45 protein-coding genes and 1 tRNA gene (1 of these 46 cut by a window edge) are annotated in these 47,136 nt (G+C 64.5%); 18 read left to right on the top strand and 28 right to left on the bottom strand.

All coding sequences use genetic code 11. The features are described 5' to 3' along the window. Positions 1–93: 93 nt before the first annotated feature. A tRNA-Gly gene (locus VFG17_RS13410) sits at positions 94–168 on the top strand. Positions 169–904: 736 nt separating this feature from the next. Here the strand turns inward: VFG17_RS13410 and VFG17_RS13405 are convergent. The 8 genes from VFG17_RS13405 to VFG17_RS13370 all read right to left on the bottom strand — a co-directional run bounded on the left by VFG17_RS13405 (position 905) and on the right by VFG17_RS13370 (position 10,010). Beyond that, the gene (locus VFG17_RS13405; protein WP_095388924.1) at positions 905–4,132 is read right to left on the bottom strand and encodes an efflux RND transporter permease subunit; all 3,228 of its coding nucleotides are present in this window, start codon (positions 4,130–4,132) and stop codon (positions 905–907) included. A gap of 3 nt (positions 4,133–4,135) precedes the next feature. Further along, a complete protein-coding gene (locus tag VFG17_RS13400) occupies positions 4,136–5,284 on the bottom strand; it encodes an efflux RND transporter periplasmic adaptor subunit (protein ID WP_095388923.1) in 1,149 nt (382 codons plus the stop codon). 4 nt (positions 5,285–5,288) lie between these two features. Continuing rightward, on the bottom strand, positions 5,289–6,560 hold the full coding sequence (locus tag VFG17_RS13395; protein WP_095388922.1) for a TolC family protein: 1,272 nt from the start codon (positions 6,558–6,560) through the stop codon (positions 5,289–5,291). 62 nt (positions 6,561–6,622) lie between these two features. Beyond that, positions 6,623–6,931, bottom strand: coding sequence for a hypothetical protein (locus tag VFG17_RS13390; RefSeq protein ID WP_141237216.1), 309 nt, complete (start codon positions 6,929–6,931; stop codon positions 6,623–6,625). Between the two features lie 20 nt (positions 6,932–6,951). Then, positions 6,952–7,086, bottom strand: a complete 135-nt coding sequence (locus tag VFG17_RS13385; RefSeq protein ID WP_255247277.1) for a DUF3703 domain-containing protein — start codon at positions 7,084–7,086, stop codon at positions 6,952–6,954. After that, positions 7,049–7,252 carry a DUF3703 domain-containing protein gene (locus tag VFG17_RS13380; protein ID WP_255247287.1) on the bottom strand — a complete coding sequence of 68 codons (204 nt, stop codon included), beginning with the start codon at positions 7,250–7,252 and terminating at the stop codon, positions 7,049–7,051. Before VFG17_RS13380 ends, VFG17_RS13385 begins: the two co-directional genes overlap by 38 nt. A gap of 155 nt (positions 7,253–7,407) precedes the next feature. Further along, complete coding sequence (locus VFG17_RS13375; RefSeq protein ID WP_095388921.1) at positions 7,408–9,351, bottom strand: cytochrome c/FTR1 family iron permease; 1,944 nt, start codon at positions 9,349–9,351, stop codon at positions 7,408–7,410. A 5-nt stretch (positions 9,352–9,356) separates the two neighbouring features. Beyond that, positions 9,357–10,010 (bottom strand): cation transporter, encoded by a 654-nt coding sequence (locus VFG17_RS13370; protein WP_095388920.1) that lies wholly within the window; start codon positions 10,008–10,010, stop codon positions 9,357–9,359. A 104-nt stretch (positions 10,011–10,114) separates the two neighbouring features. On the opposite strand from VFG17_RS13370, the gene VFG17_RS13365 reads away from it, so the two are divergent. Continuing rightward, complete coding sequence (locus tag VFG17_RS13365) at positions 10,115–10,537, top strand: MerR family transcriptional regulator (RefSeq protein WP_095388919.1); 423 nt, start codon at positions 10,115–10,117, stop codon at positions 10,535–10,537. An 85-nt stretch (positions 10,538–10,622) separates the two neighbouring features. Here VFG17_RS13365 and VFG17_RS13360 read toward each other — a convergent pair whose 3' ends face one another. The 12 genes from VFG17_RS13360 to copC all read right to left on the bottom strand — a co-directional run bounded on the left by VFG17_RS13360 (position 10,623) and on the right by copC (position 23,380). Next, complete coding sequence (locus tag VFG17_RS13360; RefSeq protein WP_011542714.1) at positions 10,623–10,991, bottom strand: copper-binding protein; 369 nt, start codon at positions 10,989–10,991, stop codon at positions 10,623–10,625. Beyond that, positions 10,988–14,122 (bottom strand): efflux RND transporter permease subunit, encoded by a 3,135-nt coding sequence (locus VFG17_RS13355; protein WP_095388918.1) that lies wholly within the window; start codon positions 14,120–14,122, stop codon positions 10,988–10,990. The genes VFG17_RS13360 and VFG17_RS13355 overlap by 4 nt, the downstream gene beginning before the upstream one ends. Beyond that, complete coding sequence (locus VFG17_RS13350; RefSeq protein ID WP_095388917.1) at positions 14,119–15,348, bottom strand: efflux RND transporter periplasmic adaptor subunit; 1,230 nt, start codon at positions 15,346–15,348, stop codon at positions 14,119–14,121. The genes VFG17_RS13355 and VFG17_RS13350 overlap by 4 nt, the downstream gene beginning before the upstream one ends. Then, entirely contained in the window at positions 15,345–16,571 is a 1,227-nt protein-coding gene (locus VFG17_RS13345; RefSeq protein ID WP_095388916.1) for a TolC family protein, read from the bottom strand. Before VFG17_RS13345 ends, VFG17_RS13350 begins: the two co-directional genes overlap by 4 nt. A gap of 66 nt (positions 16,572–16,637) precedes the next feature. Continuing rightward, positions 16,638–16,904, bottom strand: coding sequence for a hypothetical protein (locus VFG17_RS13340; protein ID WP_095388915.1), 267 nt, complete (start codon positions 16,902–16,904; stop codon positions 16,638–16,640). Positions 16,905–16,969: 65 nt separating this feature from the next. Then, positions 16,970–17,335: a hypothetical protein gene (locus tag VFG17_RS13335; protein WP_095388914.1), complete on the bottom strand. Its 366-nt coding sequence runs from the start codon at positions 17,333–17,335 to the stop codon at positions 16,970–16,972. Positions 17,336–17,491: 156 nt separating this feature from the next. Next, positions 17,492–17,950 (bottom strand): YybH family protein, encoded by a 459-nt coding sequence (locus VFG17_RS13330; RefSeq protein WP_095388913.1) that lies wholly within the window; start codon positions 17,948–17,950, stop codon positions 17,492–17,494. 55 nt (positions 17,951–18,005) lie between these two features. Beyond that, entirely contained in the window at positions 18,006–20,333 is a 2,328-nt protein-coding gene (locus VFG17_RS13325; protein ID WP_255247276.1) for a heavy metal translocating P-type ATPase, read from the bottom strand. Positions 20,334–20,489: 156 nt separating this feature from the next. Beyond that, positions 20,490–21,248, bottom strand: coding sequence for a class I SAM-dependent methyltransferase (locus VFG17_RS13320; RefSeq protein ID WP_325029879.1), 759 nt, complete (start codon positions 21,246–21,248; stop codon positions 20,490–20,492). 49 nt (positions 21,249–21,297) lie between these two features. Continuing rightward, positions 21,298–21,519 carry a helix-turn-helix domain-containing protein gene (locus VFG17_RS13315; RefSeq protein ID WP_255247286.1) on the bottom strand — a complete coding sequence of 74 codons (222 nt, stop codon included), beginning with the start codon at positions 21,517–21,519 and terminating at the stop codon, positions 21,298–21,300. Positions 21,520–22,021: 502 nt separating this feature from the next. Then, complete coding sequence (copD, locus tag VFG17_RS13310; RefSeq protein ID WP_095388911.1) at positions 22,022–22,990, bottom strand: copper homeostasis membrane protein CopD; 969 nt, start codon at positions 22,988–22,990, stop codon at positions 22,022–22,024. 6 nt (positions 22,991–22,996) lie between these two features. Continuing rightward, positions 22,997–23,380 (bottom strand): copper homeostasis periplasmic binding protein CopC, encoded by a 384-nt coding sequence (copC, locus tag VFG17_RS13305; RefSeq protein ID WP_067186769.1) that lies wholly within the window; start codon positions 23,378–23,380, stop codon positions 22,997–22,999. A 130-nt stretch (positions 23,381–23,510) separates the two neighbouring features. Between copC and VFG17_RS13300 the strand changes: the two genes are divergently transcribed. The 9 genes from VFG17_RS13300 (at position 23,511) to VFG17_RS13260 (ending at position 32,157) form a co-directional block, all read left to right on the top strand. Further along, the gene (locus VFG17_RS13300) at positions 23,511–23,777 is read left to right on the top strand and encodes a hypothetical protein (protein WP_062767653.1); all 267 of its coding nucleotides are present in this window, start codon (positions 23,511–23,513) and stop codon (positions 23,775–23,777) included. Positions 23,778–23,779: 2 nt separating this feature from the next. Next, on the top strand, positions 23,780–24,217 hold the full coding sequence (locus VFG17_RS13295; RefSeq protein WP_095388910.1) for a periplasmic heavy metal sensor: 438 nt from the start codon (positions 23,780–23,782) through the stop codon (positions 24,215–24,217). Further along, positions 24,214–24,798, top strand: a complete 585-nt coding sequence (locus tag VFG17_RS13290) for an RNA polymerase sigma factor (protein WP_095388909.1) — start codon at positions 24,214–24,216, stop codon at positions 24,796–24,798. Before VFG17_RS13295 ends, VFG17_RS13290 begins: the two co-directional genes overlap by 4 nt. A 113-nt stretch (positions 24,799–24,911) precedes the next feature. Next, complete coding sequence (locus VFG17_RS13285; protein WP_095388908.1) at positions 24,912–26,762, top strand: copper resistance system multicopper oxidase; 1,851 nt, start codon at positions 24,912–24,914, stop codon at positions 26,760–26,762. Continuing rightward, positions 26,759–27,976: a copper resistance protein B gene (locus tag VFG17_RS13280; RefSeq protein WP_095388907.1), complete on the top strand. Its 1,218-nt coding sequence runs from the start codon at positions 26,759–26,761 to the stop codon at positions 27,974–27,976. Before VFG17_RS13285 ends, VFG17_RS13280 begins: the two co-directional genes overlap by 4 nt. A gap of 92 nt (positions 27,977–28,068) precedes the next feature. Beyond that, on the top strand, positions 28,069–28,458 hold the full coding sequence (locus tag VFG17_RS13275) for a DUF305 domain-containing protein (protein WP_255247285.1): 390 nt from the start codon (positions 28,069–28,071) through the stop codon (positions 28,456–28,458). A 160-nt stretch (positions 28,459–28,618) separates the two neighbouring features. Continuing rightward, on the top strand, positions 28,619–28,984 hold the full coding sequence (locus VFG17_RS13270) for a DUF411 domain-containing protein (RefSeq protein WP_325029878.1): 366 nt from the start codon (positions 28,619–28,621) through the stop codon (positions 28,982–28,984). A gap of 28 nt (positions 28,985–29,012) precedes the next feature. Next, positions 29,013–29,345 (top strand): hypothetical protein, encoded by a 333-nt coding sequence (locus tag VFG17_RS13265; protein ID WP_141237215.1) that lies wholly within the window; start codon positions 29,013–29,015, stop codon positions 29,343–29,345. Positions 29,346–29,685: 340 nt separating this feature from the next. After that, the gene (locus VFG17_RS13260) at positions 29,686–32,157 is read left to right on the top strand and encodes a TonB-dependent receptor plug domain-containing protein (RefSeq protein WP_095389077.1); all 2,472 of its coding nucleotides are present in this window, start codon (positions 29,686–29,688) and stop codon (positions 32,155–32,157) included. Between the two features lie 36 nt (positions 32,158–32,193). On the opposite strand, the gene VFG17_RS13255 is transcribed toward VFG17_RS13260, so the two are convergent. After that, complete coding sequence (locus VFG17_RS13255) at positions 32,194–33,099, bottom strand: LysR substrate-binding domain-containing protein (protein WP_095388904.1); 906 nt, start codon at positions 33,097–33,099, stop codon at positions 32,194–32,196. 55 nt (positions 33,100–33,154) lie between these two features. Between VFG17_RS13255 and VFG17_RS13250 the strand changes: the two genes are divergently transcribed. From VFG17_RS13250 to VFG17_RS13220, 7 genes are all read left to right on the top strand, one after another. Next, on the top strand, positions 33,155–34,225 hold the full coding sequence (locus VFG17_RS13250) for an amino acid ABC transporter substrate-binding protein (protein ID WP_255247275.1): 1,071 nt from the start codon (positions 33,155–33,157) through the stop codon (positions 34,223–34,225). Next, a complete protein-coding gene (locus VFG17_RS13245; protein WP_095388902.1) occupies positions 34,222–36,414 on the top strand; it encodes an ABC transporter permease subunit in 2,193 nt (730 codons plus the stop codon). The genes VFG17_RS13250 and VFG17_RS13245 overlap by 4 nt, the downstream gene beginning before the upstream one ends. After that, complete coding sequence (gene metC / locus VFG17_RS13240) at positions 36,404–37,651, top strand: cystathionine beta-lyase (RefSeq protein WP_095388901.1); 1,248 nt, start codon at positions 36,404–36,406, stop codon at positions 37,649–37,651. Before VFG17_RS13245 ends, metC begins: the two co-directional genes overlap by 11 nt. Further along, positions 37,648–38,400 carry an amino acid ABC transporter ATP-binding protein gene (locus VFG17_RS13235; protein ID WP_095388900.1) on the top strand — a complete coding sequence of 251 codons (753 nt, stop codon included), beginning with the start codon at positions 37,648–37,650 and terminating at the stop codon, positions 38,398–38,400. Before metC ends, VFG17_RS13235 begins: the two co-directional genes overlap by 4 nt. A 284-nt stretch (positions 38,401–38,684) precedes the next feature. Next, positions 38,685–41,390, top strand: coding sequence for a TonB-dependent receptor domain-containing protein (locus tag VFG17_RS13230; protein WP_095388899.1), 2,706 nt, complete (start codon positions 38,685–38,687; stop codon positions 41,388–41,390). Positions 41,391–41,401: 11 nt separating this feature from the next. Then, positions 41,402–42,106 carry a PepSY domain-containing protein gene (locus VFG17_RS13225; protein WP_095388898.1) on the top strand — a complete coding sequence of 235 codons (705 nt, stop codon included), beginning with the start codon at positions 41,402–41,404 and terminating at the stop codon, positions 42,104–42,106. After that, positions 42,103–42,837 carry a PepSY domain-containing protein gene (locus VFG17_RS13220; RefSeq protein ID WP_095388897.1) on the top strand — a complete coding sequence of 245 codons (735 nt, stop codon included), beginning with the start codon at positions 42,103–42,105 and terminating at the stop codon, positions 42,835–42,837. Before VFG17_RS13225 ends, VFG17_RS13220 begins: the two co-directional genes overlap by 4 nt. A gap of 11 nt (positions 42,838–42,848) precedes the next feature. On the opposite strand, the gene hutC is transcribed toward VFG17_RS13220, so the two are convergent. The 7 genes from hutC to VFG17_RS13185 form a co-directional block, all read right to left on the bottom strand. Next, positions 42,849–43,649: a histidine utilization repressor gene (hutC, locus tag VFG17_RS13215; RefSeq protein WP_095388896.1), complete on the bottom strand. Its 801-nt coding sequence runs from the start codon at positions 43,647–43,649 to the stop codon at positions 42,849–42,851. A gap of 93 nt (positions 43,650–43,742) precedes the next feature. Beyond that, positions 43,743–44,498, bottom strand: coding sequence for an arsenical resistance protein ArsH (gene arsH, locus VFG17_RS13210; protein ID WP_095388895.1), 756 nt, complete (start codon positions 44,496–44,498; stop codon positions 43,743–43,745). Positions 44,499–44,503: 5 nt separating this feature from the next. Then, positions 44,504–45,571, bottom strand: coding sequence for an ACR3 family arsenite efflux transporter (gene arsB / locus VFG17_RS13205; RefSeq protein ID WP_095388894.1), 1,068 nt, complete (start codon positions 45,569–45,571; stop codon positions 44,504–44,506). Positions 45,572–45,581: 10 nt separating this feature from the next. Then, positions 45,582–46,010 (bottom strand): arsenate reductase (glutaredoxin), encoded by a 429-nt coding sequence (gene arsC, locus VFG17_RS13200; RefSeq protein WP_095388893.1) that lies wholly within the window; start codon positions 46,008–46,010, stop codon positions 45,582–45,584. Positions 46,011–46,023: 13 nt separating this feature from the next. After that, entirely contained in the window at positions 46,024–46,353 is a 330-nt protein-coding gene (locus VFG17_RS13195; RefSeq protein ID WP_095388892.1) for an ArsR/SmtB family transcription factor, read from the bottom strand. 55 nt (positions 46,354–46,408) lie between these two features. Beyond that, positions 46,409–47,005 carry a cation transporter gene (locus VFG17_RS13190; protein WP_095388891.1) on the bottom strand — a complete coding sequence of 199 codons (597 nt, stop codon included), beginning with the start codon at positions 47,003–47,005 and terminating at the stop codon, positions 46,409–46,411. Between the two features lie 117 nt (positions 47,006–47,122). After that, positions 47,123–47,136: the 3' end of an efflux RND transporter permease subunit gene (locus VFG17_RS13185; RefSeq protein WP_095389076.1), read on the bottom strand. It continues 3,148 nt past the right edge of the window; 14 of the gene's 3,162 nt are visible here — the last part of the coding sequence; its start codon lies beyond the right edge, outside the window; the stop codon is at positions 47,123–47,125.

Here is a 47,136-nt window from a genome sequence, read left to right as displayed (position 1 = left end):
AGAGAAAAAGCGCATTCAGGGGTTGCCGAGTCAAAAAGCCGGTGCTAATCGCCCGCCTCACCCGCTGGAACCGACCGGTTTCCAGCCGCCAGAGCGGGCGTAGCTCAGGGGTAGAGCACAACCTTGCCAAGGTTGGGGTCGAGGGTTCGAATCCCTTCGCCCGCTCCAATTTTCCGGCTAATTTCAGCCACTTACGCTAAAGGGCGGCGTAATATGCCGCGTTACGTCGAGGCGCATTTCGTCTCGCGTAATAAGGGCGTAATATGATGACGGCGAGCCGACGGGTGTCTCTAGGAAAGGATTGGCGCTTAGCGTGCCGCAACTACCGGATCGGGGCGCAAGCGCGCAGCAGGATGCGTCGGTCCCTCCGATCGGCTGAAATGCGTTAAAATTGCTGGAGTGGAACGCCAACGGCGTGACCCCTTCGGAAATGGCTGCCCGGCCAAGGCGGAAGAGGACGTTGTCATATTCTCCGGCAGCGATTCCCACTCATTCCAACCAAGCGGTTGCGGAGCAGATCGATGTTCAAACCGGTATAGGTACGCCGAACCGGGCCAAAATGTCTAACGCGCGGGGAAATCGGACAGGTCTAGCGCGCGTCTGCGATAATCGACTCGCTTCCACCGACGATGTCGGCGGAAGCGTGAAGATGCCCGCAGTGTACGACACTGCTCGTCCCGGCTCGTTGGGCGCTTCCGGTGACGAGCACCTCATCCGTTCCGGGCTGGACCTGGATCCAGATTTTTAGAATTCTGATCCCTTACGATGTGAATCACCAGGCAATGTGGCAACATGTTCACGAAGTCGTCGAGGATCGGCGCCCGGGCGCCAGCGGGCAGCATGGTTGCCCGCCGGTCCAAAAGAACCGCAGCCTTGCGCGCCGCGCGTCTTGTCGTGCTGATCATCAGGGGGTGCTCGCAGGTAGGCTGTCGTCGTACTGCAAATGATCTTCCCGCAGGTCCGCTTCCCGGCTGCCATAGCGGGCATAGAGGGTCGGAAGTACGAAGAGCGTCAGCAGGGTCGCCGAGATCAGCCCGCCGATCACCACAGTTGCGAGCGGCTTCTGGACTTCCGCGCCCGCACCGGTCGCAAGTGCCATCGGCACGAAGCCGAGGCTGGCGACGAGTGCGGTCATCACCACAGGGCGAAGGCGCATGAGCGCGCCTTGCCTTGCGGCTTCGGCCCGCGCCATGCCCGAGCGCATCAGCTCCTGGATCGAGGACACCATCACGAGCCCGTTGAGCACGGCGATGCCCGACAGCGCGATGAACCCGACCGCCGCCGATATGGAGAAATCCATGCCCCGGAGGAACAGCGCGAGCACGCCGCCGATCAGTGCCAGCGGCACGCCCGTGAATACGATCGCCGCATCGCGCGACGATCGAAGCGCGCCATAGAGCAGCAACAGAATTAGCACGAAACAGGCCGGGACGACGAGCTGGAGCCGATCGCGTGCGGAGGCGAGGTTCTCGAACTGGCCGCCCCATTCGAGATAGCTGCCGGCGGGCAAGCGAACATCGTTCGCGATGCCGGCCTTTGCATCGGCCACGACGTCGGAGATGGCACGCCCGCGGACATTGGCCTGTACGACGACGCGCCTCTTCCCGTTTTCGCGGCTGATCTGGTTCGGTCCCTCGACGATACGGATATCGGCGACGCTCGCCAGCGGCACGAAGGCGCCGCCCGCCACCGGGACCTGTACCTGTTCGAGCACCGACAGGTCAGCGCGCTGCGCGTCGGACAGCCGGATGACGATCGGGAAGCGCCGGTCGCCTTCGAAGATCGTGCCGGCCTCGCGGCCGCCGATCGTTGCGGTGACGACATCCTGCACGTCACGCGCGCTGACGCCGAGCCGCGCCATCGCGTCGCGGTTCGCCCGAATGTCGAGCATCGAGAGACCTTCGGTCTCTTCGACGCGCACGTCGCTCGCGCCTTCGGTCTTCCGCAAGATTGCGGCGACTTGCTGCGCGGTCGCGTTCATCGCGTCGAAGTCGTCGCCATAGACCTTGATCGCAATGTCACCGCGCACGCCCGCAATCAGCTCGTTGAAGCGCATCTGGATCGGCTGAGTGATCTCATAGGCATTGCCCGGGATCTTGTTCAGTTCCTTCTCCAGCCGCTCGACGAGTTCGGCCTTGGGGAGGCTTGGGTCCGGCCATTCTTTCCGAGGCTTGAGGATCACGAAATTGTCGGTCGCGTTGGGCGGCATCGGATCGGACGCAAGGTCCGCCGTGCCGGTCTTCGAGAAGACAATCGCGACTTCGGGCTGCCTTGCGAGCATTTTCTCGATTGGCACTTGCATGGCCTGGCTCTGTTCGACGGACGTCGAGGGCACGCGAAACGCCTGGATCAGGAGATCGCCCTCGTCGAGCTGCGGCAGGAACACCTGGCCGAGCGAGAAGAAGGCGAGGATCGCAACAAGGAACCCCCCGATGCCCGCGCCGAGCGTGACCTTGGGCTTGCTCATAGCGCGGTCGAGACCGGGCTCGTAGCGTTGCTTCAGCCAGCTCATGATGCGGCCCTCTTTCTCCTCGACCCGCTTCGACAGCCAGATGGCGATCGCGGCGGGGACGAAGGTGAGCGAGAGGATGAAGGCGAAAGCGAGGGCGATGATCACGGTCAGCGCCATCGGGATGAAGGTCTTGCCCTCGACCCCGCTGAGCGTGAGCAGCGGCACATAGACGAGGATGATGATCGCCTGCCCATAGACTGACGGGCGCACCATCTCGCGCGCCGCCGATGCGACGGTTGCGAGACGCTCTTGGACGGTCAGGATGCGGCCGTGGCGATGCTGGAGGTCGGCCATGCGCCGCAGCGCATTCTCGACGATGATGACGGCGCCATCGACGATGAGGCCGAAGTCGAGTGCGCCGAGGCTCATCAGGTTCGCCGAGACGCCGGCGCGCAGCATGCCGAAGCTGGTGAGCAGCATTGTGATCGGGATGACGAGCGCCGCGATCAGCGCCGCGCGGAAATTGCCGAGCAGCAGGAAAAGCACGACAATGACGAGCAGCGCACCCTCGGTCAGGTTCTTGCCGACCGTCCAGATCGTCGAATTGACGAGCTTGGTACGATCGAGCGCCGGCTCGATAACGACATCGGGCGGCAGCGAGGCGTTTACCTCCTTCAGCCGGTCTGCGACCGCGGTCGCGACCGTCCGGCTGTTCTCGCCGATGCGCATGACCGCGGTGCCGACGACGACTTCGGTGCCATTTTCAGAGGCTGAACCCATGCGAACCGCCTGGCCGGTGCGGACCGTCGCCACCTGGTCGAGCGTGATCGGAACGCCCGCGCGCGTTGCGACGACGGTGCGCGCCAGCTCGGCGGTGTCGCGGACCAGCGCGTCCGAACGAACGGCGAGCCCTTCGCCATTGCGCTCGACGACGCCGCCGCCGACCGCGCTATTGTTCCGTTCGAGGGCTTCGGCGAGCTCGGTGAGGCTGAGGTCGAGCGCGGCGAGGCGCTGCACGTCGGGAACGACCAGATACTGCTTCGAATAGCCGCCGATCGCATCGACGCCCGCGACGCCGGGAACCGTCCGGACGAGCGGCGTGACGATCCAGTCCTGCGTCGTGCGAAGATAGGTCGACTTGTCGGCCTCGGTGACGAGCCGTTCGCCTTCGGGGGTCACATAGCTGCCGTCGGGTTGCAGGCCGGGCTCGCCGGCCTTGTGCGCATCGTCCTTGCGGTGCGCGAGGCGGACCGTCCACATATAGACGTCGCCGAGACCCGTCGCGATCGGCCCCATCTCGGGGCGAACCCCGTCGGGCATATTCTCGGTTGCCTCGTTGAGGCGTTCGCCCACCTGCTGGCGCGCGAAATAAATGTCGGTCGAATCGTCGAAGACCGCGGTGACCTGCGCGAAGCCGTTGCGGCTCAGCGACCTTGTGTGATCGAGGCCGGGGATCCCCGCGAGCGCGGTCTCGATCGGGAAGGCGACCTGCTTCTCGACGAGTTCGGGCGACAGCGCGGGGGCGCGGACGTTGATCTGGATCTGGTTGTTGGTGATGTCGGGAACCGCGTCGATCGGCAGGCGCGACAATGCTGTCGCTCCGATTATGGCGGCGATGGCGGTGAGCAGGACGACAAGCCAGCGCTTCTCGACCGCCCAGGTAACGATACGAGCGATCATGGCTTAGTCCTCATCGCCTGCTTCGCCCTTGCCGATCTCGGCCTTGAGCGAAAAGCTGTTGGTGATGGCGATCTGCTCGGTGCCCTTGAGCCCGGAGCGGACGATGACATTGGCTCCCGCGCGGTCGCCGAGCACCACGGGGACAGCCTCGAACCCGTCCTTGGTACGCACGAACACGACGCTCTTGCCCTCGACGGTCTGGATCGCGGTCGCGGGAACGCTGATCGAGCCGTCGCCGCCGCTCGCAGCCAGCGCGACCGAGGCGGTCACGGCTTCGCCAACGCGCCATTGGCCGGCGCGATTGTCGAGGATCGCGATTGCGGGCACGAGCTTCGTGGCCGGATCGAGCGCGGGCGAGACGAAGCTGATCTTGCCGGTCGCCTGGCGTCCGGGTGCGCTTACCGAGACGGTGGCGCCGGGCCGGATACGACCGGCGTCGGCGGGCTGGAGGTTCAGCGAGAGCGAAACGCTCGAGAGGTTGGCGATGCGATAGAGTTCTGCATCGGCGGGGACCGTCTGACCGAGCACCACGCTGCGCGCGATTACCTGGCCCGAAATCGGCGCGGTAATGGCAATCCGGTTGAGCTGGCCGCCGCCGCCGCCTGCGGCGGATACCTGCTGCTGTGCGAGTTGATAGGCGATCCTGGCTTCGGTCGCGGCGGTGCGTGCCGCAATCACATCCTGCTCGGGCGACACGCGCTGTGCGAACAGCCGTTCCTCGCGCGCGAGATTGGAGTTGGCGAGTGCGAGCCGAGCGCGCGTCGCCTGCACCTCGCCCTGGAGCTGCGCGGCCTCGCGGCTTTCGATGATCGCGAGCGTCTGTCCGCGCCCGACGCTCTGCCCGAGATTGCGATTGAGCGCGACGACGCGCCCGCCGATCGCCGCCGACACGGCCTGCGTTCCTTGCGGATCGCCTTCGATCGTCGCGGGCAGTTGCAGCGCACCGGCGTTGCCGACGGTCGGACGGCCGAGCGCAATCCCGGCGATCTTGATCTGCTCGTTGGTGAGGGTGATCTTGCCCTCGTCGGCATGGCCTGCCTCTTCTTCGCCATGCTCGTCGGCGGGCTTGGCACTCTCGCCGCCACCGCAGGCGGCGAGGAACAGCGGCAGCGTCGCGGCGAGCAGCAGCTTTCGGTTTATAGTGATGGTCATGGGATCAATTTCCTTCGAGCGGCGCGGGAGCCGTGAGGCGTTCCAACCGGGCCTTGGCGAGTTGATAGGAGGCGAGGGCATCGATCGACGCGGAGCGCATCTCGGTCAGCGTCCGTTCGGCATCGAGCAGTTCGAGCTGTCCGAATTTGCCCTCGCGGTAGCCGATGCGCGCGATCCGCGCGGCCTCCATCGCGGAGGACAGAGCGGGGCCGCTGGCCACGCGTGCCGCGGCCGCCGCGTTGGCGGCCTCGACTTCGGCGTCGCTGATCTGTTGCTCGACATCGAGCGCGGTGACGCGGCGCTCGGCATCGGCGCGCCGCCGTTCGGCATTCGCCTGGTCGACCGCGGCGCGGCCGTTGTTGAACAGCGGCAGCGGCACCGAGACGCTGAACACCGCCGCGACATCATTGGTCGCCTCCAGCCGGCGAATGCCCGGGCCGACGGTGAGATCGGGCACGCGCTGCGAACGTGCCAGCTCGACGCCGGCATCGGCGGTGGCGAGGTCGACGTCGGCCGCCGCCAGCGCGAGCGTTCCCGCCGCCGAGGTCGGCCGCGGTGGCCCCATCGTCCCGGCGCCGGGTCCGCCGAGCACCGCGATATCGAGCGGGCCGGCGATCGGGCGGCCGATGCGGCGCGCGAGATTGCCGCGCGCGGCATCGGCGAGCCGGCGTGCTTTCTTGGCCTCGGCTTCCGCCGTCAGGCGCGCGACTTCGGCGCGTTCCTGTTCGAGCGGTGAGGCGCGCCCGGCCTGCACTCTTATGGTAGCGGCGCGCGCCGTATCCCCGGCAATACGATATTGGTCCTCGGCAATCGCGACGCGCACTTCGGCGGCTGAGGCCTGGATATAAAGCTCGGTCACCTGCAAGCGGATGTCGGCCTCTGCGATTGCCTGTGCGATTTGCGCACGGAGCGCCGCCGCATCGGCGACCGCGATCCGGGCTTGCCGCTTGCCGCCGAGTTCGAGCGGGATGGCGATGCTGGCCGTCACATCGGCGCCCTTGACGCCATTATAGGGGCCAGTGCCGACGAAATTCTCGACTTCGACCGAGAGAGCGGGGTTTGGCCTGAGACCCGCTACGCGCCGCGCGGCATTCGCGGCATCGACATTCGCCGCCGCCGCTTCCGCCGCGGGCGCGCTACCACCCGCGAGCGCGACCGCCTCGTCGAGCGTCAGGAGCGGGCCTGATATCTGCCGGCTTTCGGTGCCGGCCTCCTGTGCATGCGCGATTGCGACGCACGATGTGGCTGCCACGAGGGCAGCAACGTACCTGAACATAAAGATCCATCCTCGATTGATCGGAGAGATCGCCGCGGGAAAGCGGCGAGTGCGTCAAGGGGTCAGGCGAGAGGTGGATCGAGCAAGGGAGGCAGCACCCGCGACGGTCGTTGCACGACCGTCGCTGAAAATGGCGGTTCGCTGGCCGGAGCAAGCTGAGCCGTGCTGGCGACTTGGTGCTGGTCCGATGCAATGCAACAATGATCGTGACCGCTATGGGCGACCTTTTTCGCCGGCTCGCTTGGCCGTCGCTCATCGCTGTCCTGACCCAGCGAATAGGCGGCGCCTTGATCGGCAGTGTGGGCGGACGCGGGCTCGCAGAATTGCAACGTACAAAGCAGCACGCCCACAATCACCAGCAATCGCATCATTGCACCAGCCATAAAGTCCCTTACCGGCTCTTAAGCCGATCGTCGCCGCATGACATCGCGGCGGCCAGATCGGATGGAATTGCCATGGGCAAGAACGCGCTGACCCGGGCCCGCCCCCTATTTCCCGCAGGCAGTCGGCCCGTAAGCGAACCCATGGGGACCAGGGCGAGCATCGAAAAGCTGACCCGCCACCTCGCGCCAATCTCGGAGCACCAAGGCGAAGAGAGCCCTCCACCATTCCGTGACCAGATGGGGCGCAAAGTAGGGCTGGGCGATGATATGCGCGCGCTCCAGCGCACGCCACCCGGACGGCTGGTCCATCGCCTGCTTGGCGAAACGAAACCGATCCGTTTCAAAGGCAAGCAGAATCTCGGGCCGTTGACGTCTTGCCGAAGTCATCGAGTCCCTTACGAGCGCGCAATGCCTGACGCCGACACGTCTCCTTGTGATGGCATTTGCTGACGATTGCCGCACCGTTATCCATGCGCCGCCTCGTTCTGCCGGTGCTTTCGGCTGTTGTAGCGATAACCAGCCCAGAGAATCGTCAACGACAAAAACTGCAGCAAAAGGGATTCCATCGTTGGAAAAACCCCAAGCGTCGGGAGCCGGGGAACAAGGGCGAGCGGCGTAACGCCGAGGAGACCAGCTTCCTGCAGCGCGCCCGCGCCCTTGCCAGCCAGGATGACTGCCAGGATCGCGATCAGCGCAGAACTATAAGCGAAAAATTTCCCGATCGGCAGGACCCGGCTGTACCGAAGCATGACCCATGCGATTGCTGCGAGGATTACCAATGCGGTTCCAGCTCCGGCGGCGATTGCGCCGCGGCTTCCTTGCGCGGCAAGCGCCGCGAAAAACAGGATGGTCTCAAAGACTTCCCGATAGACCACCAGGAAGGCGAGCCCGAATAGAAACCAGGCTGAGCGGCGCGAAAGCGCCTTGCCCATCGCTTCGCGAATATAGCGCTGCCAGCTCTCCGCATGGGACTTGCCGTGCATCCAGATGCCAACCCAGACCAGAACCACCGCGGCGAAGAGCGAGCCGAACCCTTCGGTCAACTCGCGGTTCGCGCCGCTGATCGAGATCGCATAGGTCGCGACCGCCCAGGTTGCGCCGCCGGCCGCCAGGGCGGCGATCCAGCCGCCATGAACATAGGACAGGACGTCGGGTCGTTCAGCTTTTCGCAAGAAGGCGATCATCGCCACGATGATCAGAAGGGCTTCGAGACCTTCGCGCAGCAAGATGGTCAGCGCCCCGACAAAGGTCGACGCGTCGCTGGCTGCATCTGGAGACAGAGCGGCTTCTGCGTCGGTGAAAAGGGCTTCGACTGCGGCGGCTTTACCCGCGACCGCATCGACCGGCATTCCTCGCGTGATGGAGACGCGGTAATCGGACATCGCGGATTCGATTTGCGCCATAAGGGCCGAATCTCGCGTCGTCAGAATCGGCTCGACTGGTTCAAAACCATCAAGATAGGCGGACAACGCCAGACGCGCTGCTTCGCTCCGATTTCCCTTGCGGTAGGCGGCCAGGCTTTGCGCCAGTTTAGCCCGTGCAACCGCGAGCGTTGCGGGCGAGGCGGTGCTCAATGCCTTGGGATCGGAGCGCAAATAGGCTGTGAGCGCATCAGCCTTCTCGGGGTCGAGCATACGCCCAAGCGCTTCCGGGCTGAGGCTCGTCAAGGCCTGCAGGTCGGGGACCATTTCGCGAGCGGCGGGAGTCTGGTTCCAGAATTTCTGACCGGCCGCGATGTCGCGAAAGGCAAACCCACCAGCATAGGCTGCCACCGCCCAGCGATCGTCCGATGGCAAATTGGCAAAGCTGGGCATGGAGGTGCCCTCGAGCCCTTGGCCTATGACCTGGTAGAGAGCGAACAGGCTGCGCTTGCGAGCACGTGCGGCATCGGTGAAATCGATGGGTGCGGGGTCCAGCCCCTTAGCCTGAGGTCCGTTGCCATCGCCTCGTACCCCGTGACAGCTGGCGCAATTCTCGAGATAGATTTGGGCTCCGCGCCGGGGATCGGGAGCGTTGCGCGGGGCGAGAGGCACCGGATAGGCGGCAAGCAGGTCCGCCGCGAGTGCGCGTGCTTGGCCGGCAACCTTGCCGGGCTCGGTCTTCGACGCGATCGCCGCTTCGAGTTGCCCCGCTTCGGCAACCAGGCGAGCCCGCGCCGGTGATACCGGGAGAGCGGCGATACCTTTGCGAACAGTGGCCGCGAACTCCGTCATCTCGGCATATTCGACTGTGCTAGTTACCTCCCCATTCGCGACGGCCCCGCCATAATCGACGGCAATATAGTCCAGCAGGCGCCAGACGGTCTGGACTTCATCGGCATCGCTGCGCGCCTGCGCACCCTGCGCGGCGAGGCTGCCAATGGCGGCAAGCAAGACCAGCAAGAAGCGAAGGCCGCGAGTGGGTGGCATCGGTCCTATTGCCCGGTCACAGTCGACAATTCGCGCAGTTCGGTCCGGGCACTGCGCAGAATCTCATAGGCTGAATGAAGGAAAAGCGCTGCAATGATGGCGGCGACTGCAAGGTCGGGCCAGGCCTGGCCGGTCCATGCGACGAGGCCCGCAGCGATGATTACCGCGACATTAGCGACCGCGTCATTGCGGCTGAACAGCCAAACAGCGCGGACATTGGCGTCGCCTTCGCGAAACCGCGAGAGGACCGCCGCCGAGGTGAGATTGACGAGCAGTGCAACGAAGCCGATGCCGCCCATCAGCTCGGCTTCGGGCGGAACCGCTGTCAGGGCGCGCCACAGCGCGACGCCGATGACGCCGAGCCCGAGCGTCAGCAGGAACAGGCCTTGGGCAAGAGCGATGCGGGTGCGGGCGAGCGCCGTCCAGCCGATCGCGACGAGGCCGGCCAGCGTGATCGTGCCGTCGCCGATGAAGTCGAGCGAGTCGGCCTTCAGCGCCTGGCTGTTGGCGATGAATCCGCCGACGATCTCGATAGCGCCGAAGCCGAGATTTAGGATAACCACGATCCAGAGGGCACGGCGATAGGCGGGGTCCTTTTCCGCGCGCACCGGGTCTCCCGTGCATCCGCAGCCGTCACCGCTCTCGGATCCCTCCGCCATCGCGTCTTCACTCCATGGTGGCGGCGCGCTCTTCGCTTTGCCGCCTTCAACTTCGTACAGGGCGCGCCTATACATCCTCCAGTCACTGGAGGATCAAGCATAATATGACCAAGCGGCTCGCGATCGGCGACCTTGCCCGGGAGACCGGGACCAAGGTCAACACCATCCGCTTCTATGAAGAGATCGGGCTGCTGCCCGAAGCCCTGCGCACCGCTTCGGGACGGCGAAGCTATGATGCGGCCGACCTTCGGCGGCTCGCCTTCGTCCGCCACGGCCGGCAGCTCGGTTTTTCGATCCCCGAAATCCGCTCGCTGCTGGCGCTTTCGGATCAGCCCGACCGCGATTGCGGCGCGGCCGCGGCGATCGCGCGCGCGCATCTTGCCGATATCGGCATCCGCATCGCGCGGCTCGAAACCTTGCGCTCGGCGCTGACCGAAGTCGCGACCTCCTGCGAGGGCGGCCGGGCCGCCGAATGCCGGGTGATCGAGGCGATCGCGGGCACCGAACTCGCGCTCCAGACCGATTGATCGATCCGACCGGACGCATCCGGGTTCGGGGAAGGAAGGGGCTGGCGCGCGCGACGACTGGCTTCGCCGCGCGCGCCGGCGGATCTTACGGCGCCTTGTCGAGCTTGGTGATCGTCCCGGCCTTGCCGTTCCAGTCGAGCTCGAACGCGACCTTGTCGCCGACCTTGATGTCCTTCAGCAGCTCGGGCTTTGCGGCGAAGCCCATCGTCATCGGCGGCCATTCGAGTTCGGCGATCGCGCCATGATCGAGCGTGACCTGTCCCTTCGCGCTATCGATTGCGGTCACGGTCGCCGTGCCCTTGCCATGTTTGGTTTCGGCGGGCATCGCCATGGTTCCGGCGTCATCGGCCATCGCGGCCTTTTCTTCGGTCTTCGGCGCTTCGCCCTGCTTGCCGCAGCCGGCAAGTCCTGCGCTGAGCGCGATGCCCAGTGCGATGGCGGTCAAATTCTTCATGTCATTTCTCCTTCGGGTTGAACGGGATGGGCCGCGCGCCTGCGCATCAGCAGATAGGCGGCGGGAATGATGAGCATCGAGAGCAGCGGCGCGGTCAGCATGCCGCCGATCATCGGCGCGGCGATGCGGCTCATCACTTCGGAGCCGGTGCCGGTCCCGACGAGGATCGGGAACAGGCCCGCGAGGATCACCGCGACGGTCATCGCCTTCGGCCGGACGCGAAGCAGCGCGCCCTCGCGAACCGCGGCCAATATGTCGCCATCGCCGCGATCGGCGAGCGCATGCTTGAGGTAGATGAGCATGACGACCCCGAACTCGGCGGCGACGCCGGCGAGAGCGATGAACCCGACCGCGCTCGCGACCGACTGGTTGTAACCGAGCAGATAGAGCAGCCAGAGCCCGCCGGTGAGTGCAAAGGGCAAGGTCGCCATGATGAGCAGCGCCTCGTCCCAGCGGCGGAAGGTGAGGTAGAGCAGGATGAAGATGATCGCGAGCGTGACCGGCACGACCACCTTCATCCGCTCGGTCGCACGAACGAGGAACTCGAACTGCCCGGTGTAGGAGATGCTGACGCCGGGGGGCAGCTCGACATCGCGCGCGATCGCCCGCTGGATGTCGTGCACCAGACCCTGCAAATCGCGGCCGCGGCTGTCGACATAGATCCAGGTCACCGGGCGGCCATTCTCGCTGCGCAGCATCGGCGGCCCGTCGCTGACCTTGACGCTCGCCACCGTCCCGAGCGTGATCTGCTGGCGCGACGGCGTCAGGATCGGAAGGGCCGCGAGCTTGCCGATGCTGTCGCGCAGCTCGCGTGGATAGCGGACGCTGATCGGATAGCGCGCGAGCCCCTCGACCGTCTGGCCGATCGTCTCGCCGCCGATCGCGCCCGCGACGATCGCCTGCACGTCGGCGACGTTGAGACCATAGCGCGCCGCGGCGGCGCGATCGATGTCGACGTCGATATAACGGCCGCCAGTCAGGCGCTCGGCCAGCGCCGAGGCGACGCCGGGGACGGTCCTGACTACGCCCTCGATGCGCTTCGCGGTGCGGTCGATCTCGGCAAGATCCGAGCCCGCGACCTTGATGCCGACCGGGCTTTTGATCCCGGTCGCAAGCATGTCGATCCGGTTGCGGATCGGCGGAATCCAGAAATTGGCGAGCCCGGGAACCCGGACCCGCGCATCGAGCTCCTCGATCAGCTTCTCCTCGGTCATGCCGGGGCGCCACTGGTCCTTCGGCTTGAAGCGGATCGTCGTCTCGAACATCTCGAGGGGCGCGGGGTCGGTCGCACTGTCGGCGCGGCCGGCCTTGCCGAACACGCTTTCGACCTCTGGCACCGTCTTGATCAGCCGATCGGTCTGCTGGAGCAGGCTCGACGCCCGCGCTGCTGAGATGCCGGGAAGCGCTGAGGGCATGTAGAGGAGATCGCCCTCATGCATCTGCGGCATGAACTCGCCGCCGATCTGGGTCATCGGCCAGAGGCTGGTGGCGAAGACGAGGCCGGCGATGAGGAGCGCCTTTTTCGGCCGTTCGAGCACCCAGTCGAGTGCCGGGCGATAGATGCGGGTCAGCCAGCGGTTGACCGGATTGGCCTGTTCGGCGGGGATCTTTCCGCGGATCAGCCAGCCCATCAGCACGGGGATGAGCGTGATCGAGAGGATCGCGGCGGCCGCCATCGCATAGGTTTTGGTGAAGGCGAGCGGCGAGAAGAGCCGCCCTTCCTGGCCTTCGAGCGTGAAGATCGGCAAGAAGGAGAAGGTGATGATGAGGAGGCTGAGGAACAGCGCCGGACCGACCTCTGCGGCGGCGTCGGTGATGACGCGCCAGCGCACGGCGCCTTTCAGCTCCTCGCCAGGATGATCGCGTTCCCAATGTTCGAGATGCTTGTGGGCATTTTCGATCATCACCACGGCCGCATCGACCATCGCGCCGACCGCGATCGCGATGCCGCCGAGCGACAATATATTGGCGTTGAGCCCCTGCAGCCGCATGACGATGAAGGCGATGAGGATGCCGAGCGGGAGGGTCAGGATCGCGACCAGCGCCGACCGGGCGTGCCAGAGGAACAGTGCGCAGACGAGCCCGACGATGATGAACTCCTCGACGAGCTTCGAGGTCAGATTGTCGACCGCGCGGTCGATCAGCCCCGAGCGATCATAGGTGGTGACGATCTCGACACCGGGCGGCAGGCTGCGCTTGAGCTCGGCGAGCTTGGCGCGGACGCCGTCGATGACCTCGCGGGCATTCTTGCCTTCGCGCATGACGATCACGCCGCCCGCAACTTCGCCCTCGCCATTGAGTTCGGCGATGCCGCGCCTTGTGTCGGGGCCGATCTGGACCGTCGCGACATCGCCGACCGTCACCGGGAGTCCGCCGCCGGCGGTGCGGACGGGGACCGAACGGAAGTCGTCGAGCGACTTCAGATAGCCGCTCGCGCGGACGATATATTCGGCCTCGGCGAGTTCGAGGGAGCCGCCGCCGCTCTCCTGGTTGGCGCGCTTGAGGGCATCTGCCACCTCGGTTGCGGTCACGTCGAAGGCGGCAAGCTTCTGCGGATCGACGATGATCTGATACTGGCGCACCATGCCGCCGATGCTCGCGACCTCGGCGACGCCGGGAACCGACTTGAGTTCGAAGCGCAGGAACCAGTCCTGGAGGCTGCGCAGCTCGGCAAGATCGTGGCGGCCGCTCTTGTCGACCAGCGCATATTCATAGATCCAGCCGACCCCGGTCGCGTCGGGGCCGAGGCTTGCGCGTGCGTCCTCGGGGAGACGGCTTTGCACCTGGCTCAGATATTCGAGCACGCGGCTACGCGCCCAATAGGGATCGGTGCCGTCGTCGAACAGCACGTAGACGAAGCTGTCGCCGACGAAGCTATAGCCGCGGACCACACGCGCGCCTGGCACCGAGAGCATCGTCGTCGTGATCGGGTAGGTGACCTGGTCCTCGACGATCCGCGGCGCTTGGCCCGCATAAGTCGTGCGGATGATGACCTGGACGTCCGACAGGTCGGGCAGGGCATCGACCGGCGTCGTGCGTACCGCGGCGATCCCGAGCAACGTGAGGATCAGTGCCGCCGCGACGACAAGTCCGCGCGCCGCGACCGAGGCGCGAATGATCTTCGCGATCATTGCGCCGCCTCCAGCGGGCGGACGGTGAGGCCGGTCAGGCTCGCTTCGGAATCGAGCAGGAACTGACCCGACGCGACGACCTTCTCGCCGGGAGCGAGACCCTGCAATATCTCGGTCTTGCCGCCGCCTTCGCGTCCGGCGACCACCTCGGCGGGATGGTACCGTCCGTCGCCCTTTTCGAGCATCACGATGCTGCGCGTGCCGGTGCGGATCACCGCTTCGCTCGGCACCAGCAGCGCAGGCTTGGCGTCGCCGCCGAGCGCGACCACCGCGAACATGCCGGGGCGGAGGCGCCCGCCGCGATTGGCGAGCTCGACGCGCACCGTCAGCGTCCGGCTGTCGGCCGATGCGGTCGGCAGGATGGCGATGACCCTGCCGGTGAATGTTTCGCCGGGAAAGGCGGTGAGGGTCGCGCTCGCCCGCTGGCCGATCTTTACGAGTCCGGCTTGCGCCTCGGGAAGCGCGGCGTTGAGCCATACCGTGCCGAGCCCCGAGATTTCGGCAAGGGTCTGGCCGGCGGCGAGCGTCACACCCGCGCGCGCATTGAGCGTCTGGACAACCCCGCCGATCGGCGCGCGCACCGTCAGTCTGCCGCCGGTGCGCCCGGTCCGGTCGACCTCGGTTATCACGCCTTCGGGCATGCCCATCAGCCGCAGCCGCAGCCGCGCCGCCGCGGTGAGGTCGGGTTTGCCGAGCTTTTTGACGCTCAGATATTCGGTCTGGGCGCTGCCCCATTCGGGCAATTGCAGGTCGGCGATTGGCGTGCCGGACCCGATCACGTCGCCCGGCGCGAGACGATAGACGCGCTCAACGAAACCGCCCGAGCGCGCCTGGACGATCGCGACGTCGCGCTGGTTGAAATCGATACTGCCGTTGACGTCGAAGGTCGCCGCGAGGCTTCCCATTTCGGCCGCGACCACCCTTATGCCGAGGCTCTGCCTTGCGGCCGGATCGACCGACACGCCCGGTGCGATGCCGCTGCCGTCGTCGGCATATTTGGGCTCGAGCTGCATATCCATGAAGGGCGACTTGCCGGGCTTGTCGAACTTCTGGTTCGGGAACATCGGATCATAATAATAGAGGATCTTGCGCCCGCCGCTGCCGGCCGCCTCGGTTGGCGCATCGCCCTGGCCGCTCTGTCCGAGCCAGTAACCGCCGCCGCCCGCGATCAGCACCGCGGCCAATATTCCGGCGCGCCAACGCGCCGCTGATGTTGCATCGGTCATCGACCTGCCTCCCCATAAACATAATTGATCCGGATCGCGTCGCGCGCGACCTCGGCTTCGCGCGCCAGCGCATCGACTTCGGCCTCGGCGAGCGCGAGGGTCGACAGCAGTGCGGTCCCGAGGTCGAGCTTTCCGGCGGCGTAACTTGCAAGATCGAGCTCGGCGCGCTTCTTCGCGAGCGGCACGAGCCGCGTGCGCGCATTGGCGAGCTGCTCATGATGCATGCGGTGATCGGCGAGATCGGCGTCGAGCGCCGCCGCGATGTCGCGCTTGGCCGCCTCGCGGTCGAGCCGCGCGCGCGCCGCTTCGCTGGCGCGCGCGGCAATCTTCGGGTCCTGCCGTTTCTTCGAGAAGAAGGGCAGGTCGACGGTAACCCCGACCGTGACGAGGTCGCCAAAATTGGGTTCGCGCCGCCCATAGGCCGCATTGACGCTCCAGTCGGGGCGCTTGTCGGCGCGCGCGAGACCGGTCTCGGCATCGGCCGCGAGCGCGCGGGCGTCGAGCGCGCGTAGCCTTGGCAGGGCGTCGATCCCGGCGCGCAATCCTTGCTCGTCGATCATCTGCGGCGGCAAATCGCCGAGCGTATCGGCGGCGGGGTCGCCGGTAAAGCGGGCGAGCTGTGCGCGGGCTCGGGCGATCTCGGCGGCGAGCGCGCTGCGGCGATCGGCGATCGCGGCGCGAAGCTGGTCGGGCTCGAGCGCGTGCGCCGGGCGCGCCGCGCCGCTGGCGAGCCGCGCGGTCACCGTCGCTTGAAGGTCTTCGAGGCCGGTATCGAGCAGGTCGAGTTCCTTGAGGCGCTTCTTGGCGTAGAAGAGATCGACCCAGGCGAGCGCGGTCGCGAGCCTGATGTCCTGCGCAGTGACCGCCTCGTCGGCGCGGGCGATTCCGATATCGGCCTGCGCGCGCGTTGCGCGCGCGCGGCGCTTGGCGGGGTTCGGAAAATCCTGGCTGACGCCGATGACCTGCATCGTGAAATCGTCGCGATTGAACCGGCCCGCATCGGGCCCGGTCACCGGGAAGTCCTGCAGGACGATATTGAGTTTCGGGTCGGGCAGCCGGTCGGCGGCGATCGCCGCCGATTGGGCGGCGTCGATGCCGGCTTCGCGAGCTTGCAGTTCCGGCGCGCGCGTCGCTGCCAGCCCAAGCGCCGTGTCGAGCGTCATCGGCTCGGCGTGAAGGGCCGTGGGCAGCGCGAGCAAGGCTGCCGTAAAGAATAGGCGCATGATGTCCCCCTGTTGTGGACTGGACGAATGCCTCCCCGGCGGATGTACGCCGGGGAGGAAAGACCGTCACCCTTGTGGGGGCATCTTATGGTCGCCGGACATTTTCTTCATGCAGTCAGCCGGACTCACCTTCATCATGTCGCAGTCGCAATGTGCCATCTGTCCCGGCTTGTCTTTGACCCAGACGCGGAATCGCGAGTTGGTATTGGACTTGTTCGGTCCCGGCACCTGGCGGGTCTGCCATTCATAATGGCCGCCCGATTGCTCTTGAGCGAAAACGGGAGCTGCAAGGGTTGCTGCCGCGAACGCGGCAACGGCAAAAAACGGTTTCATGTTGAATTCCTCAGTTGAAAAGGCAGGAAACGCGCGCCGGAACGGGCCAGCGCGCGTCGCGCAATTCAGCCGAGAATTAGCGGTGGATCGGGCTCGGGGCCGAATGTCCGGCCATCCAGTCGCTGGATCGGAAGCGGATCGAGCAAGCCCGGCACGTGAGTCGCTGCCGCTATCATCATTGGCGGCGATACGACGATGGGCGGGAGCGCACAGCCCATCTTGGCGATGCAGTCGAACGTCAGGCCCTTGCAGGGCACGCCGTCCCCGGATTTGTCGATGCCCATCATTTCCGCGCATTCATCGCTCATCGCTGGCGCTGCGATCGTCATGCCGGACGCCGGGATTGCCGGAGCAGACGCGAACGCGGCCTCTTGGCCCAAAAGGCCCAGTACGGCTCCGAAAAGCAGCAGGAAGGAAAGCCAGCGTTTCACGGTTGAAGCATGATCCTTGTCAAACTTGGCGTCAATTCGAAACTGGAACTGCGGGCCTATTCGCCGACAGGCCCGCCGCGGTTACATCCGAACCCGACCTTCTATGACCCACGGTCCTGACCGCGGCGCGAACAGTATCCCGCGCCGCCAACGCGCTCAAGCCTTCGGCTTGCGCGAGGAGCTATGCAGGCTGATGATCTGCCATTTGTCGCCCATCCATTTGAGGACGCTCGTCGCGACGCCGTCGCGCGCGATGGTCTCGCCGTTCGGGAGGACGATCGTGTAGGAATAGGTCTCTGTGGCAATCGCGACCTCGCCTTCGCCGCGCACCGCGACTTTATAGTCGCGAAATGCGAAAGATTTGAAAGCCTTGAGCTCGGGCGCGAGATGATGGTCGCGGTAATGCGCAAAATTGCCCTCGATGCCGCCCGACTCGAAGATCTGAGCGCCAGGCGCAAACAGCGCTTCGACGCCCGACAGGTCTCGCTTCTCGATCGCCTGCTTATATTGCGCCAGCGTCGCGGTCGCCGTTTCATAATCCGGAGCCTCGGCAGCATGGGCGGGAATCGCCATGACCAGCGCCAGCCCGATTGCCGCCATTGTGAAACCTCTCATCCTCATTCTCCCTTTTTGTGATCGCCGCGACCCAAAGGCTGCGGCAGTGCTTTGATCAGATTTTCACGAACCGCAGGCGCAGCGAATTGGCGATGACGCTGACCGAGGAAAGCGCCATCGCGGCGGCGGCGATGATCGGCGACAGCAGCAGCCCGAAGACCGGGTAGAGCACGCCCGCCGCCACCGGAATGCCCGCGACATTATAGGCAAAGGCGAAAAAGAGATTCTGGCGGATGTTCGCCATCGTCGCATGGCTGAGGTGCCGTGCCCGCACGATACCCATAAGGTCGCCGCGCAACAGCGTGACGCCCGCGCTTTCGATGGCGACGTCGGTTCCCGAACCCATCGCGATCCCGACATCGGCGGCGGCGAGCGCAGGGGCGTCATTGACCCCGTCGCCCGCCATCGCGACCACCCGCCCCTGCTCGCGCAGCCGCTGCACGACGGCGCTCTTCTGGTCGGGAAGGACGTCAGCCTCAACATCGGTGATGCCGAGCCGCCGGGCGATCGCCTCGGCGGTAACACGATTGTCGCCGGTCAGCATGATGACGCTGATTCCCGCGTCGCGCAGTGCCGCGAGCGCTGCACCCGTCGTCTCCTTGACCGGGTCGGCGATCGCAATGACGCCGGCCGCCGTCCCGTTGACGGCGATGTAGATCGCCGTCGCGCCGTCCGCACGCAGCCGGTCGGCCGCCTCGCCGAGCGCGCCGGGATCGACATCATATTCTTCGAGGAAGCCGGCGTTGCCGAGGACGATGGCCTTGTCGTCGACCGCCCCGACGATGCCCTTGCCGACCGGCTGGTCGACCCCCGACGGCTCGACGAGCGCGAGGCCCCGATCTTCGGCGGCCTTGACGATCGCGGCCGCGAGCGGATGCTCGCTGCTGCGCTCGAGGCTGGCGGCGATCCGGAGGAGGTCTGTCTCATCAAATCCGTCCGCGACCTCGATCGCCACGACCGAGGGCCTGCCTTCGGTCAGGGTTCCAGTCTTGTCGACGACAAGCGTATCGACCTTCTCCATCCGTTCGAGGGCTTCGGCATTCTTGATCAGCACGCCGGCTTCGGCGCCGCGCCCGACCCCGACCATGATCGACATGGGCGTCGCAAGGCCGAGCGCGCACGGGCAGGCGATGATCAGCACCGAGACCGCCGCGATCAGGCCATAGGCCATGGCGGGAGAAGGGCCGACAAGCGACCAGATGATGAAGGCGATGACGGCGACGACGATGACGCTGGGTACGAACCAGCCCGAAACCGTATCGGCAAGCCGCTGGATCGGTGCGCGGCTCCGCTGCGCATCGGCGACCATCTGAACGATGCGCGCCAGCATCGTGTCGCGGCCGACCTTCTCGCTGCGCATCAGCAGCCCGCCGGTCTGGTTGATCGTGCCGCCGATGAGCGCCGCGCCTGCTTCCTTGGTGACCGGCATCGATTCGCCCGTGACCATTGACTCATCGACCGTGCCGCGGCCTTCGAGCACGACCCCGTCGACGGGAACCTTCTCGCCCGGGCGGATGCGCAGCACGTCGCCGACGGCAACTGCCTCGAGTGCGACTTCTTCGTCGCTTCCATCGCCCCGGACGCGCCGCGCGAGCTTGGGCGTCAGGTCGAGAAGGGCGCGGATCGCTCCGCTTGTCGTCTCGCGCGCCCTCAGCTCGAGCACCTGTCCGAGCAGGACCAACACCGTGATGACCGCCGCGGCCTCGAAATAGACCGCGACCGACCCGTCGGCCGCGCGGAACGCGTCCGGGAAAATCTGCGGTGCGAGCGCCGCGATCATGCTGTAGCCCCAGGCGACGCCCGTCCCCATCGCGATGAGGGTGAACATGTTGAGGCTCTTGTTACGGATCGAGAGCCATGCTCGCTCGAAAAAGGGCCAGCCTGCCCACAGCACAACCGGAGTGGCGAGCAGCATCTGGATCCAGTTGCTCGTCTGGCGGCCGAGGATCTCGTGAAGGCCCGTCATATGGCCGCCCATCTCGAGCGCGAAAACCGGAAGGGCGAGCAGGAGCCCGACCCAGAAGCGTCGCCGCATGTCGCGATATTCTTCGCTCGGACCGCTTGTCGCCTCGGGCATGAGGGGCTCGAGCGCCATGCCGCAAATCGGACAGCTTCCGGGCCCTGGGCGCTGGATCTCGGGATGCATCGGACAGGTCCAGATCGCGCCCTCGACCGCTTTGGCCTCGGTCGGCTCACGCCCGGTAATGTAGCGCCCTGGGTCGGCCTCGAATTTCGCGAGGCAGCCCGCGCTACAGAAATAATGATGCGCGCCGTCATGCGTCGCGACATGCGGCGTGGTCGCGGGGTCGACCGTCATGCCGCAGACCGGATCGGTCGTGTTGTCGCTGCCTTCTCCTGCGTCCTGATGATCGTGCACCGCCATCGCTCCTGTCGCTGCCTCGGCGTGGCCGGGAAAGGTCGCGCGCGGGCTTGCCGGTCGGGCTTCCCGACCGTGGCCATCGTTGCGGCAGCAGAATGAGGCCGCTCCTATCGATACGCAAGGCAAGCCGTTGCCCCTTGGATTTTCTTGGCGGTGCCGTCAGGCTACGCGCTTTCTGGCGCGCAGAATGCCGATGGCGCCGGTGGGCGTCCGAAAATTCTCGAGTTCGCGAATATCGTCAAAACCGGCTTCGCGCATGAGGACTGGCAGCAAGCCATCGGCGTTGGGCCGGGTATCGTGGACACCATCGAGCTGCTGGATCGTCAAGCGGAACAGACAGCGCATCAGGCGGCTGCGCTGTTCGCCATAGTCGGCGATATAGAGCGCGCCGCCAGGGGCGAGCTTGTGCCAGGCCTCGCGCAGCAGCCGGGCCTTTTCCTCCATTCCCACCTGGTGGAGGACGAGACAGATTGCGATCGTCGACGGGGGCGGCCAGTCCGCGACCGCTGGCGCCGAGAAAAAGCCGACGCGAAACTCAGGCAGGGGATCAAGCTGCGCCGTCTTGGTTCGGGCAATGCGCGTCGCGGCCTCATCGGGGTCGATGCCGAGATAGCGCACGCCGTCAGTGCGCCGGGCAATCGCCAGCGCGAGATTCCCCGTTCCCGAGCCGATATCGAGAAGGATCTCGCCCTTGGCTAGCGCCATATGGTGAACGAGATGGTCACGCCACAGGCGTTCGCGCGTTGTGACGGCGACGCCGAAATCATAGAGCGGCGTCAGAAAATGATAGCCGGCCGCCGGCGTGTAGCTTCGGTCAGCGCCTGCGGGTTCGGGCATCGTTCCACTCCTCCCTGCTGCTTGACTCGCTGCGTTATGCCGCCGATGCCAGCATGGATAAGCCGCATAGAAGCCGGTCACGGCTCCGGTCTTGAACGTTTCGCCGGGGCAGCGCTGCGGGTGCCGCCGCTCAGGGGACGATTTCGAAAGCGAACGCCGCGAGGCCTGCCGAAGGCGTCACCCCGAGCCATTGCGCACAGCGGCGGGTGAAGTGCGACTGGTCGGCAAAGCCGCCCGCCGCGGCCGCGTCGGCGAGGCCGCCGCCGCCGCCGACAAGCGCGCGCAGCGCCCGCTGAAGCTGGAGCCATTGCAACAATTTCGCTGGCGGCACGCCGAAGTCCCGGCCGACGATTTCGCGCAGGCGCGAAGGCGAGAGACAGGCGACATCGGCGAGCGCGCGGGCGGTCGACAGATCGCCGGGGTTCGCGAGCGCCGAGGACAGGCGCGAATCGATCCGATCTCCGGACGTCCGGTCGAGATGGGAGGAGGCCCAGCACTTCGCATGTCACCATTGGCGATCGCGCCGAGGCCGGCCGTTTCCGCCGGTGGCAGCAGCCTGGGTGCCGATCCGGCCGACATCCGCGCACCGGCGCGAAAGAGCGGGTCGAGATAGAAAGACCGCACCATTGCGCCCTGCGGCCCCAGATGGTGCGGAACATGCGACGCGAAAACGACCGCCTGTCCGGCCGGGACCGTCATGTCGACGTCGCCGGAAATCTTGAGATCCTGTTCGACCGCGAGGCTGATCTGATGCGCCAGATGGCTATGGGGGCGGCTGGTTCCGATGCGGGCATCGATCAAAGCCCAGCCGGCCCCGAGCGTGATCGAACCCGACCAGGGCGCGGTGCCGGCGGTCAAGCCGCGTCGGCGCCGACAAATGGTTCGAGCGTGCCGAACCACGCGACCAGCGCGAGAATGGCGAGGGCGGCCAGCGCTTCGATGATCAGGCTCCTGCGCATGGCCGCGAGCGCAGCGTCTGGATCGGTATCGATGTCTTCGGCATCGCCGCCCGCCACCGCAGCGGCGAGCGCCGGCGTGAGGCGCCAGCGATTGGCGGCGGCGAGGGCCAGCATCAGTCCGAACAGCGCCAGCTTGGCAAGGAGCAATTGTCCATAGGGCGAGCCGAGCGACCGGCCGATGTTCTCGGCGCCGACGATGAGCTGGCTGTTGATGAGCCCGGTCACGGCAATGATGAGGACGCAGACCGTACCGACCAGGGAAAATCGATCGAGGCTGCGTGCGGCAACAGCGAGCCCGTCCGGCCAGTCGCGGACGCGTCGCGGCGAAATCAGGAGAAGAAAGGCGCCGATCGCGCCAACCCAGACCGCGGCCGCGATCATATGCAATATATCGCTGATCCGGTGGATGGTGCCCGCGGTGCCTTCGGTCGCGCCGGCGTGGCCGGACCAGACCAGACTCGCGACGGCCACCGAGCCTGCGCCCGCGAGTACGGCGGCCGAAGTGGTCGGCCAGCGGACCATCCAGATCGCGACTGCCAGCGCGAGCAGCAGCGCTGCGCTCCGGTAGACCCAGGCTGTGCCGACGTCGGTCTCGCGAACAAGGTCCCAGAATGGCTGGAATTCCAGGGAGAGGATGCCCACGCCCTGCATCGAGGCCGCGAGCACGCCCATTCCGAGGGTGGAGACGAGGAGCCCGATGGTGCAGAGCCACCGTTCTGCGCGCCAGATCGCGGCCATCATCGGCTGCGGCGCAAGGCGTTCGCTCCGTGTCAGCGCAAAAAGCGGGAACGCACCAAGACCGGCGATGAGCATCAGGTCCGCATAGAGTGCGAACCTGATGCCGATCAGAACGGGGTCCCCCACCGTCTTTTACTTTACGGTGAAGCTGAATTCGCTGCCCATGCGGTGGGTATCAGCGCCCGCCGCCGACCATGTGACCTTGTAGGTTCCGGCTGTCAGCGGCCGCTTGAGCATCAGCATCGCCGACTTGCCCTCTTTGCCCATCATCGACGAGTAAGGCACCTTCATCGGTGCATGATTGGCCATGCCGGGCATGCCGGTCATGACCAGCTCGGTCTTGAGGGTCGAGGCGACGATCTTTTCGTTGAACTGCAGATTGACCGACGTGACCTTCGAAACGGTCGAATTGGCGGCCGGCGTCGAGCTGACGAGCTTGGTGTGGGCGCTCGCTGCGACCGGCGTGATAAGCAGTGCGAAAGCCGCGGCTGCAGAGGGGAGAAGAGACTTGAACATGAACACCTCCAATTGCGTGTCTGTCCTGCTAATACGCAGGATATCGGCATGGCCCTCAAATATTCCGGTGTGAGGGGTGAAGCGTTTCGGCGCGTATGTACAATGATGGAAAGGTTTGAAGAGACGATCGATGGATGAGGAGCTTCGCATTTTGAACAGGATCGATCTGCCCGCAGCGCTCGACGCGCTCGACGATCGCATCATGGGTGCATTGGCGATCCGCCGGCGCGAAGCGGTTGCGACGCGCCGCCTGATGGCGCTCGCGGCCTTTGTCTCGCTTGGCGGCGGTATTTTTGCGGGGAGCGCGATTTCCCAGCCGGCGGTCGCGGCAAGTCCGCTTACCCCGTTCGGTCCGCCTAGCGCATTGGCGCCTTCCACCTTGCTGGATGTGCAGTAGCAATGCCGTCGCGCCGTCTTCTTCTCTTAGGGCTCATTGCTTTCGCCGCCGCGATTGCCGGCGTGTTCATCGGCCGTCTGGTGGCCGATGCGCCCAGAGCCAGCGAAACCGAACTTCATGCGCTTCTCCACGGTCAACTCGACCTGACCCCGGAGCAGGAAGTGAAACTCGAGCGGATCGAAGCCGACTTCGCCGGTCGCCGCCAGGCGCTCGAACTCGAGATGCGCGCCGCCAACGTCCGGCTTGCGCAGGCGATCGAAGCCGAACATGGCTATGGACCGCGCGTCACCGAGGCGATCGACGAGACGCATGAGGTGATGGGGACATTGCAGAAGGAAACGCTCCAGCATCTCTTCGCGATGCGAGGGGTTCTCAACCCCGATCAAGCGGAAATGTTCGACAAGAGCGTGGTCAAGGCGCTGACCGCCGATGCGCGGTGAGCGCCGACCTATCGCAATATAGCGACCAGGATTTAGCGACGTTTGCGCGCGCGCACCGCGAGGACGCCTATCGCGAGTTGCTGCGCCGTTACAAAACGGGCGTATACCGGCTCATCGCAAAGCAGATCGGCGATACCGACGAGGCGATGGATTTAACGCAGGAGACCTTCGTCTCCGGTTTTTCTGCGCTTGATCGCTATGATGGCGATCGGCCCTTTCGTACCTGGATCGCGCGTATCGCGCTCAACAAATGTCGCGACTGGGCACGACGGCGAAAGGTTCGGGCCTTTTTCTCCCGCGCGCTCCCACTCGAGAGCGCGCATCACATAGCGAGCGATGGTCCTGCGCCCGATTCCGCTGCGACCGACAGGCGAGAGCTTGCCAGGGTTCGCGGGGCGATCGACCAGCTGCCACAGAATTTGCGCGAGGTGTTGCTCCTCCGCGGTGTCGACGAGGTCAGCCAGGCCGAAACCGCGGTGATTTTGCGCGTCAGCGAGAAAACGGTCGAAACCCGTCTCTATCGAGCGCGGACCAGGCTCCGGGAATTGCTCGCGGGAACATCCGCGAGCGCCGAGGGTTGAGGGTTCGACTGCTCGTTCAGGCGGCATCTCCTCATCGTCCGGCATTTTTATTGAGGGGCAGCGGTGCCGCCTGCGTATAGCTTTAGGAACAGTCAGTAACGGTCGGAAAGAATATGCAGATGGAAAGGCGCCGGTTCGTCAGTGGAGCTTTGGGCGGAGGGGCGGCTGCGGCGATGGCCGCATGGTTCCCGGCCTGGGCCCAGCCGGTGTCGTCGGGCATCACCGCGCCTCTTCCGACCGTATCCGGCAATGACATCACGCTGCGCATCGCGCGCCAGACTATGCGCATCGACGGCAAGGTCAGCCGTGCGATCGGGATCAACGGCACCGTGCCCGCGCCGCTCGTCCGGCTGAAGGAAGGACAGACCGCGCGCCTGACCGTCGTCAACGATCTCGACGAGGACAGCTCGATTCACTGGCACGGCCTGATCCTGCCGTTCCAGATGGACGGCGTGCCGGGCGTCAGCTTTCCGGGGATCAAACCGCGCTCTCAATTCGTCTATGAATTCCCGGTCGTCCAGTCGGGGACCTACTGGTATCACAGTCACTCGGGTCTCCAGGAGCAGCTCGGCCACTATGGCCCGATCGTCATCGATCCTGCTGGCGCCGACCCGATCGGTTATGATCGCGAGCATGTCGTCGTCCTGTCCGACCACAGTCAATTGTCGCCCGAGGCGATCTTCCGCAAGCTCAAGGTCAATCCCGGCCATTTCAACATGCAGCGCCAGACGCTGAGCGGTCTCCTTGCCGGTAAGGACCAGCCGCTGAAGGACCGGATCGAGTGGGGCGCGATGCGGATGGACCCGACCGACGTCGCCGACGTCAATGGTTCAACCTACACTTTCCTCGTCAACGGCCACGGCCCGCGCGATAACTGGACCGCGCTCTTCAAGCCGGGGGAGCGCGTGCGGCTGCGTATCGTCAATGCGTCGGCGATGACGATCTTCAACGTCCGCATCCCGGGCCTCAGGATGACCGTGGTGCAGGCCGACGGCCTCAATGTCGTGCCGACCGAGATCGACGAGTTCCAGATCGCGGTTGCCGAGACCTACGACGTCATCGTGACCCCGGTCGAGGACCGAGCTTATACGCTCGTTGCCGAGGCCAATGACCGCTCGGGCATGGGGCGCGCGACGCTCGCACCGCGCGCCGGCATTGTCGCCGAGGTGCCGCCGCTCCGCGAGCGGCCACTCGCGACGATGAAGGACATGGGCATGGGCGACATGGATATGTCGGGCGGCTCGATGGCGGGCATGGACCATTCGGGCGGCGGCGATATGGGCGCCATGCCCATGCCGGCGAGCGATCCTTCCTGTCCCCCTGAACATGCCAAGATGGGCCATTGCACGCCAGCGGGAGAAAGCGGCGCGATGGCGGGCATGGATCATGGATCGGGCGGAGGCATGCAGCACAGCATGCGCGACTTCAGTGTCGCGCCGCAGGTCAAGCGCGACCCGAGCGTCCAGACGATCTCGCCGATGCCGATGGATCGCATGGGCGAGCCAGGACAGGGACTTGAAGACGTCGGGCACAAGGTGCTGACCTACCACGATCTGGTGGCGCTCGAGCGCAATCCTGACGTGCGCGCCGCCTCGCGCTCGCTCGACATCCATCTGACAGGCAACATGGAACGCTTCATGTGGTCGTTCGACGGCGTGAAGATGTCCGATCATCACGAACCCATCCCCTTCATCGAGGGCGAGCGGGTGCGTGTGAACCTCATCAACGATTCGATGATGAGCCACCCCATCCACCTGCACGGCCATTTTTTCGAGCTGGTCACGGGGAGGGGCGACCGGTCGCCGCGCAAGCATACGGTGCTGGTCCAGCCGGGCGGGACCGCGAGTTTCGACTTCACCGCCGACGCGCTCGGCGACTGGGCGTTCCATTGCCACCTTCTCTATCACATGCACGCGGGGATGATGCGCGTCGTCAGCGTCCGTCCGAAGGGAGACGGCGAATGACCCGGGTCGCGCTTCTCCTCGCGGGTATCGCCCCGCTGACATTTGCTGTGCCCGCTGCCGCGCAGTCCATGAATCATTCGATGCATGGCGCGGCGCCCGCGCCGACACCCGTTCCCTCGCCAACGCCAGCGCCAGCGCCGGTAGCGCAGCCCGCGCCCGAAGCGCCCGCCGAAGGGTCGATGGAGCAGATGGACCATGGGAACATGCAGGGCATGGACATGGAACCCGAGGCTTCAAGCTGCCCGCCCGAACATGCGGCGATGGGTCATTGTACGCCTGAGGCGGAGGCTCCAGACAAGGGCGCTTCGGACATGGGCGCGATGGATCATGGCGCACCGCAGCCGTCCGATCCCGATTGCCCGCCCGAACATGCCAAAATGGGCCATTGCACCCCGAAGGGCGGATATGCGGACCCCGTGGCGGGAATGGAAGGCATGGCGACCACGACCAGCGCTAGCGGCACCGATTTGCCGCCGGGAGATGCTACCGCGCCTGCGCCTCCCGGCGACTGGTATGCCGATCGCATCTACCCCAAAGCCGAAATGGAGCATTCGCGCCACGACATGATGAAAGAGAATGGCGCGCAGACCATCGCTTTCATCAGCTTCAACCTTGCCGAATTTCAGGCGCGCAAGGGCCGCGACGGGTTCCGCTGGGACGGTGAGGCCTGGTACGGCGGCGACATCAACCGGCTGACGATCAAGAGCGAAGGCGAGGGCGTGTTCGGCGAAGGCATCGAAGGCGCCGAGGTACAGGCGCTGTACAGCCGGGCGATCGGACCCTATTTCAACGCGCAGGCGGGTATCAGGCAGGATCTCGGACTCGGCCCCGATCGCACCTATGCGACGATCGGTTTCGAGGGGCTCGCGCCCTATTGGTTCGAAGTCGAGGGCGCTCTGTTCCTTTCGAACAAGGGTGACCTGCTCGCCCGGCTCGAAGGCTATTACGACCAGCGCATCACGCAGAAGCTGATCCTGCAGCCGATGGCGGAGGTCAATTTTGCGCTCCAGGATGTCCCCGAGACCGGCGTTGGCTCGGGCCTCTCCGACTTCGAGCTCGGGCTTCGCCTGCGTTACGAGGTCGTGAAGGAGTTCGCGCCTTATGTCGGCGTCGAATGGGCCGGCAAGGTCGGCGATACCGCGCGTTTCGCCCGCGCCGCTGGCGAGGATGCGAGCGGTGTCAGTTTCGTGATGGGGGTGCGGGCCTGGTTCTAGAAGTTTCGCGGGGTGGCGACACGTCGAGGAGAAATGCCGTGAAACCAGCCTATCGCAGCCTCGCGCTGCAGACAATCATCAGCGGCGTCATCATGTATCTGGTGATGTTCGTCATGATCGACCGCCTCTCGAGCTTCTACAATAATCTCAACATGCTCTACATGACGCTGATGATGGTTTCGCCGATGGTCGTACTGATGATCGTCGCGATGCCTGACATGTTCCCGTCGAAACGCCTTAACACGCTCCTGCTGCTGGGATCGGCAGTCGCCTTCTTCGGAAGCTTCGCGCTGATTCGGACTCAGACGACCATCGGCGACACGGCCTTCTTGCGTTCGATGATCCCGCATCATTCGGGCGCGATCCTCATGTGCGAACAGGCTTCCCTCAGGGATGCCGAAATACGCGAACTTTGCCGCGGCATCATCGCAGGGCAGGCGGCCGAAATCGAACAGATGAAATCCATTCTCGCGAGGAAATGACATGAAAAGTCCGATGACGCGCCGTCACCTTCTCGGTCTGATTGCCGTCGGCTCGGGGATGGGGCTTGCGGCATGCAATTCTTCCCCGGGACCGGCGGCAACCAGCGACAAAGACGGCGGGGCTCGCGAGCCTCGCGCCGATGCGGCGAACATCCGGCAGATGCTCGTCTATCGCGATCCCGAATGCGGATGCTGTGAAGCCTGGGCGGATATTGCGCGCGCGGCGGGCTATGCGGTGACCGTTGAGAACCGTTCCGACATGCCTGCCGTAAAGGCGCGATATGGTGTGCCCGACGAGCTAGCTTCGTGTCACACCGCGATCGTCGGTGGCTATGCCATCGAAGGCCATGTGCCGATGCCACATGTCGCGAAGCTGCTTCGCGACAAGCCGCGCGACATTCGCGGGATCGCCGTGCCTGGCATGCCGCGCGGATCTCCGGGCATGGAAATGCCGGATGGAAGAACCGACGCCTTCGAAGTGATGGCGTTCGCTGGCGACGGCAAGGTTGCGCAATTTCGCGCATGAGCTGTCGCAACGACAAGTGGAGATTGATATGACGAGATATATTCCCCTCGCGAGCGCCGCAGCGCTGATGGTCGCACTGGCGGGATGCGGCGCGGAGTCTGCGCAGAAGAGCGACACGGCGCCGGAACAAAGCGAAGTCCCTGCCGGTGAGGCCCCGGCAATGGTCGAGACCACGCCGGCTGCCGACGAGACGCCAACAGCCCCTGAAGCGGCACCGACAGAAGCAGCAAGGCCGGCGGAGAATTCCAAACTTGCCGCAAAACCTGCTGTTCCGCCGCGGGCTAAGGCCGCGCCGGAAGCGCCGAAGCCCGTAGAAACCGAGCCCGATCCGCACGCCGGGCACGATATGGATAAAAAGTAAGAGATCATTTGCCGATGAGGCTTGTCGGCCGGCCACCCAAGGACAGCCGGCATGAAGCGCCCGCCGGGACTGGTAATCACCCGCGGGACCGGCCGCCTGTTCGCCGCAATGGCGGGCGGCCCCCGCAGATCACGCTGTTCGCGCCGAAGCCCGTCCGGGAGAATGGAACGGCGAGGCCGGGTTGGGCGCGGCGCGCCGCCGTGCGGCACGGAGCGAGAGATATAACTATATGGAATAACCATCTCGTTTTTAGCGATGAGTCGTGATTATTTCTGGTCATGCCACGGTCACAGAGATAGCTCGGTGGCGAAGCCGAGAGCTTTCGCAAATGGAGGGGACCATGAGGAAATTGCTTCGCACGAGTGGCTCGATTATCGCCGTCCTGGCAGGATTGTCGGCCGCCGCCGCCTTCGCGCAGGATAACGCCAAAGAGGCGCCGCAGTCAGGCGCGTCGCAGGGCGAAATCGTCGTGACGGGCACGCGGCGGAACGATCTCAAGGCGGCCGATTCCGCTCAGCCGATCGACATCATCTCCGGCGCCGAACTGCTCGAAAAGGGCACGGCCGACATGAACGATCTCCTCCGCACCGAGGTCCCGTCGCTCAACGTCCAGCGCCTCGTAAGCAACGACGGCGCCGTCTTCACCCGGCCTTTCTCGCTCCGCGGCCTGCCGCCGGACCAGACGCTGGTGCTCGTGAACGGCAAGCGGCGCCATCGCGGCGCAACGGTCCAGTTCACCAATGTTCCCTATATCCGAGGATCGCAGGGACCCGATCTTTCGGCGATCCCGTCGATCGCGATCGGCCAGCTCGAGGTTCTGCGTGACGGCGCGTCGGCGCTCTATGGATCCGATGCGATCGCGGGCGTACTCAATTTCGGTCTGCGCCGCGACCGCGAGGGCGGATTGCTGATCGCCCGCTATGGCCAATTCTACAAGGGCGACGGCGAGGATTTCCTCGTTCAGGGCAATGTCGGGCTTCCCTTCACCGACGCGGGTTTCGTCAACATCAGCGGCGAATATGTGAACGCCAGCACGACGTCGCGCGGTATCCAGCGTCCCGACGCGCAGGCGCTCATCGATGCCGGCGTTCAGGATGTCCCGGTCCCGGCGCAGCGCTGGGGAAATCCCGAATCCGAGGCGGCGCGCATCTTCGTCAACGCAGGCATCGAACTGTCGGACGAGATGGAATTCTACACCTTCGGCAACTATAGCTGGAGCCGCGGCACGACGGCCTTCTTCTACCGCAACCCCAATGCCAGCTTCATTTCCACCTCGATTCCGCTCACCAATACGCCCGGAGGACAGCGGTTCAGCTTCCGCCAGCTCTTTCCCGGCGGCTTTACCCCGGATTTCGGCGCGACGGTAACCGATGCCGCGCTTGCGGCCGGCCTCAAGGGCGAATTCTCCTCGGGCCTGACCTATGATCTCAGCGCTTCCTATGGTCAGAACCATGCTTCCTACCGGATCGACAATACGGTCAATCCGTCGCTTGGCCTCACGTCGCCGACGTCGTTCAAGCCGGGGCAACTCAAGCAGCGCGAACTCGCTTTCAATCTCGATCTCACTTACCCCATCGCGATCGGCACCTCCGATCCGCTGACGCTTGCCGGCGGTCTTGAGTATCGGCGCGAGACATATGAGATCACGGCTGGCGACATCGCATCGTGGCAGGTTGGGCCTTTCGCGTCGGTTATCGATCCCGATACCGGGAACCGCGTCGGACTGCCGGTCGGCTCGAACGGCTTCCCGGGCTTCAGTCCCATCCAGGCAGGTGAGTTCGCGCGCAGCAATTGGGCTGCCTATGCGTCGATCGAGGGCAATCTCACCGACGCGCTCCAGTTCGGCCTTGCCGGCCGCTACGAGAATTATTCGGACTTCGGCTCGAAATTCACCTGGAAGGTCAACGGGCGATATGATTTCTCGGACGTCTTCGCGGTGCGCGGATCGGTCAACACCGGCTTTCGTGCGCCGACGCCGGGCCAGTCGAACGCCTCGCAGGTCCAGACCAACATCGACTCGATAACCGGGGCGCCGCTGACCGCAGGCATTATCGCGCCCAACAATCCGGTCGCGCAATTCTTCGGCGCGACGCCGCTCAAGCCCGAGAATTCGTTCAACTTCACCGGTGGCATCGTGGTGAAACCTTCTAATCGGGTCACCCTCACCATCGACTATTTCAACATCAAGGTCGAAGACCGGATCGCCGTTTCGGGCAACTTCAACCTCACCCCGGCGCAGCGCGCGCAGCTCGCGGCGCTTGGCATTCCCGGTGGGGATTCCTTCCAGCAGGTGAGCTTCTTCACCAACTCCTTCGACAGCCGCACCCAGGGCGTCGATGCAGTGCTCACCGTGGGCTTCGACCTCGGCGGCGGCAAGGCCACGCTCGGTCTCAACGGCAACTATACCAAAACCGATGTCATCAAGGCCTCGCCGGTGATCACTGCGGACCGCGAGCGGCTGCTCGAACTCGAGGGCTTCGTTCCGAAGTGGAAGGGCAATGCGTCCTTCACCTATGCGGGTGAGCGCTTCGGCTTCGTCGCGCGTGCAAATTATTACGGCAAATGGACCGACTATGGCGCCGCACCGGCTGCCGACCAGACGGGCGCCGCCGAACTGCTGGTCGATCTCGAGCTGTCCTACAAGGTCAGCGACATGCTCAAGCTTGCGGTCGGCGGCGAGAATATCTTCGACAATTACCCCGACGTCGAGGCGCGGCAATCCCAGATCAACAACGGGATCCGATATCTCCGCTTCGCGCCGACCGGGTTCAACGGAGGCTTCTGGTACGTCCGTGCGACCGCCTCCTTCTGATCGGTGGCCGTGAAGGCCGTGCGGCGACCTGTGTCTTCAGCTGGCGTCGGAGCCGAACATCGCGTCTCGGTGGGATTCGAGCACCGCTATAAAGGCCGCAGCGACTTGGGACATCGGCCTCAACTTCGGCGTGAAGAGCATATATTCGAAATGGACCTCCGGCGCGAAATCACGGACCGTAAGGCCCCGCTCGGCATAATCCGCTGCGGTCACGGGGTTGAGAATCGAACATCCGACCCCCTGCATGACAAGCGCGCAGATGGTCATCGCATATTGGGTTTCGATGACCATCTCGCGGTGGACGCCTGCGTCTTCGAAAATGCGGTCGATGCGGTGACGCACACCGTCCTCGAGCGCGAGCGAAATGAAGGGCTCGCCCTCGAGATCGGCCGGCCGGATGACGTCCTTGACAGCCAGCCGGTGGCCGGCGGGGAGAACGCAGGCGCCGGGGCAGCGCAGGAAGCGCTCCATCCTTATGCCTGGCAGTTCGCGCGCCGGCGTTGCGAGGCCGATGTCGAACTGCTGGTTCGCCATCCATTGCCGCACCGTCGAGGAGCTGCGGGTCTGGAGCTGAACGGTGACGCCGGAATGTGTCTCGCGAAAGGCCGCGATCACGCGCGGCAGGAAACTGACCGCGAGCGCCGGGAGGGCCGCGATCCGGAGCGTACCGGTCGCCATGTTGCGAATGTCTTCCGCTACCCGCTTCAGGGCCGCAATGCCCGAGAAACTCCGCTCGACTTCGTAGAAAAAGGCGTCGGCTTCGGGCGTCACAGTGAGCGCGCTGCCGCGCGAGCGCAGGAAGAGCTGAAAGCCCAGCTGATGCTCGAGCTCGGCAAGCATCTTGCTCACTGCGGGTTGCGACAGGTTGAGCGACTGTGCGGCCTGAGTAACCGATCCGGAGAGCATTACGGCTCTGAAGGCTTCGAGGTGACGCAGGTTCATTGGACATCGCTCCCTATAGCTATTTCTTATGGCGCTAGCATCGAAAGCCTCGTTCATGAATAGGTCGCACGCACCGCGCCGCTGGCTTCCGGCGCTGCTCGCCGCCGGCGCCCTGCTTCTTGGCGGCTGCGACCGCGAGCCGGCCGGCACCGGCGGATATGAGATTGCCGCGGCGAAGGGATCTACGCTCGCGCGGATTCGTGCGCGCGGAACGCTCAATTGCGCCATTCATACGGGGCAGCTCGGTATGTCCTATCTCGACAAGCGCGGGCGCTGGCAAGGGTTCTTCGTCGATTATTGCCGGGCGCTCGCCGCCGCGGTCCTCGGCGATGCCCGCAAGGTCCGGTTCATGCCGGTCGCCTCGAACAAGCGCTTCACGATCGTGCAGACGGGCGAGGCCGACGTCCTGTCGCGGACGACGACATGGACGCTGACGCGCGACACCGACCTCGGGGTGAATTTCGTCGGCACCATGTATTATGACGGGCAGAGTTTTCTGGTGCCGCGTCGGTCGGGCGTGCGGCTGCCCGCAGATCTTGACGGCGCGTCGATCTGCATCACCAAGGGAACGACTTCTGAACTCAACACCGCCGAATATTTCGAGCGCAAGGGGCTGCGCTTCCAGTCGGTCGTGTTCGAGAATCCCGAGGAAGCCAAGCTCGCCTTCTTTGCCGGGCGGTGCGACGCGATGACCACCGATGCCTTCACGCTGACCGTGATCCGTCTCGCCGATACCGCGCATCCGGACGATTATGTTGTGCTGCCCGAACGACTCACCAAGGAGCCGGTAGGTCCCGTCGTGCGCAGCGACGACGAGCAATGGTATGAGATCAACAAATGGGTGCTGAACGCGCTCTTTGCTGCCGAGGAAATGGGGGTCACCCGCGCGAATGCAGCGCGCATGCGCGTGGCCTCGCGTGACCCCGAAGTGCGCAAGATGCTCGGCGGCCTGCCCGGATTCGGCAAGTCGCTCGGCCTCGACGATGACTGGGCGTATCGGGCGATCGAGGCGACGGGCAATTATGGCGAAATCTTCGACCGGCACATTACGCCGCTCGGCGTCGAGCGCGGGCAAAATAAGCTCTATCGGGACGGCGGGCTGATCTACCCGTTGCCGATGCGATGACTCATAAACACAGGCGGCTTGCCATCGCTGCGTTGCCCTGGCTGCTGATCGCGGGCGGGCTAGTGGTCGCCTACGGCCTCTTTGCGACATTGGCGGACAATCTCGCGGACCGAAACATCCGGACGGGGTTCGGTTTCCTGTTCGACCGGGCGGGTTTCGCAATCGGCGAAACGCTGATCGCATACGCGCCGGGCGACTCCTATGTCGCGGCGCTGGCGGTGGGTCTTCTCAACACGCTTCTGATATCGGCGCTCGGTATTATCTTCTCGACCTTGCTCGGCCTCGCGGTCTGCATGGCGCGCCTGTCGTCCAACTGGCTGCTTGCGAGGCTCTCCGGCCTTTACATCGAACTTGTTCGCAACATTCCGCTGCTGCTCCAGATGTTCGTCTGGTACGCGGTCCTGCTTTTCGGTCTACCCGGCCCCGGTCCGGACGCCATCGGTGCGTTCGACCTCGACAATCGGGGCTTGCACATCCCCGCGCTCACCCTGGCCGGTCCGGGAAGGGCGGCCCTGCTCATCGCTATCGTTGCCTGTGCGATCCTGCTGGGTGCCGTGCGGCGAGGAGCCGTTCGCACACGCACCGCGCTGGCCTTCGCCGGCATCTCCCTGGCTCCGCTCCTGCTGTGGGGCGGGATCGATCTGCCGCGGGCGGGGCGCTTCGGAACCGTGGGCGGGCTGTCGCTCTCCACAGAGTTTCTGACGCTGGTCGCCAGCCTTTCGGTCTATGCCTCGGCCTATCTGGCCGAGATATTCCGCGGCGCGATCCTCGCCGTTCCTGCAGGGCAGAGCGAGGCCGCCAAAGCGCTCGGCCTGTCAACCGCGCAAACGATGAGACGGATCGTGATTCCGCAAGCGCTGCGCATTGCCATCCCGCCGATGACGAGCTGGCATCTCAACACGATCAAGAACAGCTCCCTGGGGGTAGCGATCGGTTATCCCGAGTTTGTCTCGGTAGTCGATACCGTTATCAGCCAGACAGGGCAGGCGATCGAAGGTGTTGGTCTGATCGTCGCGACTTTCCTCCTGCTCTCGCTGTCCTTGTCGTTCGTTACCGGCCGCTATGCCCGCCGGTTGGGCTGGAACGTTGCCGGGCAGCCCGGCCGGAGCATCCCGTCGGCGCCCCTCGAACCCTTTCCGCTGCGCTCGGTAGTCGCCTGGCCGTCGTGGATGCGGCGCAATCTCTTCGGGGGAGGGCGCCAGTCAATATTGACCATCGCGATCCTCGCCATGACCGCGGCTCTTGCCGGCAAGGCACTCTCGTGGCTGCTGTTCGACGCGACCTTCGCCGGGGGCGCGGCCGATTGCCGTTTGGCCAGCGGTGCCTGCTGGCCATTCCTCCGCGAAAATGTGCGGCTTATATTGTTCGGGACCTATCCCGAAGCCGAGCAGTGGCGGTCCGCAGCAGCGGCGGCGGCGCTGCTTTCCTGCCTCGCGTTCTCCTTCGTTCCGCGATTTTGGCGTAGCCGCCTCGGCCTAGCCTGGCTCGGCGCGATCGCGGTGGCGGTACTTCTGCTGCGCGGCGGGTTCGCGGGCCTTTCCTATGTGCCGATGGAGAAGTGGAGCGGCCTGCCGGTCACATTGCTGCTCGCGAGCCTAGCGGTGGTCGGCGCGTTTCCGCTGGCCATACTCCTCGCATTCGGCCGCAGGTCGTCGCGGCGCGGGATTAGCTGGCCGAGCATCGCCTTCATCGAGCTGGTTCGTGGAACGCCGCTGATCGGCGTGCTCTTCCTCGCCGCGGTCCTGTTCCCGCTGTTCGTGCCCTCTTATCTCTCGATCGACAGCCTGCCGCGCGTCCAGCTCGCGCTCATATTCTTCACCGCCGCCTATATGGCGGAGGTCATCCGGGGCGGCCTGCTGGCGGTTCCCGCGGGGCAGGCCGAGGCCGCGCAGGCTCTTGGCCTCGCCAAATGGCAGGCGCGGCGCCACATCCTGTTGCCGCAGGCCCTGAAAGTCAGCGTACCCGGACTGGTCAACACTTCGATCAGCGAGGTGAAGAACACGACGCTCGTCCTCATCGTCGGCGTCTTCGATTTGTTGCAGACGACCCGCCTCTCCTACGTCGAGGCGCAATGGCGACCCTATTTCGCCGAAGCCTATCTTTTTACCGGGACAATCTTCTTCCTCCTCTGTTTTTCCCTGTCCCGGCTCAGCATGAAGATCGAACGGAAACTAAACTATGCAGGATAATCACGACAGAAAATGGCCCGGGGAGCCGGCAAGCCCGAAAGGGCACGCCTGGCAGGACCCGACGCGTGCCGTTCACGGCGGTCCCCGCCCGCGCGATCAGCGGGGCCTCATCAATCCGCCCGTCGATCGAGCCTCCACCATTATCTACGGCAGCGTCGAGGCCTATATGGACCGGCACCAGGGTCTCTACGATGAGGTCATCTATGGCCTGTACGGAACGCGAACGACCTTTGCGCTCGCCGAGGCCGTCAGCGAACTCGAAGGCGGCTGCGCCACCGTCATCACCTCGTCTGGAACCAGCGCGATCGCGCTAGCCCTCACGGCTTTCGTGGCCGGGGGCGATCATCTGCTCGTTGCGGATTGCGTCTATGGGCCGACCCGCAAGTTTCTGACCGACGTTCTCGCGCGCTTCGGGGTCGAGGTGGAGTATTTCCGGCCCGATATCGGAGCGGAGATTGCCGGGCTGTGCCGCAGCAACACCCGGCTCATCTACATCGAGACCCCGGGCTCGCAGACATTCGATATGATCGACGTCCCCGCGATCACGGCGGTTGCACGCAGCCGGGGCATATTGACCGCTCTCGACAACACCTGGGCGACGCCGCTTTTCTTCAAACCCTTGGCCCATGGGGTCGACATCTCGCTTGCTTCGGCAACCAAATATCTCTCGGGGCACTCCGACTGTCTGCTCGGCACGATGACCGCCGCCAGCGATGCCGTCTACCGCCAGCTCAAGGATGCGGCGGCGCGCTGGGGCAACTGCGCGAGTCCCGACAATTGTTATCTCGTCCACCGGGGCATCAGGACGCTCGATGCCCGCCTTGAACGCCACCAGCGTACCGCAGCGACGCTGATCGAATGGTTCGCCCAGCAACCCGAAGTGGTCGCGGTCCGCTATCCGGCCCATCCCGCCGATCCCGGCCATGCGATCTGGAAGCGGGATTTCACCGGAGCGTCCGGATTGTTCGGTGTTCAGCTCGATGGTCTTACCCCTCCGGAAACCAGCGCCTTTTTCAACGAATTCTCGCTGTTCCAGCTCGGTTCGAGTTGGGGCGGCTTCGAAAGCCTCGCGGTTCCGGCGTGGCCCGCTCCGATCCGCGACTTTCCCAATGGCGAGGCAGATGGGGCGCTGATCCGTATTCACGCCGGCCTCGAAGCGCCGCAGGATCTGATCGCCGACCTCGCCGCAGCCTTCGCGCGGGTACGGGCGCTACGCGGCCGGGGGCAGGCGTCATGACCGACGCCTCGGGCCACGCGGCCGTCAGCTTGCGGCAGGTCGACAAATATTATGGCGCCTATCATGCCCTCCGCTCGATCGACCTCGAAATCGCCCCGCGCGAGCGGATCGTGATTTGCGGCCCTTCAGGCTCCGGCAAATCGACGCTCATTCGCTGCATGAACAGGCTCGAAGTGCCCGACTCCGGTGCCGTTTTGATCGAGGGAACCAAGATAACCGACGCGTCGCGGGAGGCCGTTGCGGCGCTCCGCGCCGTCGGCATGGTCTTTCAACTGTTCAATCTGTTCCCGCACAAGACGGTGCTGGAGAATTGCACCCTCGCGCCTGTCCTGCTCGGCGGCTTGTCTCTTCCGGAGGCGGAGGCGCGGGCCATATCCTATTTGGACAAAGTGAGGATTGCCGACCAGGCGGACAAATATCCGGGGCAGCTCTCGGGAGGGCAGCAACAGCGGGCCGCGATCGCCCGCGCTCTGACGATGGAACCCCGGATTTTTCTCTTCGACGAGCCGACATCGGCGCTCGATCCCGAAATGATCAAGGAGGTACTAGATGTGATGACGGCCCTTGCCGGCGAAGGACGGACGATGGTGTGCGTGACGCACGAAATGGGATTCGCGCGCGAGGCGGCCGATCGCATTCTTTTCATGGATCAGGGCCAGATCATCGAAGACGCGAGGCCGGCCGATTTTTTCGCGGCGCCGAAAAGCGAGCGCGCACGGACCTTTCTCGAACAGATAATTTCGCATTGAACGGCTCATGTCGGTCGCCCCAAGCGGTGCCGACCTACTTAATCATGTCATTTCATGAGCAAGCCGAGGGAGAGACCAGCCGGCTCCTTGCGCCAATAGGCTCGGGCCAGCAAAAAAATTTCAAAATCGATGAGGGGTAGAGCTTTGGGGTGCGTATCTAATAGGTATCATGCGCCCGGAATTTCCTTCATAACTAATTGATATGATTCAATAAATTCCTATTGACCTGTATATACATTTGATGCTCTCTGAGGGGAATCAGCTAACCATCAGGGGGTTTCGCTATGATGACCAGGACAATTTTGCTCGCGAGCGCCGCAGCGGTCGCCACCTTTGCAACGCCAGCGCTCGCGCAGAGCGATGCAGCGACGCAGTCACCCGCTGCGGAGGATGCTCCGAACGGATCGGACATCGTCGTGACCGGCTCGCGCATTCGTCGCCAGGACCTCGCGGGCGTGGGGCCTGCGACGGTGGTATCCGCCGAACAGATAGAAAATACCGGTGTCGTCAATATCGAGACGGTGCTGCAGCGCCTGCCGGCCAACGCCGGTTTCGCGGGCAACCAGACCTCGGCCTATTGGGCGAACAATGGCTATGGGACGGCGCAGGTGAACCTGCGCGGCCTCGGTATCAAGCGCACCCTTGTGCTGCTCAACGGCCGCCGTCTCGTCGCGGGTGGCACCGGGGCGAACTCGTCGCCCGACCTCAACATGATCCCGGTCGCCGCACTCGCGCGCACCGATGTGCTGAAGGACGGCGCCTCGGCGATCTATGGCGCCGATGCGATGGCGGGTGTCGTCAACCTTGTAACGCGCACCGACTATGAAGGCCTCGGCCTCAGCGTCCGGCAGGGGATCACCGAAAAGGGCGATGGGTCGGATTTCACCGCCGATCTCCTCTGGGGTATCCGCAACGACCGTGGCGGCTTCATGGCAGCCGTCACCTACCAGAAGACGAAGGCCGTCAACATGGCCTCGCGAGCGCCCTGTTCGCTCGCGGAAACGACGCCGGGATCGCTGAGCTGCGTCAACAGCGCTTCGACCATCGGTGGGCGTGCGGTGCTGCCCAACGGTCAGCAGATCAACTTCAACCAGGTGCCGGGCGGCAACGGCAATTTCTTCGAGCCGTACAGCGCTGCGAAGCACAACTTCAACTCGAACCCGTTCCTGAACGCGGTCAGCCCGGTCGAGCGTGTCAGCACGGCCTTCTTCGCCGATTATGACCTGACCGACAATATCGAGACGTTTGGCGAGTTCCTCTACACCTTCCGCAAATCGAACCAGATCGCGACGCCGGGAACGCTGCGCAACCTGTCGATCGCGGCGAGCAATCCGACCAACCCGACCGGACAGAATATCGTCCTCATCCAGCGCCGCCTCGCCGAGCCCGGCCCGCGTCAGTTCTTCCAGGAAACCGATACCTGGCAGGGCACCTTCGGCCTCCGCGGCAAGCTGTCGAACAATTGGGGATGGGAAGTCGCGGGCGCGTTCGGGCGTAACACCGCGGTCGATGGTTCGACCAACATCGCCAACCTCGAGCGCGTCGGCAACACGCTCGATACGACCAAGTGCAGCCTCGCGGCGGGGGCTTCGATTCCCTGCGCCGACTATCTGGGGTTCGGCGACCTGACGCCCGAAGTTCTCGACTATATCCTGTTCACCTCGCGCGATCGTGGCGGTAACGAACTGGCGACGGTCACGGCAGACATCAACGGCGACCTGTTCAAGCTGCCCGCAGGGCCCGTCTCCTTCGCGGCGGGCGTCGTCTATCGCAAGGAGAAGGGCTGGCGCGATCCCGATCCGCTGACCGTGCTCGGCATCGCCAACACCAACCAGCAAAGCCCGATTTCGGGAACGAGCATCGCCAAGGAAGCCTATCTCGAACTGTCGGTGCCGATCCTCGCCGACAAGCCCTTCTTCCAGTCGCTTACGCTCGATGGTGCGGTTCGCTACTCGAACTACGACCTGTTCGGCAGCGACTGGAACTACAAGGGTAGCGTTGACTGGGTCATCAATGACAGCTTCCGCCTGCGCGGGACCTACGGCACCGGTTTCCGCATTCCGAACGTCCCCGAACTGTTCGGGGGTGTGTCGGAGGGCAATCTGACGACGACCGATCCTTGCTCGCGCTACGCGACCAGCGGCAATGCGACGCTGATCGCGAACTGCCAGGCATCGGGCGTGCCCGCCAACTATGTCCAGCTCGGCACCACGATCCTCACCACGGTGGGCGGGAACGAGAATCTCCAGCCCGAAAGCTCGACCACCTGGACGGTCGGCACCGTGATCTCGCCGAAGGGGCTGGTCCCCGGCCTGTCGCTCACCGCCGACTGGTTCGATATCAAGATCAAGGACGCGATCCGCGCGATTCCGGGGTCCACGAAGCTGTCGATCTGCTACGCGAGTACGAACCTGTCGCATCCCTTCTGCGATGATTTCACGCGCAGCCCGCTGACCGGCGAAGTGACATTCCTCTCCGCGCAGCCGATCAACACCGGCCGCGAGGAAATGAACGGGCTCGATCTCGGTCTCGTTTACGCGGGTGGCATCGGCAGTGTGAACATCTCGCTCGACGTCAATCTCACCTATCTCAATAAATATGTCGTCCTGCCCTTCCCGGGCGGCGCGCCGATCGATTTCGACGGCTTCATCGGCGGCGGCAACGGCGGCTATTCGAAGTGGCGCGGCTATGGCGTACTGACCGCCGAGAAGGACGGCATCAGCGCGACCTGGTCGACCCAGTGGATCGGCAAGGCGACCGACTTCAATGCGTCGCCCGGCGAAATCGGTTATCGCACGCCGAACGTCTTCTATCATAATCTCCAGCTCGCCTTTGAGATCGACGAGAAGACCCGCTTCCAATTCGGGGTCGACAACCTCTTCGATCGCAAGGCGCCGTACATCCAGAGCTTCACCGATGCGAACACCGACACGATGACCTACGACCTGCTCGGCCGGCGCTTCTATGTCGGCTTCCGCACCGCCTTCTGAGGAATTGGGAGATGGCGATACGTTGGCCGCTGCTCGTTCGGCGAACGCATAAATGGCTGGCGCTGGTCGTGGGCGTCCAGGCTTTGCTCTGGACGTTGACCGGCTTCTACATGGTGGTCGTTCACATTGACACCATCCACGGCGATCATCTGGTGCGCTCCCCGGTGGCCCAGCCCTTCGACCTCGACGGCCTCGCAGCGCCGTCGAAGGTCGTCGCGGCCACGCCGGGGGTGTCCGAAATCCGTCTCCAGCGCTTTTCTGGCCAACCGGTCTGGCGCGCCGAGACTCCTGAAGGCGCGCGCTTGTTCGACGCGCGTTCGGGTGCGCCGCTGCCTGCCCTGACCGAGTCCCAGGTCCGAGAACAGGCACGGCGCCTCTACACCGGTGACGGCAAGATCGTCTCAGTGCGACTTTTGACCGAGGCACCTCAGGAAATGCAGGCGCGCAAGCCACCCTATTGGCAGGTCGAGTTCGAAGGCTGGAACCGCCCGACGCTCTATCTGTCGCCGACGACCGGTGAGCTTATCTCGCGCCGCCACGCATTGTGGCGCGTGTTCGACTTCGCGTGGATGCTCCACATCATGGACTATGATGAGCGCACGGACGTCAACAACCCGTTGCTCCGCGTCGCGACCTGGAGCGCCTTTGCGATGGCGCTGACCGGTGCGTGGTTGCTGATCTGGTCCTTCAAACGCCGCAAGAGGAAGCAGGCATGAAGAAGATCCGCCTGACGCCGCTTTTCTTCCGGCGCATCCACAAATGGGTCGGCCTGATCCTCGGGCTCCAGTTCCTGCTCTGGGCGCTCAGCGGCTCGGTGATGGCCCTTCTCGACAAGGACAAGGTCGGCGGCCACGGCGGCGGCATGTCGCACGGGCATCCGCTGCCTCCGGGGGAATATTTCGACGTTGCGGCCTTGCCGCGGGGCGAGCCCGTCACCGGCGTAATACTCCGCGATCTCGGAACCCGGCCGGTCTACGAGGTGCGCTCCGCGAAGGGCGTCCGCCTCGTCGATGCGACGAGCGGCGAGACTATTCGCGTCGATGAAGCCATGGCGCGCGAAGTCGCGTCGATGATGAACGAGGCGCCGATCCGGGAGGTGAGCGTGATCGCCAAGCCGAACCTCGAATCGCGCGATCATGAGGGTGCCATGTGGCGCGTCGATTTCGCCGATGCCGAGAACAGCAGCGCCTATGTCTCGCTCGACACCGCGCGTTTTCTTGTCATGCGCGGCGACACGTGGCGAACGTGGGACTTCTTCTGGATGCTTCACAATATGGACTATGTGAACCGGAAGAGCTTCAATCACCCGTTGATCATTTTCGTCGCGTTCGGGGTGCTCTGGTTGTCCGGGACCGGCTTCTACCTTTTGTTCAAGAGCTTCAGTCGCGCCGATTTTCGCTGGCTGCGGCGCCGCCGCAAGCCCGTCGTGATCCGCCGCACAGCCTGACGCGCCCGCGGTCAGTCGTCGATCGAGAAGGCGGCCGACAGTTCGAAGCGCGAGCCCGGATGCGTCAGCCATGCGTGGCTGACGAGCCGCGAGTGGCTCCAGGTCCGACGGGTCATCCGCAGTACCGGTTCGCCATCCGACAGGCCCAACATGCTGTGAGTCTGCGCGTCGGGCACTTCGGCGCGAACGCGATGCTCGACCCGCTCCAACGGTGCCGTGCGCGTCAGATATTCGTTCGGCGTCATTTGCGTGAAGTCGATCTTGCCATAGTCGGGCGCGGCCGACGCCAGCACGAAACGCTCCTCGAGCTGAATCGGGAACTCGGCTTCGTGATGCACGATGATCGAGTGGAACAACTTCGTGCCGACCGGAACCTGAAGAAGGGCCGCGGTTTCAGCGTTTGCCCGTATCTCGTCATTCTGGACAACGCGGGCGCGATAGACATGGCCGCGATCGCGGATTTCCTCGGCGATATTCCGTATTTCGATCATCTGGCCGATCGGCTTCGGTTCCGCGACGAAAGAACCGCTGCCAGCCCGGCGGACGAGGACACCCGCGGCCTGAAGCTCGCGAAGCGCCCGGTTCGCGGTCATTCGCGAGACATCGAATTGCTCGACGAGTTCGGCCTCGGATGGCACGCGATCGCCCGGTTTCAGTTGACCGTCGCGCACGGCATCGCAAATGCTCTGCTTGATTGCGGCATAGCGGCGGGGAGGCTGGTTCTCCTTCTCATCGGGGCTGGGGCGCCGCGCCGGTGTGGACTGGTTTGAAGGCCGGGACCCGTTGCCCGAGGTGCGAGAGGGAAAATCCATAACCCGTCTATACAGGTTGGCCTCGGTCTTTTCCAAGCGTTCGGAAATAAAAATTGCGCGACGCCGGATAGCGGAAGGTTTGCAACGAGGCGGCTAGGCTCCGGGTAGTTTGGCGAGCTCGGCGGGCGTGATGACCGGCTCTTTCCGATCCTTCCGTTCCGAATAGCGATCGACGAGCTGGTCGGCATGGACGCGCGTGAGCACGGTGAATCGCACCAGTTCCTCGGCGACATCGACGATGCGATCATAATAGCTCGACCGGATCATGCGCCCCGATTCGTCGAATTCCTGATAGGCTTTGGCGACGCTCGACTGGTTGGGAATGGTGATCATCCGCATCCAGCGGCCGAGGATGCGCAGCGTGTTGACGCTGTTGAACGATTGCGATCCTGCCGACACCTGCATCACCGCGAGGGTCCGGCCCTGCGTGGGACGAAGACCCTTATAGGCGAGGGGAAGATGATCGACCTGCGCCTTCATGATGCCGGTGATCTGGCCATGGCGCTCGGGGCTGCACCAGACCTGGCCTTCGGACCAGATCGAATGCTGTCTGAGTTCCTCGACCGCGGGATGATCGTCGTCGGCGACCTGATCGGGAAGCGGGAGATCGGACGGGTCGAAGATGCGCGTCTCGCAGCCGAAGAGCCGGAGCAGGCGCGCCGTCTCTTCCACGACGAGCCGCGAGTAGGACCTTTCTCGCAAGCTTCCGTAAAGGAGGAGGATGCGCGGGGCAGGATCGAGCGGCCCGAGGCCGAGCGCGGGCCGCGCGTGAAGATATTCGGGGCTGAGCGCGGGAAGATGATCGGGATCGCCAAGCGTGCGCAGGCGACCGTAGGTTTGTACTGTCATGTTACTCAGACTTTTGAAGGAACGGTTGCGGGAAACCAGCGGCGGCCGAGGCGGAATGCAACGCCGACGAGCAGAATGAGGACGGGAACCTCGACGAGCGGGCCGATCACGGCGGCAAAGGCCACCGGCGAGGCGAGACCAAAGGCGGCGATGGCGACAGCGATCGCAAGTTCGAAATTATTGCCCGCGGCGGTGAAGGCGACCGCGGTCGTGCGCGGATAATCGGCTTCGATAAGCTTGCCCATCCAGAAGCTGATGAGGAACTGCACCACGAAATAGATGGTGAGCGGGATGGCAATCCGGACGACGTCGCCGGGAATGGTGACGATCTCGCCGCCCTTGAGGCTGAACATCGCGACGATGGTGAAGAGCAGCGCGACGAGCGTGATTGGACCGATCTTCGGTAGGAAGCGTGCCTCGTACCACTCGTCTCCCTTGGCGCGCGCGAGAAATCGCCGCGTGAGGTATCCGGCTAGGAACGGGATGCCGAGATAGATGAGAACCGCCTCGGCAATCGTCCAGAAACTCACGTCGATCACGCTGCCCTCGAGGCCGAAGAGCGGCGGCAGCACGGCGAGGAAGAACCAGGCGTAAACGCTGAAGAAGAGGATCTGGAAGATCGAGTTGAAGGCGACGAGCGCGGCGACATATTGATTGTCGCCTTTCGCGAGCTGGTTCCAGATGATCACCATCGCGATGCAGCGCGCGAGGCCGATCAGGATCAGGCCCGTCATATATTCGGGCTTGTCCGATAGAAAGAGGACCGCGAGCGCGAACATCAGCGCCGGTCCGATGATCCAGTTCTGGATGAGCGAAATCGCAAGGACGCGCTTGTCCTCGAACACGCGCGGGAGCTCGTTGTAGCGCACGCGCGCGAGCGGAGGGTACATCATCAGGATCAGGCCAATCGCGATCGGGATATTCGTCGTCCCGATCGAAATCGCGTCGATAGCGGCGGGAAGTCCCTTGAAAAGCGATCCGAGTGCGACGCCGAAGGCCATCGCGAGAAAGATCCAGAGGGTCAGATAGCGGTCGAGGAACGACAGGCGTTCCTGCTTCGCGGCAGAGGACATGATGCTCTCCTCAGGCCTGGACGCGATGGCCGTCGGCGTCGACGACCTGTTCGCCATCCTCCTTGGCGAAGGCGCCGAGCTGCGGCGCGGGAAGAATATCGAGCACAGCCTCGGACGGGCGGCAGAGCCTGACCCCCAGCGGTGATACGACAAGCGGGCGGTTGATGAGGATGGGATGCGCCATCATCGCATCGACGAGTTCGCTATCGCCGAGGCCGGGGTCGCCGAGGCCGCGGTCCGCATAAGGCGTGCCTTTTTCGCGAAGCAGGTCGCGTGGCGCGATGCCCGCGCGTTCGATCAGCTGTTCGAGCAAGGCTCGCGACGGCGGGGTCTTCAAATATTCGACGACGTGCGGTTCGATCCCGGCATTCCGGATCAGCGCGAGCGTGTTGCGCGAGGTGCCGCAGTCGGGATTGTGGTAGATGACGATGTCGGTCACGCGGCTGGTTCCTTCAGCAGCAGGTGAGTTCGGCAAGCAGCGGCTCGCATAGCTCGGGGCGGCCTTGGCAACAGTCCTTCGCAAGGAAGAGCATCAGTTCGCGGAGCGTGTCGATATCGGCTCGCTGTATCTGCTGCCGCCCAAGCTTCTCGGACTTTACGAGACCGGCTTTGGCGAGCACGGCGAGATGCGTCGAGAAGGTGCTCTGCGTGAGACCCGATGCGTCAACAAGCTCCCCGGTCGACAGGCCTTCCGGCTCATGCCGGACGAGCAAACGGAAGGCCTCGAGACGCGTCGGATGAGCGAGGGCGGCGAGAGCGGGAAGCGCGGTGTCAACGTTCATGCATCGGAATTATCCGATGTGTTTCATTCTGTCAAATCGCATCGGGAAAACCCGATTAGACGGGCGACTTCTTAGTCTCGGCGCGAGCATCGCGAAGAATTTCGATCCCGCCCTTGATCGCGATCAGCGCGGTCGCAAATCCAACCAGAAGGTCTGGCCAATTCGTGCCGAGCCACCAGACAAGGACACCCGCGATCAGGATGCCGCCGTTCGAGATGAAGTCGTTGTAGCTGAAGGTTGTCGCGGCTCTGAGGTTGACGTCCGGATCCTGAATGCGTTGCAAGAGCTTCAGGCAAGCATAGTTCGCCACCGCAGCGACCGCCGACATGATCATCATCGTCGGACCGATCGGTTCGCTGCCTTCGAAATAGCGGCGTCCCACATCGAACAGGACGCCGGCCGCGAAGACCAGCAGCATGACGCCCGATGCCGTGGCAGCACGGGTTTTCCATTTCAGGCCGTGGCTGAGCGCAACGAGGCTCAAGGCATAGACCGCGGCGTCGGACAGATTGTCGAGCCCATTGGCGATGAGCGCGCTTGAATCACCGAGCCCGCCCGTCACGAGGAAGGCGATCGCGATAGCCGCGTTCAGGACGAGAACGATCTGGAGCGTTCGCTTTTCGCGTTCGCTCCCGGATGCTTTTTCATTCATTGCAAGCTCCTCCATCCTCACCATCCCTAAAAGGAGGCGGAACCCGCTTGGGTTCCGCCCCAGTCAGCACTCCCGGTTGCCGCCGACAGGGGGGAATGGCAGCCATCCGGGAGGGTCTCAGCCTGCGGGGC

The sequence above is a fragment of the Sphingopyxis sp. genome (assembly GCF_035686825.1).
GTDB lineage: Bacteria > Pseudomonadota > Alphaproteobacteria > Sphingomonadales > Sphingomonadaceae > Sphingopyxis.
Note: the sequence above shows the minus strand (reverse complement) of the source record. Positions and strands in the feature narration are given on the sequence as shown.

What these genes read in the sequence shown, in the direction of transcription:
- VFG17_RS13405 (WP_095388924.1), bottom strand. Translation starts at nt 4,132, where the DNA reads ATGATCGCTCGTATCGTTACCTGGGCGGTCGAGAAGCGCTGGCTTGTC.
- VFG17_RS13400 (WP_095388923.1), bottom strand. Translation starts at nt 5,284, where the DNA reads ATGACCATCACTATAAACCGAAAGCTGCTGCTCGCCGCGACGCTGCCG.
- VFG17_RS13395 (WP_095388922.1), bottom strand. Translation starts at nt 6,560, where the DNA reads ATGTTCAGGTACGTTGCTGCCCTCGTGGCAGCCACATCGTGCGTCGCA.
- VFG17_RS13390 (WP_141237216.1), bottom strand. Translation starts at nt 6,931, where the DNA reads ATGATGCGATTGCTGGTGATTGTGGGCGTGCTGCTTTGTACGTTGCAA.
- VFG17_RS13385 (WP_255247277.1), bottom strand. Translation starts at nt 7,086, where the DNA reads ATGGGTTCGCTTACGGGCCGACTGCCTGCGGGAAATAGGGGGCGGGCC.
- VFG17_RS13380 (WP_255247287.1), bottom strand. Translation starts at nt 7,252, where the DNA reads ATGGACCAGCCGTCCGGGTGGCGTGCGCTGGAGCGCGCGCATATCATC.
- VFG17_RS13375 (WP_095388921.1), bottom strand. Translation starts at nt 9,351, where the DNA reads ATGCCACCCACTCGCGGCCTTCGCTTCTTGCTGGTCTTGCTTGCCGCC.
- VFG17_RS13370 (WP_095388920.1), bottom strand. Translation starts at nt 10,010, where the DNA reads ATGGCGGAGGGATCCGAGAGCGGTGACGGCTGCGGATGCACGGGAGAC.
- VFG17_RS13365 (WP_095388919.1), top strand. Translation starts at nt 10,115, where the DNA reads ATGACCAAGCGGCTCGCGATCGGCGACCTTGCCCGGGAGACCGGGACC.
- VFG17_RS13360 (WP_011542714.1), bottom strand. Translation starts at nt 10,991, where the DNA reads ATGAAGAATTTGACCGCCATCGCACTGGGCATCGCGCTCAGCGCAGGA.
- VFG17_RS13355 (WP_095388918.1), bottom strand. Translation starts at nt 14,122, where the DNA reads ATGATCGCGAAGATCATTCGCGCCTCGGTCGCGGCGCGCGGACTTGTC.
- VFG17_RS13350 (WP_095388917.1), bottom strand. Translation starts at nt 15,348, where the DNA reads ATGACCGATGCAACATCAGCGGCGCGTTGGCGCGCCGGAATATTGGCC.
- VFG17_RS13345 (WP_095388916.1), bottom strand. Translation starts at nt 16,571, where the DNA reads ATGCGCCTATTCTTTACGGCAGCCTTGCTCGCGCTGCCCACGGCCCTT.
- VFG17_RS13340 (WP_095388915.1), bottom strand. Translation starts at nt 16,904, where the DNA reads ATGAAACCGTTTTTTGCCGTTGCCGCGTTCGCGGCAGCAACCCTTGCA.
- VFG17_RS13330 (WP_095388913.1), bottom strand. Translation starts at nt 17,950, where the DNA reads ATGAGAGGTTTCACAATGGCGGCAATCGGGCTGGCGCTGGTCATGGCG.
- VFG17_RS13325 (WP_255247276.1), bottom strand. Translation starts at nt 20,333, where the DNA reads ATGGCGGTGCACGATCATCAGGACGCAGGAGAAGGCAGCGACAACACG.
- copC (WP_067186769.1), bottom strand. Translation starts at nt 23,380, where the DNA reads ATGTTCAAGTCTCTTCTCCCCTCTGCAGCCGCGGCTTTCGCACTGCTT.
- VFG17_RS13300 (WP_062767653.1), top strand. Translation starts at nt 23,511, where the DNA reads ATGGATGAGGAGCTTCGCATTTTGAACAGGATCGATCTGCCCGCAGCG.
- VFG17_RS13295 (WP_095388910.1), top strand. Translation starts at nt 23,780, where the DNA reads ATGCCGTCGCGCCGTCTTCTTCTCTTAGGGCTCATTGCTTTCGCCGCC.
- VFG17_RS13285 (WP_095388908.1), top strand. Translation starts at nt 24,912, where the DNA reads ATGCAGATGGAAAGGCGCCGGTTCGTCAGTGGAGCTTTGGGCGGAGGG.
- VFG17_RS13280 (WP_095388907.1), top strand. Translation starts at nt 26,759, where the DNA reads ATGACCCGGGTCGCGCTTCTCCTCGCGGGTATCGCCCCGCTGACATTT.
- VFG17_RS13275 (WP_255247285.1), top strand. Translation starts at nt 28,069, where the DNA reads ATGTATCTGGTGATGTTCGTCATGATCGACCGCCTCTCGAGCTTCTAC.
- VFG17_RS13270 (WP_325029878.1), top strand. Translation starts at nt 28,619, where the DNA reads ATGCTCGTCTATCGCGATCCCGAATGCGGATGCTGTGAAGCCTGGGCG.
- VFG17_RS13265 (WP_141237215.1), top strand. Translation starts at nt 29,013, where the DNA reads ATGACGAGATATATTCCCCTCGCGAGCGCCGCAGCGCTGATGGTCGCA.
- VFG17_RS13260 (WP_095389077.1), top strand. Translation starts at nt 29,686, where the DNA reads ATGAGGAAATTGCTTCGCACGAGTGGCTCGATTATCGCCGTCCTGGCA.
- VFG17_RS13255 (WP_095388904.1), bottom strand. Translation starts at nt 33,099, where the DNA reads ATGAACCTGCGTCACCTCGAAGCCTTCAGAGCCGTAATGCTCTCCGGA.
- VFG17_RS13250 (WP_255247275.1), top strand. Translation starts at nt 33,155, where the DNA reads ATGAATAGGTCGCACGCACCGCGCCGCTGGCTTCCGGCGCTGCTCGCC.
- VFG17_RS13245 (WP_095388902.1), top strand. Translation starts at nt 34,222, where the DNA reads ATGACTCATAAACACAGGCGGCTTGCCATCGCTGCGTTGCCCTGGCTG.
- metC (WP_095388901.1), top strand. Translation starts at nt 36,404, where the DNA reads ATGCAGGATAATCACGACAGAAAATGGCCCGGGGAGCCGGCAAGCCCG.
- VFG17_RS13235 (WP_095388900.1), top strand. Translation starts at nt 37,648, where the DNA reads ATGACCGACGCCTCGGGCCACGCGGCCGTCAGCTTGCGGCAGGTCGAC.
- VFG17_RS13230 (WP_095388899.1), top strand. Translation starts at nt 38,685, where the DNA reads ATGATGACCAGGACAATTTTGCTCGCGAGCGCCGCAGCGGTCGCCACC.
- VFG17_RS13225 (WP_095388898.1), top strand. Translation starts at nt 41,402, where the DNA reads ATGGCGATACGTTGGCCGCTGCTCGTTCGGCGAACGCATAAATGGCTG.
- VFG17_RS13220 (WP_095388897.1), top strand. Translation starts at nt 42,103, where the DNA reads ATGAAGAAGATCCGCCTGACGCCGCTTTTCTTCCGGCGCATCCACAAA.
- hutC (WP_095388896.1), bottom strand. Translation starts at nt 43,649, where the DNA reads ATGGATTTTCCCTCTCGCACCTCGGGCAACGGGTCCCGGCCTTCAAAC.
- arsH (WP_095388895.1), bottom strand. Translation starts at nt 44,498, where the DNA reads ATGACAGTACAAACCTACGGTCGCCTGCGCACGCTTGGCGATCCCGAT.
- arsB (WP_095388894.1), bottom strand. Translation starts at nt 45,571, where the DNA reads ATGTCCTCTGCCGCGAAGCAGGAACGCCTGTCGTTCCTCGACCGCTAT.
- VFG17_RS13195 (WP_095388892.1), bottom strand. Translation starts at nt 46,353, where the DNA reads ATGAACGTTGACACCGCGCTTCCCGCTCTCGCCGCCCTCGCTCATCCG.
- VFG17_RS13190 (WP_095388891.1), bottom strand. Translation starts at nt 47,005, where the DNA reads ATGAATGAAAAAGCATCCGGGAGCGAACGCGAAAAGCGAACGCTCCAG.